General features: G+C 64.8%; 48 protein-coding genes, 4 tRNA genes and 3 pseudogenes (1 of these 55 cut by a window edge). 31 read left to right on the top strand and 24 right to left on the bottom strand.

Annotated features, from left to right (window positions below; all coding sequences use genetic code 11):
• Window positions 1–420, top strand: partial view of a potassium channel protein gene (locus DFO68_RS08740; RefSeq protein WP_133483277.1) — the 3' portion only. The gene continues 645 nt to the left of window position 1, outside the view; only the last 420 of its 1,065 coding nucleotides appear in the window; the start codon falls outside the window, past its left edge; it ends in the stop codon at window positions 418–420.
• Between the two features lie 18 nt (window positions 421–438).
• Here DFO68_RS08740 and DFO68_RS08735 read toward each other — a convergent pair whose 3' ends face one another.
• The 3 genes and pseudogenes from DFO68_RS08735 to DFO68_RS08725 all read right to left on the bottom strand — a co-directional run.
• Window positions 439–1,053 (bottom strand): hypothetical protein, encoded by a 615-nt coding sequence (locus DFO68_RS08735; protein WP_133483276.1) that lies wholly within the window; start codon window positions 1,051–1,053, stop codon window positions 439–441.
• A 163-nt stretch (window positions 1,054–1,216) separates the two neighbouring features.
• Window positions 1,217–2,515: a 4-aminobutyrate--2-oxoglutarate transaminase gene (gene gabT, locus DFO68_RS08730; RefSeq protein ID WP_133483275.1), complete on the bottom strand. Its 1,299-nt coding sequence runs from the start codon at window positions 2,513–2,515 to the stop codon at window positions 1,217–1,219.
• Window positions 2,516–2,585: 70 nt separating this feature from the next.
• Window positions 2,586–2,901 (bottom strand): annotated as a pseudogene (locus DFO68_RS08725) (aldehyde dehydrogenase family protein); the annotation flags it as partial.
• 115 nt (window positions 2,902–3,016) lie between these two features.
• Between DFO68_RS08725 and DFO68_RS08720 the strand changes: the two are divergent.
• The 3 genes from DFO68_RS08720 (at window position 3,017) to DFO68_RS08710 (ending at window position 7,699) form a co-directional block, all read left to right on the top strand.
• Window positions 3,017–5,482, top strand: a complete 2,466-nt coding sequence (locus DFO68_RS08720; RefSeq protein ID WP_133483274.1) for a DUF1266 domain-containing protein — start codon at window positions 3,017–3,019, stop codon at window positions 5,480–5,482.
• Window positions 5,483–5,679: 197 nt separating this feature from the next.
• Window positions 5,680–6,318: an NlpC/P60 family protein gene (locus DFO68_RS08715; protein ID WP_432206836.1), complete on the top strand. Its 639-nt coding sequence runs from the start codon at window positions 5,680–5,682 to the stop codon at window positions 6,316–6,318.
• 121 nt (window positions 6,319–6,439) lie between these two features.
• Complete coding sequence (locus tag DFO68_RS08710; protein ID WP_133483273.1) at window positions 6,440–7,699, top strand: MFS transporter; 1,260 nt, start codon at window positions 6,440–6,442, stop codon at window positions 7,697–7,699.
• Here DFO68_RS08710 and msrA read toward each other — a convergent pair.
• On the bottom strand, window positions 7,621–8,253 hold the full coding sequence (msrA, locus tag DFO68_RS08705) for a peptide-methionine (S)-S-oxide reductase MsrA (protein ID WP_133483272.1): 633 nt from the start codon (window positions 8,251–8,253) through the stop codon (window positions 7,621–7,623). The two genes, DFO68_RS08710 and msrA, sit on opposite strands and share 79 nt — an antisense overlap.
• 206 nt (window positions 8,254–8,459) lie before the next feature.
• On the opposite strand from msrA, the gene DFO68_RS08700 reads away from it, so the two are divergent.
• The gene (locus DFO68_RS08700) at window positions 8,460–10,631 is read left to right on the top strand and encodes an FAD-dependent oxidoreductase (RefSeq protein WP_373190655.1); all 2,172 of its coding nucleotides are present in this window, start codon (window positions 8,460–8,462) and stop codon (window positions 10,629–10,631) included.
• Between the two features lies 1 nt (window position 10,632).
• Window positions 10,633–11,277, top strand: a complete 645-nt coding sequence (locus DFO68_RS08695) for a CDP-alcohol phosphatidyltransferase family protein (RefSeq protein ID WP_133483270.1) — start codon at window positions 10,633–10,635, stop codon at window positions 11,275–11,277.
• 90 nt (window positions 11,278–11,367) lie between these two features.
• Here DFO68_RS08695 and DFO68_RS08690 read toward each other — a convergent pair whose 3' ends face one another.
• A complete protein-coding gene (locus DFO68_RS08690; protein ID WP_133483269.1) occupies window positions 11,368–11,850 on the bottom strand; it encodes an FKBP-type peptidyl-prolyl cis-trans isomerase in 483 nt (160 codons plus the stop codon).
• A gap of 234 nt (window positions 11,851–12,084) precedes the next feature.
• Between DFO68_RS08690 and DFO68_RS08685 the strand changes: the two genes are divergently transcribed.
• On the top strand, window positions 12,085–12,366 hold the full coding sequence (locus DFO68_RS08685; RefSeq protein ID WP_133483268.1) for a hypothetical protein: 282 nt from the start codon (window positions 12,085–12,087) through the stop codon (window positions 12,364–12,366).
• A gap of 93 nt (window positions 12,367–12,459) precedes the next feature.
• Here the strand turns inward: DFO68_RS08685 and DFO68_RS08680 are convergent, their stop codons facing one another.
• The 9 genes from DFO68_RS08680 to DFO68_RS08640 all read right to left on the bottom strand — a co-directional run bounded on the left by DFO68_RS08680 (window position 12,460) and on the right by DFO68_RS08640 (window position 21,169).
• Window positions 12,460–12,927 carry a glycine zipper 2TM domain-containing protein gene (locus DFO68_RS08680; RefSeq protein WP_133483267.1) on the bottom strand — a complete coding sequence of 156 codons (468 nt, stop codon included), beginning with the start codon at window positions 12,925–12,927 and terminating at the stop codon, window positions 12,460–12,462.
• A gap of 215 nt (window positions 12,928–13,142) precedes the next feature.
• Window positions 13,143–14,741, bottom strand: coding sequence for an isocitrate lyase (locus tag DFO68_RS08675; RefSeq protein WP_133483266.1), 1,599 nt, complete (start codon window positions 14,739–14,741; stop codon window positions 13,143–13,145).
• A gap of 386 nt (window positions 14,742–15,127) precedes the next feature.
• Window positions 15,128–15,553 carry a GNAT family N-acetyltransferase gene (locus DFO68_RS08670; RefSeq protein WP_133483325.1) on the bottom strand — a complete coding sequence of 142 codons (426 nt, stop codon included), beginning with the start codon at window positions 15,551–15,553 and terminating at the stop codon, window positions 15,128–15,130.
• Between the two features lie 63 nt (window positions 15,554–15,616).
• Window positions 15,617–16,795 carry a cupin domain-containing protein gene (locus tag DFO68_RS08665; RefSeq protein ID WP_133483265.1) on the bottom strand — a complete coding sequence of 393 codons (1,179 nt, stop codon included), beginning with the start codon at window positions 16,793–16,795 and terminating at the stop codon, window positions 15,617–15,619.
• A complete protein-coding gene (purB, locus tag DFO68_RS08660) occupies window positions 16,792–18,156 on the bottom strand; it encodes an adenylosuccinate lyase (protein ID WP_133483324.1) in 1,365 nt (454 codons plus the stop codon). The genes DFO68_RS08665 and purB overlap by 4 nt, the downstream gene beginning before the upstream one ends.
• A gap of 46 nt (window positions 18,157–18,202) precedes the next feature.
• Window positions 18,203–18,844, bottom strand: coding sequence for a high frequency lysogenization protein HflD (hflD, locus tag DFO68_RS08655; RefSeq protein WP_133483264.1), 642 nt, complete (start codon window positions 18,842–18,844; stop codon window positions 18,203–18,205).
• Window positions 18,841–19,971: a tRNA 2-thiouridine(34) synthase MnmA gene (mnmA, locus tag DFO68_RS08650; protein ID WP_133483263.1), complete on the bottom strand. Its 1,131-nt coding sequence runs from the start codon at window positions 19,969–19,971 to the stop codon at window positions 18,841–18,843. The genes hflD and mnmA overlap by 4 nt, the downstream gene beginning before the upstream one ends.
• A 137-nt stretch (window positions 19,972–20,108) precedes the next feature.
• Window positions 20,109–20,558, bottom strand: coding sequence for an NUDIX domain-containing protein (locus DFO68_RS08645; RefSeq protein ID WP_133483262.1), 450 nt, complete (start codon window positions 20,556–20,558; stop codon window positions 20,109–20,111).
• A complete protein-coding gene (locus tag DFO68_RS08640; RefSeq protein WP_133483261.1) occupies window positions 20,555–21,169 on the bottom strand; it encodes a pseudouridine synthase in 615 nt (204 codons plus the stop codon). The genes DFO68_RS08645 and DFO68_RS08640 overlap by 4 nt, the downstream gene beginning before the upstream one ends.
• Window positions 21,170–21,287: 118 nt before the next feature.
• Here DFO68_RS08640 and icd point away from each other — a divergent pair, with 118 nt between their 5' ends.
• From icd to clpA, 3 genes are all read left to right on the top strand, one after another.
• Entirely contained in the window at window positions 21,288–22,544 is a 1,257-nt protein-coding gene (icd, locus tag DFO68_RS08635) for an NADP-dependent isocitrate dehydrogenase (RefSeq protein ID WP_133483260.1), read from the top strand.
• Between the two features lie 200 nt (window positions 22,545–22,744).
• On the top strand, window positions 22,745–23,110 hold the full coding sequence (gene clpS / locus DFO68_RS08630; RefSeq protein ID WP_133483323.1) for an ATP-dependent Clp protease adapter ClpS: 366 nt from the start codon (window positions 22,745–22,747) through the stop codon (window positions 23,108–23,110).
• 138 nt (window positions 23,111–23,248) lie between these two features.
• On the top strand, window positions 23,249–25,525 hold the full coding sequence (gene clpA, locus DFO68_RS08625; RefSeq protein WP_133483259.1) for an ATP-dependent Clp protease ATP-binding subunit ClpA: 2,277 nt from the start codon (window positions 23,249–23,251) through the stop codon (window positions 25,523–25,525).
• A gap of 141 nt (window positions 25,526–25,666) precedes the next feature.
• Here clpA and infA read toward each other — a convergent pair whose 3' ends face one another.
• The 3 genes from infA to aat form a co-directional block, all read right to left on the bottom strand.
• The gene (gene infA / locus DFO68_RS08620) at window positions 25,667–25,885 is read right to left on the bottom strand and encodes a translation initiation factor IF-1 (RefSeq protein ID WP_040185975.1); all 219 of its coding nucleotides are present in this window, start codon (window positions 25,883–25,885) and stop codon (window positions 25,667–25,669) included.
• Window positions 25,886–26,024: 139 nt separating this feature from the next.
• A complete protein-coding gene (locus DFO68_RS08615; RefSeq protein ID WP_133483258.1) occupies window positions 26,025–26,762 on the bottom strand; it encodes an arginyltransferase in 738 nt (245 codons plus the stop codon).
• A gap of 31 nt (window positions 26,763–26,793) precedes the next feature.
• A complete protein-coding gene (gene aat / locus DFO68_RS08610; protein WP_133483257.1) occupies window positions 26,794–27,528 on the bottom strand; it encodes a leucyl/phenylalanyl-tRNA--protein transferase in 735 nt (244 codons plus the stop codon).
• A gap of 185 nt (window positions 27,529–27,713) precedes the next feature.
• Here aat and DFO68_RS08605 point away from each other — a divergent pair, with 185 nt between their 5' ends.
• Window positions 27,714–30,770 (top strand): DNA translocase FtsK, encoded by a 3,057-nt coding sequence (locus DFO68_RS08605; protein ID WP_133483322.1) that lies wholly within the window; start codon window positions 27,714–27,716, stop codon window positions 30,768–30,770.
• Window positions 30,771–30,883: 113 nt separating this feature from the next.
• Window positions 30,884–31,513 (top strand): outer membrane lipoprotein chaperone LolA, encoded by a 630-nt coding sequence (gene lolA, locus DFO68_RS08600; protein WP_133483256.1) that lies wholly within the window; start codon window positions 30,884–30,886, stop codon window positions 31,511–31,513.
• An 88-nt stretch (window positions 31,514–31,601) separates the two neighbouring features.
• Here the strand turns inward: lolA and DFO68_RS08595 are convergent, their stop codons facing one another.
• Complete coding sequence (locus DFO68_RS08595; RefSeq protein WP_133483255.1) at window positions 31,602–32,945, bottom strand: replication-associated recombination protein A; 1,344 nt, start codon at window positions 32,943–32,945, stop codon at window positions 31,602–31,604.
• A gap of 233 nt (window positions 32,946–33,178) precedes the next feature.
• Here DFO68_RS08595 and DFO68_RS08590 point away from each other — a divergent pair, with 233 nt between their 5' ends.
• From DFO68_RS08590 to DFO68_RS08570, 5 genes are all read left to right on the top strand, one after another.
• Window positions 33,179–33,730, top strand: coding sequence for a hemerythrin domain-containing protein (locus DFO68_RS08590; RefSeq protein WP_208107392.1), 552 nt, complete (start codon window positions 33,179–33,181; stop codon window positions 33,728–33,730).
• Between the two features lie 184 nt (window positions 33,731–33,914).
• A complete protein-coding gene (gene murI / locus DFO68_RS08585; RefSeq protein WP_133483254.1) occupies window positions 33,915–34,691 on the top strand; it encodes a glutamate racemase in 777 nt (258 codons plus the stop codon).
• A gap of 67 nt (window positions 34,692–34,758) precedes the next feature.
• Window positions 34,759–35,865, top strand: coding sequence for a tRNA (uridine(54)-C5)-methyltransferase TrmA (gene trmA, locus DFO68_RS08580; RefSeq protein ID WP_133483253.1), 1,107 nt, complete (start codon window positions 34,759–34,761; stop codon window positions 35,863–35,865).
• A gap of 185 nt (window positions 35,866–36,050) precedes the next feature.
• Window positions 36,051–40,892, top strand: a complete 4,842-nt coding sequence (locus DFO68_RS08575) for an NAD-glutamate dehydrogenase (RefSeq protein ID WP_133483252.1) — start codon at window positions 36,051–36,053, stop codon at window positions 40,890–40,892.
• Window positions 40,893–41,042: 150 nt separating this feature from the next.
• Window positions 41,043–42,068 (top strand): quinone-dependent dihydroorotate dehydrogenase, encoded by a 1,026-nt coding sequence (locus DFO68_RS08570; protein ID WP_133483251.1) that lies wholly within the window; start codon window positions 41,043–41,045, stop codon window positions 42,066–42,068.
• Between the two features lie 101 nt (window positions 42,069–42,169).
• Here DFO68_RS08570 and rmf read toward each other — a convergent pair whose 3' ends face one another.
• A complete protein-coding gene (rmf, locus tag DFO68_RS08565) occupies window positions 42,170–42,376 on the bottom strand; it encodes a ribosome modulation factor (protein ID WP_133483250.1) in 207 nt (68 codons plus the stop codon).
• Window positions 42,377–42,639: 263 nt separating this feature from the next.
• Between rmf and rlmKL the strand changes: the two genes are divergently transcribed.
• Together rlmKL and DFO68_RS08555 are read left to right on the top strand one after the other, a co-directional pair.
• Window positions 42,640–44,856 carry a bifunctional 23S rRNA (guanine(2069)-N(7))-methyltransferase RlmK/23S rRNA (guanine(2445)-N(2))-methyltransferase RlmL gene (gene rlmKL / locus DFO68_RS08560; protein WP_133483249.1) on the top strand — a complete coding sequence of 739 codons (2,217 nt, stop codon included), beginning with the start codon at window positions 42,640–42,642 and terminating at the stop codon, window positions 44,854–44,856.
• Window positions 44,853–45,212: a glutaredoxin family protein gene (locus tag DFO68_RS08555; RefSeq protein ID WP_133483248.1), complete on the top strand. Its 360-nt coding sequence runs from the start codon at window positions 44,853–44,855 to the stop codon at window positions 45,210–45,212. The genes rlmKL and DFO68_RS08555 overlap by 4 nt, the downstream gene beginning before the upstream one ends.
• 98 nt (window positions 45,213–45,310) lie before the next feature.
• Here DFO68_RS08555 and DFO68_RS08550 read toward each other — a convergent pair whose 3' ends face one another.
• Window positions 45,311–45,589: a hypothetical protein gene (locus tag DFO68_RS08550; protein WP_133483247.1), complete on the bottom strand. Its 279-nt coding sequence runs from the start codon at window positions 45,587–45,589 to the stop codon at window positions 45,311–45,313.
• Between the two features lie 114 nt (window positions 45,590–45,703).
• On the opposite strand from DFO68_RS08550, the gene pdxB reads away from it, so the two are divergent.
• Window positions 45,704–46,888: a 4-phosphoerythronate dehydrogenase PdxB gene (gene pdxB / locus DFO68_RS08545; RefSeq protein ID WP_133483246.1), complete on the top strand. Its 1,185-nt coding sequence runs from the start codon at window positions 45,704–45,706 to the stop codon at window positions 46,886–46,888.
• Between the two features lie 72 nt (window positions 46,889–46,960).
• On the opposite strand, the gene htpX is transcribed toward pdxB, so the two are convergent.
• The 4 genes from htpX to msrB form a co-directional block, all read right to left on the bottom strand.
• A complete protein-coding gene (htpX, locus tag DFO68_RS08540) occupies window positions 46,961–47,866 on the bottom strand; it encodes a protease HtpX (RefSeq protein WP_133483245.1) in 906 nt (301 codons plus the stop codon).
• A gap of 119 nt (window positions 47,867–47,985) precedes the next feature.
• Window positions 47,986–49,215 carry a pyridoxal phosphate-dependent aminotransferase gene (locus DFO68_RS08535; protein WP_133483244.1) on the bottom strand — a complete coding sequence of 410 codons (1,230 nt, stop codon included), beginning with the start codon at window positions 49,213–49,215 and terminating at the stop codon, window positions 47,986–47,988.
• A gap of 61 nt (window positions 49,216–49,276) precedes the next feature.
• Window positions 49,277–50,254 carry a ribosome biogenesis GTPase YlqF gene (gene ylqF / locus DFO68_RS08530; protein WP_133483243.1) on the bottom strand — a complete coding sequence of 326 codons (978 nt, stop codon included), beginning with the start codon at window positions 50,252–50,254 and terminating at the stop codon, window positions 49,277–49,279.
• 93 nt (window positions 50,255–50,347) lie between these two features.
• Window positions 50,348–50,755 (bottom strand): peptide-methionine (R)-S-oxide reductase MsrB, encoded by a 408-nt coding sequence (gene msrB, locus DFO68_RS08525; protein WP_133483242.1) that lies wholly within the window; start codon window positions 50,753–50,755, stop codon window positions 50,348–50,350.
• Window positions 50,756–50,945: 190 nt separating this feature from the next.
• Between msrB and DFO68_RS08520 the strand changes: the two genes are divergently transcribed.
• The 11 genes and pseudogenes from DFO68_RS08520 to DFO68_RS08470 all read left to right on the top strand — a co-directional run.
• Window positions 50,946–51,021: transfer RNA gene (locus DFO68_RS08520), tRNA-Glu, on the top strand.
• A 23-nt stretch (window positions 51,022–51,044) separates the two neighbouring features.
• Window positions 51,045–51,119, top strand: a tRNA-Gly gene (locus DFO68_RS08515).
• Window positions 51,120–51,212: 93 nt separating this feature from the next.
• Window positions 51,213–51,288, top strand: a tRNA-Glu gene (locus tag DFO68_RS08510).
• A gap of 188 nt (window positions 51,289–51,476) precedes the next feature.
• Window positions 51,477–52,439: an ABC transporter ATP-binding protein gene (locus tag DFO68_RS08505; RefSeq protein ID WP_133483241.1), complete on the top strand. Its 963-nt coding sequence runs from the start codon at window positions 51,477–51,479 to the stop codon at window positions 52,437–52,439.
• The gene (locus DFO68_RS08500) at window positions 52,436–53,209 is read left to right on the top strand and encodes an ABC transporter permease (RefSeq protein ID WP_133483240.1); all 774 of its coding nucleotides are present in this window, start codon (window positions 52,436–52,438) and stop codon (window positions 53,207–53,209) included. Before DFO68_RS08505 ends, DFO68_RS08500 begins: the two co-directional genes overlap by 4 nt.
• Window positions 53,206–54,045 carry an NADPH-dependent 7-cyano-7-deazaguanine reductase QueF gene (gene queF, locus DFO68_RS08495; RefSeq protein WP_133483239.1) on the top strand — a complete coding sequence of 280 codons (840 nt, stop codon included), beginning with the start codon at window positions 53,206–53,208 and terminating at the stop codon, window positions 54,043–54,045. The genes DFO68_RS08500 and queF overlap by 4 nt, the downstream gene beginning before the upstream one ends.
• Window positions 54,046–54,088: 43 nt before the next feature.
• Window positions 54,089–54,649, top strand: a complete 561-nt coding sequence (locus tag DFO68_RS08490) for a nitroreductase family protein (protein WP_133483238.1) — start codon at window positions 54,089–54,091, stop codon at window positions 54,647–54,649.
• A gap of 2 nt (window positions 54,650–54,651) precedes the next feature.
• Window positions 54,652–55,155, top strand: a complete 504-nt coding sequence (locus DFO68_RS08485; protein ID WP_133483237.1) for a YiiD C-terminal domain-containing protein — start codon at window positions 54,652–54,654, stop codon at window positions 55,153–55,155.
• A 115-nt stretch (window positions 55,156–55,270) separates the two neighbouring features.
• Window positions 55,271–55,358, top strand: a tRNA-Ser gene (locus tag DFO68_RS08480).
• Between the two features lie 280 nt (window positions 55,359–55,638).
• Window positions 55,639–55,848: pseudogene (gene tnpA, locus DFO68_RS15815) on the top strand (IS200/IS605 family transposase); the annotation flags it as partial.
• 35 nt (window positions 55,849–55,883) lie between these two features.
• A pseudogene (locus DFO68_RS08470) lies at window positions 55,884–56,101 on the top strand (IS5/IS1182 family transposase); the annotation flags it as partial.

The following is a 56,101-nucleotide window of genomic DNA, read 5'->3' as shown; positions in this document are numbered from 1 at the left end:
CAGCGCTGTCGGATCACCGCCTACGTGAAGAACCAGATGGTGGGGCGTTTGCTCGAGACTCACTGCCCCAAGGTGAACGTGATTCCCTCCCTGCACCAGAAGATGCTGGTCAAGGCCGCCCTCGACCCTGGCAGCGAGGAGGTCATGCGCCTGCTCGTCGATGCTGACCAGGCGCAGACCCAGTACTCGACCCGCCTCGCGGGGCCGTCGCTTCCGCTCAGCGTCGAACGGGTATCGAGGCGCCTGCGCCGCCAGTGCCGGGCCTCGCTGATCGCGATCCGGCAGGCCGCACAACCGCATCCAGTGCTCAACCCTGACGACGAGCTGCTGCTGGCGGCGGGTGACGAGGTCTTCTACATCGCCGGGCGTCGGATCCCCTCCGACGAGATGGCCCGCTACCTGGCCGCGGAGCGCGACTAGCGTGCGGCGATTGGCGGTTCAGCCAGAAGATGTCGGCAGGATGCGCCGGTAACGATCCAGGCAGTTATCCAGCCAGGCACCCTCGAGACTGCCTGAGGGTGGCGAGGCGGGCACCTTCAGAGTCAGCAGGAAGAGGCCGTGACGCTCGGCATCGTCGTCGCACAGGCGCTGGCCGAGCTGCCGGGCGAGATCGTTCGGCAGGCTGCCCGAGCGTCGCCAGGTGAGCCGCAGGGCCTGTTGGTCGAGTAGGTACTGGAAGCGTGCCGCATCCTTCAATACGGCCATGCCCCCCTGGGCCAGCCCCTGGGAGAGGCTCTCCAGCTTGCGGTAGCCCGGGGCCCCGGCGGCCCGGCAGGCATGGGCTCCCTCCACGAAGCAGCGCTCCCGTTCGTCGGGGTCTTGTGGCCAGCGGCCCCCGCGGCGCCGCGCAGGGGTGGCCACGAAGGGCACGACGACCGAGACGGCGGGGGTCCCGTCGGCCAGCGAGGCCTGTCGGGCAGCGATCACCGCGTGGCGCATTTGGCGTCGCAGCCAGCGGTAGTCGCAGGCCTGCTGGATGCGCGACTGGGCATCGCTGACCGTATGATGAGCGCCCTGCAGGGAGCGCAGCAGGGAGAGGGTGCGAAGAATCATGGCGCCATTTCCGATGGGCGAGCGAGCAGAGAAGGACCGAGCGGCAGGCAGCGACCATAGCAGGATTTCAGTCGCATGGCGTCAACGCCACTAGGCATCTATACCCACGCCCGGCTGTCTCCAGCCGGGCGCTAGGTCGTGCTCCGTTACCGGTCGTGCTCGGTCAGGCGGTGGCGGTGCTCTTGCTGCCGACCAGCTCCTTGAGAGACTCCTCGACGATGGCGAGGCCTTCCTCGAGGATCTCATCCTCGATGGTAACCGGCATCAGGAAGCGGATGGTGTTGCCGTAGAGGCCGCAGGAGAGCAGGATCAGCCCTTTTTCGCGGGCCTTCTTGCACAGCGCGCCGGCCAGATCGGCGTCCGGGGTGTGGTTGGCCTTGTCGGTGACCAGGTCGATGGCCGCCATGGCGCCCATGTTGCGGCCGTTGTCGACGCAGTCGAACTGCTGCTGCCACTGGGCGAAGCGCTTAGCCAGCTTGTCGCCGAGCGCCTGGCTCTTCTCGAGGATGTTCTCCTGCTCGAAGACCTCCAGCACGGCCAGGGTGGCAGCGCAGGAGACCGGGCTGCCGGTGTAGGTGCCGCCCAGGGAGTTGGGGCCGGAGGCATCCATGTGCTTGTCGGTACCCACCACCGCGGAGATTGGCATGCCGTCGGCCATGCTCTTGGCCATGGTGATGATGTCGGGCTCGACGCCGCTGTGCTCGATGGCGAACAGCTTGCCGGTGCGCCCGAAGCCGGATTGCACTTCGTCGACGATCATCAGCATGCCATGTTCGTCACAGATCTCGCGGATCGCCTTTAGGAAGCTCGCCGGCGCCGGATAGAAGCCACCTTCGCCGAGCACCGGCTCGATCACGATGGCGGCGGTGTCCTTGGGGTTGGCGTCGGTCTTGAGCGCCATCTTCAGGCCACGCAGGGCCTCATCTTCGCTGACGCCGTGATAGGGTACCGGGTAGGGGGCGCGGAAGACATTACCCGGCATGGAGCCGAAGTCGGTGGCGTAGGGCGCGACCTTGCCGTTCATGGCCATGGTCATGAAGGTGCGGCCATGGTAGCCGCCGTCGAAGCAGATCACGTTGTTCTTGCCGGTGGCGGCACGCGCGATCTTGACGGCGTTCTCCAGCGCCTCGGCGCCGGAGTTGGCCAGCATCACCTTGGCATGGCCGCGCACCGGGGTGACCTGGCTGAGCTTCTCGGCTACCTTCACGTAGCCCTCATAGGGCATCACGGTCTGGCAGGTGTGCATCACCTTGTCGAGCTGGTCCTTGACCGCCTGGACCACCTTGGGGTGGCGGTGGCCGATGTTGAGCACGCCGATGCCGCCGGCGAAATCGATGATGCGAGTGCCGTCGGCGTCCCACACCACGGCGTTCTCGGCACGGTCGGCAAACTGGGTGGCCGGGCTCGCCGCGCCGCTGGCCACGTAGCGCTGCTTGAGTTCATTAAGCTGTGCGTTGTTCATGGATCCTGCCTCCTTGGTAAGACGTTGCGGGCGATCACAGACCGCCGACGCAGACGTATTTTAGTTCAGTTTACTCGTCCAGGCCGTGGCGCGCCCCATCGCGTCCTGGCCCCGACTCCTTGGCCTCACCGAAGGGTGCCAGCTCGGTGGAGAGGATGCCTTCATTCCCTCTCTCACCATGCCATACTCCAGCCCCTCCATGACATGCCCGATCCGCCGATCGTCGCGGGCATGGAAGAAGTAGTCGGCAAGAGACAATTCGCTGGCGTTGGCCATGGCGATGGCCTCTTTCTCGCTCTCGAAGCGGTCCCCTGGCGCCAGGGGACCCAGGGTCTCCTCGGGGGCTGTGTCGCCTCGGCCACGTCGGTGATGATCGTCGGCTGGAAGGACGCGCTTGGCCACTCGGTCATCGGCGTCGGCAACGCTTTCCGCTACACTAGGGCGCCGAGTTGTCGCAGTATGCGGCTTCTTCCTTGTTCCGGTGTTATGGCGAGGTGAGCCTTGGTCGATCCCCTGAATGCCTGGTGGGCCCAGCAGCTGGTACTGTGCGATTGGGTCTTTACGCCCGATCCGCTGTCGGTCGAGGCCGAGATGGCCGTCGAGCGGCTGGCCGTGCTTGGGGTGACCGACCGCGGCGAGCTGGGCTGGTGTCTGCTGGAAGCCTTAGGTACCAGCGGCAACAGCGTCGATCCGGCCAGGCTGCTGGCCGGCCTGGAGGCGATCGCCCTGGGCGGCGCCGCGGGCTGGCTCAGCGAGGTCCGTGCCCGCGCCTGGGCCCAACGGCTGGCCGAGGAGATCAGCGCGCGTCATGCCAGCCTCGATGCCTGGCTCTCGGCGCTGCTGCGTGCCCGCAGCGACGAGGGCTGGGTGCGCGGCGACGACGGCTTTTTCGAGGCCTGTGAGGCCCTCTCGGCCCTGGAGCACGACGGGGAGGGGGTCACCTGGGAGATGCTGCAGGAGTGGCTGGCGAGCCACGACACGCCGCCGGCGCTCTGGCCGACGCCGTCGGAGGATCAGGTCTGGCGGCTGCGCGCTGCCTTCTCACCGGTCGTCGAACTGCCCGCCGGGCCGCACGACTGGCAGGGGTTGGCGGGCTGGCTGGAGGAGGCCTGGCAGATCAGCTGCCGCGAGGATCTGGTGCGCAGCCTGCTGTGGCTGGCCTCCCAGGGCGACCGCCAGGCCTGGGACCTAGAGGCGGGGCGGCTGCTCGAGGCCGACGGCGAGGTCCGCCGGCAGTGGTGGGAGGCCCTGGTCGGGGACGAGCGCGGCTTCGGCCGGGTGCTGCTGGACTTTCTGGATCAGGGCGAGCCGCTGGAGTGGGCCGCCTGGGACTGGCTGCGGCTGATCGACCTGGCCTGGGCCGGCGCCTGTCTGGGCTGGCTGGACGTGCAGGAGGCCCGTGACTTCGCTACCCATGGTGCCGACCTGGCACTGCGCCGCTACAGCGACTGGCCCGCCATGGCGCGGGCCTACCAGCGTGGTCGCAGCTTGTTCGAAGGTCGCAACCTGCTGCCTGCCCTCCAGGCTGATTGGGCGCTACTGCTGCACTCGCCGGTGAGTCCCTGGCGTCCGGCGCTGCAGGGGCTTATTCCCGAGACGGCCCTCGACGCCTCGCGTATCGCGCTGCGGGCCTGGCGGGGCGATCCCCGCCACTGGACGCTGGCACTGGCCGCAGTGCGCGAGCCCGAGTTCGCCGCCCGCCAGGGGCTGGTGCCTGAGTTGGCGCGGGCGCGCCGCGAGGAGGCGCGCCGCTACCTGGTCGAGACCCTCGACCTGCATGCCGACGAAGGGGTCGAGGCCCTGTCCCGCTACTGGCTGCCGGCCCAGGCCCACCACCTCAACCAGCTGGCGGCGGATGCCGCCCATGGTGCCCTGCCGCCGGCCGCGACCCCCTTCGGCTCGCCGCCCGCGGAGGCGCTGGCGAGCCGAGACGCTCTCAAGCAGGCGAGCCGGCATGCCGCGACCATCCACATGGCCGAGAAATTTGCCTTCCATCTGCAGATGGCCATGGACAGTGGGGATTTCGACCCAACCCGGCTGGCGAGACTGGCCGAGGATCTGCAGGGCTCGCTGTGTCGCTTCTATGCCAATGCCCGTCGCCTGCTACAGGCCTGGGCCCACTGGGAAAGCCTGTTGCCCGAGCCCGACCAGCCCCCGATGGTCGCCGAGATCCGCTGGCACCTGGAGGACCCCGGGAGTCTTTTCTACTGGCTCGACTGGCGCGGCGGGGCTTGGCGCGAGCCCGGCCCGCGGCCGACGCTTGCCGACTTCACCGCGATGGCGCTGGTTGGCCCGCTCAACAGCCCGGCCTGGAGCCTGCCGCAGCCGGAGAGCGAACGCGAATGCGCGGCCATCCGTGACTGGGTCGATGGCCATTATGCCCTTCATGGGGCGGCGGAGCTGGCTGAGTTCCTCGAGTACCTGATCGAGGTCGGCGATCGTCAGGAGTACCAGATTACCTATGCCCCCTACACGCTTAACCCCGGGCGGCTGGCCTCGGAGATCGCCACCCTGGAGAGCGGCGCCTGCAATGAGGAAGAGGGCGCTCATCTGCTGCGCCTGCAGCGGGTCAGGGATAATGAGGACGGCTGCAACGAGGTCGATCTGGCCGCCTGGGATATCGCCCAGGCCGTGGACCTGGCCATTGCCGGCCGCCAGCTGGGCTGGCTCGACGAAGCGGTGTTCCTGGAGCTGCTCGGGCGAGCCCATGCGCTGGCCGGCGAGCACTATGCGGGCTGGGAAGCGTATGCCCGCGGCCTGCATGCTGGCTTCTCTTTCTTCATGGGCGAGACGCCGGAGCGCGAGAGCTTCCTAGCTGGCTTTCGCCAGGCGCTGGTGGCCTGGCTCGCAGGCGCTCCGCCGCTGGCCGGGGCCTGGGCCAGCCTCGACTTTCCCGGGTCGAGGCCGCGGCACTGGGCGCCATTGCACATCGATACGTTGCCGGGCGACAGTCGTAGCCTGCACTGAGCGCTCGCCTTGCCCGAAAAGAATGGTTTATAGTCAACCTCATTGATGACATGGCTCCTCCTGTCGGGAGTCTTTACCAGGCAGCGAGTCGCCGACAGGCCGCTTTGGCAGTGCAGCCGGCCAGTTTCCGTTAGCACTGCCACAGCGACACCCTCGGGAACATGCGATGCACAGCGTCGCTGTTCAAGGGGGGACTCATGGAACGAGGTCGTCGCGGGATGTTGGTCAAACGCTTGTGTCATATCACCGCCACGGGTGTCACCTTGACCATGCTGGCCGGCTGCGCCGCCTCGAGCGGTGTCGATCAGCAAGCCCGCGGTGGCTACTTTGCCCGGAACCTGCCAGGGTTGCCCGCCGATCCCCCGATGGCCCCCGGGGACAATCCCATTTTGGCAGTTCGCGCCCTGCACAACCCACCGCCCAGGTTGATCCGCCTGGCCCTGCTGGCCCAGCATGAGCGTTGGGCTGGCACACCCTACCGGCTGGGCGGCAGTAGCCGGCGCGGGATTGATTGTTCGGCCCTGGTGCAAAACATCTTCAGCGACACCTTTCGCCTGGACCTGCCGAGGACCACCGAGCAGCAGGTGCATGCCGGCCTCAAGATCAAGCGTAATGCGCTGCGCCCTGGCGATCTGGTGTTTTTCCGTTCTCGGGGGGGTTACCGCCACGTGGGTATCTATGTCGGCGAAGGACGCTTCCTGCATGCCTCCACCTCGCGGGGCGTGATGATGTCAAATCTCGACAATCGCTATTGGCAGCGTCACTTCTGGCAGGCCAGGCGTACCCTGGAGCCGGTTCTGCTGTCCCGGCGTCGGGGCGAGACTGGCGAGGGCTGAGGCCAGGCGCATCCTTGCCTGCGCCAGGCGTCGCGCGGCAGCCAACGGGTGATGATCTGGAAGCTCCTTCTGGCTTAACAGGCTTGCCGATGGCTCATGGCCGGCCACATCGGAGGACACCATGATCGCCGCACATACCCGCGCCTGGTGGCGCGCTACCCTGGCCCTGTGTCTGGGTTCCTTTCTGGTCTTTATTAACCTCTATGCGCCCCAGCCCCTGCTGCCGGCGCTGCGCGAGACCTTCGAGGTCTCGACCCTGGGCATCAGCCTGGTGATGTCGGTCGCCACGCTGGCGCTGGCCGCCTCGCTGCTGGTGTTTGGCCCACTCTCGGATGCCATCGGTCGGGGCGCCATCATGCGTCTGACCCTGCTGGCGTCAGGGCTGCTCTCGCTGGGGCTAGCGTTCGCGCCGAATTTCGAGACGCTGCTGGCGATGCGCGCCCTGCAGGGCTTTGTGCTGGGTGGGCTGCCGGCGGTGGCGATCGCCTGGATGGGTGACGAGTTCGAGCGCCCGGCCCTACTCTCGGCGGTGGGGCTATATATCGGCGCCAACTCCCTGGGCGGCATCAGTGGCAGGGTGGTGGGTGGCGCCGTGGCTGAGGCCGGCGGAACCCCTGCCAGCTTCCTGACGGTAGGGGTCATGACGCTGGTAGGGCTGGCGTTGTTCTGGAAACTGCTGCCCGCCGCCAGTGCCTTTACGCCAAGGCCCTTCAAACTGCGCGATGCCCTGGCTGACCTTGGTGGCCACCTGCGTAATCCGCTACTGCTTGTCGCCTACCTGATCGGAGGGCTCAACTTCCTGATCTTCATCAATCAGTACAGCTACATCACCTTCCGGTTGGCCGACACTCCCTTCGAATTGGGTACCCGAGTGCTCGGGCTGATCTTTTTGACCTACCTGGGCGGCACCCTCGGTTCGTCGCTCTCCGGCCGGCTGGCCACCCGCTGGTCGCAGCCGGCATGCATGATGCTGGGGGTTCTGATCCTGATCGGTGGCACGGCGGTAACCCTGACCGAATCGCTTGGCTGGATCATCACCGGGCTGACCGTCAATGCCTTCGGCTTCTTTTTGGCCCACTCGATGGCCTCGAGTTGGGTGGGACGCCATGCGCGCTCGGCACGGGGCAGCGCTTCGGCCCTCTACCTGGTGTTCTACTATAGTGGCGCCAGTCTAGGCGGCTTCTGGATGGAGCCGTTCTGGCGAGCCGCTGGCTGGAAGGGAGTGGCGCTTGCCTCCTGGCTGATGCTGGCGATAACCCTGGCACTGGCCGGCTGGCTGTGGCGACGTGAGCGCCGTGAGGATCAGGGCGCTGCGCTGGCGCCGGCCTCGTCGCCCCAGATCTCCTCGAGGCGTTCGACGCGGTCACAGGCCGATTTGTAGAAGCGATAGCGCACCGGGTTTTCGAGGTAGTAGTCCTGGTGATAGGCCTCGGCCGGGTAGAAGGCCTCGAAATCGGTGATCTCGGTGGCGATGGGCTGATCGAAGCGTTCGGCAATGGCCTCCCGGCTGGCCTCGGCCTTCGCCTGCTGCTCCTCGTTCATGGGGAAGATGGCGCTGCGGTACGAGGAACCCTGGTCGCAGAACTGGCGGTTTTCGGCGAACGGGTCGATGTTGCGCCAGAACACGTGCAGCAGGGTTTCGTAATCCACCTGCTTGGGGTTGTAGTCGACCTTGACCACCTCGGCATGGCCGGTGCCGCCGGCTGCCACCTGGTCATAGGTCGGGTTTTCGGTATGGCCACCGCTGTAGCCGGAGGTGGTCGCCAGTACCCCTTCGACCTTGTCGAAGGCTTGCTCCATGCACCAAAAACAGCCGCCGGCGAAGACGGCACTGGCGCTCTTACCATCCGCCTGGGCGAGGCCGATGGTGGCAATCGCGGCCGGTAAAGCAAGCAAGGTCATTCGACAAAAGATAGGAAAGGGCGAGGCGCTCATCGTAGGGCTCCATGGGTCGGCAATGATGGATTGGAGGGACGTGATGCCCTTGAGTTCCCTATCCTCCCCGTTCCTTTCAGGACACTGTGTGCGCTTGCGCGTAAGTTGCCGTCATCGACAACGACAGAGGGGCGTCTTCAACGGCCGCGGATGCGGTGATCCTTATCATCTACCTACGGGAGTCCCCCTTGATACGAAAACGCCTGATGCTCGCGGCTGTGATCGCCCTGCTGGTCGCGGCCTACTTCCTCAGCGGGGCCCACCAGGTCCTGACCCTCGACACACTGCAAGCCGAGCAGGCGCGCTTCCAGGCCTGGCTGGCCGCCAAACCGCTGACCGTCGCCGGCGGTTTCTTCCTGGCCTACGTGGCCATCACTGCGGTCTCGCTGCCCGGGGCGACACTGATGACGGTGCTCGGCGGCGCGCTGTTCGGCTTCGGCTGGGGACTGCTGCTGATCTCCTTCGCCAGCGCCCTTGGAGCGACGCTTGCCGCGCTGATTGCCCGCACCCTGGCGCGCGCGCCCCTGGAGCGGCGCTTCGCCCGGCAACTCGAGCGCATCAATGCCGGCATCGAGCGGGAAGGGGCGTTCTATCTCTTCACCCTGCGGCTGATCCCGCTCTTCCCCTTCTTCGTCATCAACCTGGTAATGGGGCTGACCCGCATGCGGCTGTGGACCTTCTACTGGGTTAGCCAGGTCGGCATGCTGCCGGGCACCGCGGTCTATGTGAATGCGGGGCGCGAGCTCGGGCAGCTGGAATCGCTCTCGGGTATCCTCTCGCCGACGCTGATCGGCTCCTTCGCGTTGATCGGGCTCTTCCCCTGGCTCGCCCGGGGCTTGGTGGCAATCGGCAGACGTCGCCAGTTGGCAAAACGCTTCGCACGACCCTCCCGCTTCGAGCACGACGTCGTGGTCATCGGAGGAGGTTCCGCCGGGCTGGTGGCGAGCTATATCGCCGCGGCAGTGAGGGCCAAGGTGGCACTGGTCGAGCGCGAGCAGCTGGGCGGTGATTGCCTCCACACCGGCTGTGTACCCTCCAAGGCGCTGATCCGTGCCGCGCGCGTCGCCAGCGAGATTCGCGAGGCGCCGCGCTATGGGGTCAGCGCCGGGGAGCCCGAGGTGGATTTCGCCGCTGTGATGGGGCATGTGCATCGCGCCATCCGCGAGGTGGAACCCCACGACAGCCGCGAGCGTTACGAGGGGCTGGGGGTGACGGTTATCGCCGGCGATGCTGTTCTCGAGGATCCCTGGCGGGTGCGTGTTCGTGGCGACGCCGGCGAGCGGGTGCTGACCACGCGCCACGTGATCATCGCCAGCGGTGCGCAGCCCAAGGTGCCGGGACTACCCGGGATCGACAAGATCGAGGTCCTCACCTCCGACAATCTCTGGCAGCTGGAGACCTTGCCGGAGCGCCTGGTGGTGCTGGGTGGGGGTGCCATCGGCTGCGAACTGGGCCAGAGCTTCACCCGGTTGGGCAGCCATGTCGACCTGGTGGAGATGGGCAGCCAGCTGTTGCCCAGGGAGGACGAGGAGGTCGCCGCCGAACTTCTAGGCAGGCTCGAGGAGAGCCTGGTGGTGCATCTCGCCACCCGGGCGCTGCGGGTAGTCGTGGATGAGAACGGTGGCCATGCCCTGGAAGTGGAGCGCAGCGATACCACGGGGAAGTCCGTCGTCGAGCGGCTATCCTTCGATCGCCTGCTGGTGGCCGTGGGGCGCCAGGCCAATGTCGCGGGCATGGGACTCGAGGCGCTGGGTGTGGATATCGACGCCGATGGGACTCTCCGTGTCGACGAGTCGCTGCAGAGCGTGCTGCCTAATGTCTGGGCCTGTGGCGATGTGGCCGGCCCCTACCAGCTGACCCATGCCGGAGCCCACCAGGCCTGGCATGCCACCGTGAATGCCCTGTTCGGCGAGTTCAAGCGCTTCCAGGTGAGCTATCGGGCCCTGCCGGCAGTCACCTTCACGGATCCCGAAGTGGCGCGGGTCGGGCTCAACGAGCGTGAGGCTCGCGAGAAGCGAGTGGAGTACGAAGTGACCCGCTATGCCTTGGAGGAACTCGACAGGGCCATTGCAGAGGGGGAGACGCGGGGCTTCATCAAAGTGCTGACCGTGCCGGGCAAGGATCGCATCCTGGGGGCCACCATCGTCGGTCAGGGGGCGGGCGAGATGCTTGCCGAGTTCACCCTAGCGATGACCCGCCATATTGGACTCAATAAGCTGCTGAGCACCATCCATCCCTATCCCACCCACAGCGAGGCGGTGAAGGCGACTGCCGGTGTGTGGAAAAATGCCCACAAGCCGGAACGCCTGCTGGGCTGGCTGGCACGCTACTTTGCCTGGCGGCGGGGAGGCGACGGGAACGAGGAGAGGGGGAGTTAGTATGCTCGATCGCTGGACCATGCCCTTGACACAATGGCCGCTTTTGGTGCTGGCCCGTGGCCTTGCCAGGCTCAGGGTCCGCCCCGATCAGGTGACGGTCGCTGCCTTCCTGGTAGGGATGCTGGCCCTGCCGCTGCTGGCGATGGGTTGGTACCTGCCGGCGCTGCTGGCCATTTTGCTCAATCGCCTGGGCGACGGGCTGGATGGCGCCCTGGCCAGGTTGACGCGGGCGGCGAGCGATGCCGGGGGCTTTCTCGACATCGGCCTGGATTTTGTCTTCTATGCGGCGGTGGTGCTGGGCTTTGCCCTGGCCGAGCCGGCGGTCAATGCGCTGCCGGCGGCCTTGCTGCTGTTCGCCTTCATCGGCACCGGCACCTCCTTTCTGGCCTTCGCTATCATGGCCGCGCGACATGGGCTTAAGCGTCCACGGTTTCAGCAGAAGGCCTTCTACTACTTGCACGGTCTGACCGAGGGCACGGAGACCGTGATGGCCTTCGTGCTCTTCTGTCTGTTTCCGGCCCACTTCGCGCTGCTGGCGATGCTCTTCGCCGGGGCCTGCCTGGTGACCACAGCGACCCGCTTGTGGGGAGGTTACCGCACGCTGCGAGTTTTCGCCCAGCAGGGTCGCAACACAGCGCAACCCTGAACGGCGAAGAGGCAGCCAAGCGCTGCCTCTTCGTCAACCCGTATCGTCTATCGACCGTCGATGTCGATGGTCGCGATATCCACGAGCGGATCAGTGCTCGTGGTCGCCCTCACCATGTACGTGACCATGCTCGATCTCGTCCTCGCTGGCCTCGCGAACCTCGGCGATCTCCACGTCGAAGTTCAGCGGCTGGCCGGCGAGCGGATGGTTGCCGTCAACGGTAACGGTGTCGCCCTCGACACTGGTTACGGTCACCATCAGCGGGCCGCCCTGGGTCTGAGCTTGGAACTGCATGCCCGGCTCGACGTTGTCGACGCCCTGGAAAGCGTCACGCGGCACTTCCTGAACCAGCTGGGCCTGAACCTCGCCATAGCCCTCTTCCGGGGTAACCTTAGCCTGGAGCTTGTCGCCGGGGGCAAGCCCTTCCAGCTGTTTTTCGAGGCCGGGGATGATGTTGCCGGCGCCGTGGAGGTAGGTCAGCGGCTCGCGGCCTTCCGAGCTGTCCAGCACGTCACCTGCATCGTTGGTGAGGGTGTAGTGGAACGCGACAACGGAATTCTGCGCAATCTGCATTGATGAACCTTTACGGTGAGTGCATGTAGCGCGACATGGTAACGCGGCAATCAAGCGACTGTCAGGGGCATGGGGGAAATTCAGGATAGCTGTGACGAGCCTGAACGTCATTCGCGCTTTTTTCATCCAGGGCAGTGACATCGTCGGCGGTTGCGTGGTCTTTCGGGCAGGGATACCCTTGCCGTAGCCTCAATTTCCCGATTCCCGTCTATCAACTCTGCCATGGAGAGTGCCATGACCCTGACCCTGATCTGGCTGATCGCCTTTGCTGTGCTGCTGATCCTCTTTCTCAAGCGCTGGGAGGCGTCCGTCAGCCGCATTCTCGACGCTCTATTGCCTGCCGTGCTGCGCAGCGAGGACGATCGTTGGATATGGTCGCCGGCGTTGGCGGTGCTCGGCGCCACCTTCATTATTCGCCCCGTGGATATGTTGTTAACCGTGATCGTGATCGGCCTGCTGGCGCTAATCGCCACCAAGCTGGCCGGCTGGCTCATCAACAAGGTCGACCAGCCCTGAGGGCATCGTCTCGGACCCGTCCATGACGAGCAAGGCCCGCGGATCGATCCGCGGGCCTTGCTCATTAATGGCCGCTTGTGGCCGGCGCTATTCTCAGTAGGGCGCCACGCTGACGTTGTTGCCACTGCCGATCAAGCGCACGCGCTGGCCGACCTGGAAGTTCTGGTCTGCCTTCTGCACCACGACCACGCTCTGGCCATTGTCCTTGCGGATTTCGATTTCCCAGGCGGGGATGCGGTTGCTCGCTTCCTCCACCTTGGTGCCAGCCACGGCACCGCCGATGGCGCCGGCCACGGTGGCCAGGTCACGACCGGAACCACCGCCGATTTGGTTGCCGAGGAGGCCGCCGATCACGGCACCACCGCCGGAGCCGATCAGACCCCCGGCCCGGCTGTCGGCCTGAATCTGCACCTGACGCAAGGCGGTTATGGTACCGAAGCTGACGGTCTGAGCTGACTTGGCCTGGTTGCCGCTGTAGACGTTGCCCGAATAGGGGGCGGTATTGGCGCAGCCGGCCAGCGTCAGCAGGCTGATGGCCAGAACGGGTAGAAGGCGTTTCATGCAGGATCTCCTTGATGTCCGTGACGAACACTCGGCCCCGGTATGACCGATGATTAATGGACAGTGTTCACTAATGAGTTTATCCCTTGCGCCCCAGCTTGGCCAGTGCCTCGGGTCTCCCGTACGAGTGTAGCTTCGTCCGGCAGCCAATAATATGCAAAAAGGGAGGCCGACAGGCCTCCCCCTCTGGGCGTTATGGGTTAAGTCGCCAACGGTTAGCCGAACTGGTTCATGGTGTTGTCCTTGCCGCCGGCCTTGAGTGCCGCCTCGCCGTGGAAGAACTCCTTATGATCGTCACCGATGTTGGAACCGGCCATGTCCTGGTGCTTGACGGTGGCGATGCCCTCACGGATCTCCTTGCGCTGTACCCCGGCCACATAGGCCAGCATGCCCTCGTCGCCGAAGTAGCCCTTGGCCAGGGTGTCGGTGGACAGCGCCGCGGTGTGGTAGGTCGGCAGCGTGATCAGGTGGTGGAAGATGCCGGCCTCGCGAGCGGCATCGCGCTGGAAGTTGCGGGTCCACTCGTCGGCCAGGCGGCCCAGCTCGGTATCGTCGTACTCGGCGCTCATCAGCTGGTCGCGGTCGTAGGCCGAGACGTCTTTGCCCTCCTGCTTCCAGGCGTCGAAGACCTGCTGACGGAAGTTCAAGGTCCAGTTAAAGGATGGCGAGTTGTTGTAGACCAGCTTGGCATCCGGGCACACCTCGCGGATGCGGTTGACCATCCCGGCGATCTGGCCGACGTGGGGCTTCTCGGTCTCGATCCACAGCAGGTCGGCACCGTTCTGCAGACTGGTGATGCAGTCCAGCACCACACGGTCCTCGCCGGTATTCGGCTTGAACTCGTAGAGTCCTGAGGCCAGACGCTTGGGTTTGACCAGCTTGCCGTTCTGCTTGATGACCACATCGCCGTTGTTGATGTCGGAAGCCGAGGCGATCTCGTCGCCATCGAGAAAGCTATTGTACTGGTCGCCGAGGTCGCCCGGCTCGTGGGTTACGGCGATCTTCTGGGTCAGGCCGGCACCCAGGGAGTCGGTGCGCGCCACGATGACCCCGTCATTCACGCCCAGTTCCAGGAAGGCATAGCGCACGGCGTTGATCTTGGCAATGAAGTCCTCGTGGGGCACCGTGACCTTGCCGGCCTGGTGGCCGCACTGCTTCTCGTCGGAGACCTGGTTCTCGATCTGGATGCAGCAAGCGCCGGCCTCGATCATCTTCTTGGCCAGCAGGTAAGTGGCCTCGGCGTTACCGAAACCGGCATCGATATCGGCGATGATCGGCACAACATGGGTCTCGAAGCCGTCGATCTTCGCCATGACCTCATCGGCCTTCGGCTGGTCACCGGCCTGCTTGGCCTCGTCAAGGTCGCGGAACAGGTGGTTGAGCTCCCAGGCATCGGCCTGGCGCAGGAAGGTATAGAGCTCCTCGATCAGGTCTGGCACGGTGGTTTTCTCGTGCATGGACTGGTCGGGCAGGGGGCCGAATTCGGAGCGCAGGGCGGCGACCATCCAGCCGGAGAGGTAGAGATAGGAGCGCTTGGTGGTACCGAAGTGCTTCTTGATGGAGATCATCTTCTGCTGGCCGATGAAGCCGTGCCAGCAGCCCAGCGACTGGGTGTACTGCGAACTGTCGGCATCATAGGCCGCCATGTCCTCGCGCATGATCCCGGCAGTGTAGCGGGCGATGTCCAGGCCCGTCTGGAAACGGTTCTGCACGCGCATGCGGGCAGCATGCTCGGGGTTGATGTTGTCCCACTTGCCCTGCTGGGCCTCGCGCAACTGAGCCAGAGCCTTGAGTTCGTCGTTGAATGTCGTCATGGGGCCATCCTTCAGGTCAGGAGTGGAATCGCGTGGTCGCGATATCGAAAAAAATCCGGGTCGCGACCGCAGGCAGCGCCAGCTACATCATTCGGCAATGTCTTATGTTGCAGCTGCGAACTGCGGTCAGCATCGGCCAGATGCCCAGGGCTTGTCTCTACACCCTTGGTCGAGCCTCGTGAGTGCATGCCCACCAAGGAGGCAGACGCTTCGGGCCGTTGGCAAACAACCGTTTTACCCTTGCCTTGACACCCACTATGCCGCCAACGGCGGGCGTCAACAATTGCCCCTTGTGGGGAGAGCACGTTGTAACTCAACTACAGGAAAGGGCGGGAGATTGGCTTTCCTGTAGTGGGATTTCCGCAAGGTAGGGAGGGCGCCGAGTTTCAGTCGTTGAACTCTAGGCGCATATTGCGATGCGCAATACCGGCGTCGAGAAACTCATCACCGAAGGCCTCGAAGCCCAGCCGCGTATAGAAGGCCAGGGCGTGGGTCTGGGCGGCGAGTTCCACCATGGCATGGCCATCGCGGCGAGCGGCCTCGATGGCGGCCCGCATCAGGGCCAACCCGATACCCAGGCCGCGAGCCTCGGCCAGCACCGCCACCCGGCCGATATGGGCATCCGGCAGCAGGCGGGCGGTGCCCACCGGCCGGCCTTCCAGCAGGGCGAGGAAGTGGCGACAGTCGGGGTCGCGGCCGTCCCACTCCTCCGCTCGCGGAACTTGCTGCTCCTCGATGAAGACCACCCGGCGAATCTCGCTGGCTTCGGCCTCTAGCTCGTCCCAGCTGCCCTCTTTAATAGCCAGCGCTATCTTTTTCACGTCGTGTCTCCTGGTGACACATTGTTTCCCTTGCTCCTTGCTCCTTGCTCCTTGCTACTGCTCTTCGAACTCGTCTGCCCAGGCCAGGCTACCGGCGTCGAGCAGTGCGGCGAGCAGCACCTCGGCTCCCTCATGGACCAGGATCCCCGCGTGCAGCGCCGTATCGGAGGCGATCCAGCGCGCCAGCGGCAAGGCGCACTCGACGCCGTCGCCATCGGCGAACAGTGTCGCGCGGTCGCCGTCCAGCGCCCGCCAGGCGAAGCGCGAGCCGGGACTGCGCACCAGCGCTTCGCCCTCCTGCAGGGCGGCAACAAGCTCCTCGGCCTCGGTCGGGGTCTCGGTGGGGATTAGCTGGTCGGCATACTTGGGCTGGGTCATCGCACGGCCGAACCACTGGGCCAGCTGGCTGGGGTCATCCAGAGTATCCAGGATCAGCCGGCGCATGCGGGCCACGGCGGCATCGTCGAGCTCGGCGGGGTCCTCGGGGGGGGCCATGCCGGCATCGGCATAGCGCCGTGATGCGGGTAGCTGCTCGCCGAGATAGTCGGCATAGGAGGTGATCGCCTCGTCCGCGGAGGGCGCTCGGAAACCGATCGACAGCGTCAGGCAGTCGTTGGACTGGCTGACGCCATGGTGGGCCCAGGCCGGCGGCAGGTAGAGCATGTCGCCCGGCTCGAGCACCCAGTCATCGCCCGGAACGAGCGCGAAGCGCTCGAGGATGCGCAGGTCGATGCCGTCGAGAAGGGGGGCGTCATCGTCGACCTTCCCGCCCAGCTGCCAGCGGCGCTGGCCACTGCCCTGGAGCAGGAAGACGTCGTACTGGTCGACGTGGGGGCCGACGCTACCGCCCGGGGGGGCGTAGCTGATCATGATATCGTCGAGCCGCCAGCGCGGCAGGAAGTCGAAAGCCTCGAGCAGCTCGGCCACCTCAGGCACATAGTGGTCCACTGCCTGCACCAGCAGGGTCCAGTCGCGTTCCGGCAGGTGGGCGAAAGTGGCAGCGTCGAAGGGGCCATGGCGGACCTGCCAGGGGCCGTCGGCACCGTGCTCCTCTACCAGGCGGGCCTCGACCGCCTCCTCGCAGGCGAGCCCGGCCAGTTCGTCCGGGTCCAGCGGGCACTGGAAATCAGGAAAGGCGCCGCGGATCAGCAGTGGCTTCTGTTGCCAGACGCCGCGCAGGAACTCAGCGGCGGTCAGGCCGCCCAGCAGGGGCAGCGGGGTATCGGAGCTCATAGCTTCCTCGCCTGCTCTTCGGCGTTGCCGATATAGGTCGCCGGGGTCAGCGCCTTGAGTTCTTCCTTTACGGTCTCGGGAAGCTGCAAGGTATCGATGAAGGCTTTGAGCCCGGTCTGGTCGATGCGCTTGCCGCGGGTCAGCTCCTTGAGCTTCTCGTAGGGCTTGTCGATGCCGTAGCGGCGCATCACCGTCTGGATCGGCTCGGCGAGTACCTCCCAGTTGACATCGAGGTCCTCGGCGATGCGCGCCGGGTTGGCCTCGAGCTTGCTGATGCCCTTGAGTGAGGCCTGGTAGGCGATCAGACCGTAGGCCAGGCCGACGCCCAGGTTGCGCAGCACCGTGGAGTCGGTGAGGTCGCGTTGCCAGCGGGAGATCGGCAGTTTCTGGGCCAGATGACCAAGGAGGGCATTGGCAAGCCCCAGGTTGCCCTCGGAGTTCTCGAAGTCGATGGGGTTGACCTTGTGCGGCATGGTCGAGGAGCCGATCTCACCCTCGACGGTCCCCTGCTTGAAGTAGCCCAGCGAGATGTAGCCCCAGACGTCACGATCGAAGTCGATGAGGATGGTGTTGAAGCGGCACAGCGCGTCGAACAGTTCGGCGATGTAGTCGTGGGGTTCGATCTGAGTGGTGTAGGGGTTGAAGGCCAATCCCAGTCCCTCGACGAAGCTGCGCGCGTTGGCTTCCCAGTCAATCTCGGGATAGGTCGCGAGATGGGCATTGTAGTTGCCTACCGCGCCGTTGATCTTGCCTAGGATCTTGACGCCCTCGATCTGTGCAAGCTGGCGGCGCAGGCGGTAGGCGACGTTGGCCATCTCCTTGCCCAGGGTGGTGGGGCTTGCCGTCTGGCCATGGGTGCGCGAGAGCATCGGCTGGGCGGCGTGCTCATGGGCTAGCCGGGTGATCTCGTCTGCCACCCGGTGCATTACCGGTAGCAGGGTGCGCAGACCATCGGTCAGCATCACGCCGTAGGAGAGGTTGTTGATGTCCTCGCTGGTACAGGCGAAATGCACAAACTCGCTAACGGCGTGTAGTTCGGACTGGCCGGCGATCGTCTCCTTGATGAAGTACTCCACCGCCTTGACGTCGTGGTTGGTGGTGCGCTCGATCTGCTTGATGCGCTCGGCGTCTTCCAGCGAAAAGTCGCGCAGCAGCGTCTCGAGGAAAGCGGTGGCCTTGGCTGAAAGTCGCGGGACCTCGGTGATCTGGGGGTGTTCGGCGAGGTGCTGCAGCCAGCGGATCTCGACGATGACCCGGGCGCGGATCAGGCCGAACTCACTGAAGTGCTCGCGCAGCGTCGAGGCCTTGGCCGCGTAGCGGCCGTCGACGGGGGAGAGGGCGGTCAGGGCAGAGAGGGGCAGGGAAGCGGCGTGCATGATCGGGCTCCGGTCGAGGGAAGGAAGGGACTCAGCCCAACTGGTCGAGGGTCTTCTTCAGGGCGCCGCGCTGGAAGACCAGCTTCCAGCGCCGGCCCCCCTGCTGGTGCCAGAGCAGGGCGAAACGGATACCGGCAAGCAGGATGGCGCGCACCCGCTCGGCCATCATGCGACTCTGCAGCAGCGAGGGGTCGCCCTGGACGACAATGCGGGTGTTAAGGGTCGAGAGGGTTTCCTGGTAGGCCTCACCGAGACTGGCGACGACGTTCTCGTGGGTTTCGCCGAAGTGCTCGGCCTGGCCCTGGATGCGGGTCAATCGCCTGCCGAGCTCATCCATCATGGCGTCGTTGCCGCGCAGCTTGTTCATCAGCATCAGCAGCGAGAAGCCGTAACGCAGTACCACGGGGTTGGCCTGCCGTCGGCCAGTCACACCCTCGAGCACCTCCAGGCCACGACGCAAGTTGTTGGGGTGGCCGCCGTAGATCGCCTCGAAGCTCTCGGGGTTGGTGTCCAGGGTGGCGCGGATTAGGGTCTCCCAGGCGCGCTGGTCGACTTGGCCGGTGCGCGCGAGCTCGTCGACCAGGCTGGCGGCCTGGAAGACCCCGGCGAGTGCCAGTGCCTGGCGGGCCGTGGGGGTGTCCGGGGCGGGGTGTATGGGGGTCGAGGGAGTCATCGGGCGAGCTCCGTGGCATTCCAGGTCTCGCGGATCACGCCGCCACCCAGGCAGATCTCTTTGTCGTAGAGCACCAGCGACTGACCCGGGGTCACGGCCCATTGGGGATCATCGAAGCGCACCGCGACGCTGCCATCCTTCCGCGAGTGGACAGTACAGGGCACATCGCCCTGACGGTAACGGGTCTTGGCGGTGTAGCGACCCTCGACGGCGGGCGCCTCGCCGGCTACCCAGTCCATGGCTTCGGTGGCCAGCGAGTCGGTATAGAGCAGCGGATGGTGTTTGCCCTGCACGGCCACGAGCACATTGCGTTCGAGATCCTTGGCGGCCACGTACCAGGGAGCGTCCGGATGGTTGGCGAGCCCGCCGATGCCCAGGCCCTGGCGTTGGCCAAGGGTGTAGTACATCAGCCCCATGTGCTCGCCTATGACCTTGCCCTCGGGCGTCTCGATCATGCCGGGCTGGGCGGGCAAGTACTGGCTGAGGAAGTCGCGGAAGCGCCGCTCACCGATGAAGCAGATCCCGGTCGAGTCCTTCTTGCGCGCGGTGACCAGCTCATGGCGTTCGGCGATGGCGCGTACCGCAGGTTTTTCGAGCTCACCCAACGGGAAGAGGGTGCGGGCGATGGCAGCCTCAGGAACGGCATGCAGGAAGTAGCTCTGGTCCTTGTTGGCATCGAGCCCCTTGAGCAACCTTGGGCGGAGCTCTCCACGGCTTCCCTGGGGCAGCTGCCCTGCACGAACATAATGGCCAGTAGCGATCTTTTCGGCGCCCAGCATCTCGGCGTACTCGAGGAACACCTTGAACTTGATCTCACGGTTGCAGAGGATGTCGGGATTGGGTGTGCGTCCCGCCTGGTACTCGGCCAGGAAATGCTCGAAGACGTGGTCCCAGTACTCGGCGGCGAAATTGGCGGTGTGCAGTCGGATGCCAAGCTTCTTGCACACCGCCTCGGCGTCGGCTAGGTCGGCCTTGGCGGTGCAGTACTCGGTGCCGTCGTCCTCGTCCCAGTTCTTCATGAACAGGCCCTCGACGTCGAAGCCCTGCTCAAGCAGCAGCAGGGCGGACACGGAAGAATCGACGCCGCCGGACATGCCGACGATCACCTTGCCTGTAGTGGCGGTCATGGGCGCTCTCGAATCGGGTGTGGCTCAAATGGTCGAAGATTATACATGACACAAGCGGCGAGCCGCCAAGTTGCAAGGAGCAAGCGGCTCGTTGTTTTTCTTTCTGTGTGTTTCTACTTGGGCCTCGGCTTGGCCGCTCAGCGCTCGTGAATTACGTCCATGGGGTAGAAGCGGTTCGCCAGGGCGTCGCGGACACGACGCATCACCAGCGGGCTTCTCAGTCGCCCCTGGCGGTCTAGCGACTCTAGCTCGTCAAAGGTCAGCCAGTGCACGGCGAGGATGGCCGGGTCGAGCGCACTGCCCAGGTAGGCCAGGGCCATGCCGAAGAAGCCGTGGCTGTGGAAGGTCAGGCCATCCGGTGTGCGGTAGACATACAGGCCCAGGTAGTCGGTGATGCCGACCTGCCAGGCAGTCTCCTCGCGCAGCTCGCGCAGTGCGGCCTCGCGGATGCGTTCGCCGGGCTCCAGATGGCCTGCGGGCTGGTTGAAGAGGGTCTCGTTTCCGCCAGGGCGTTCTTCCACCATCAGGAAGCGTCCGGCCCGCTCCACCACGGTGGCCACGCTGATGTAGGGTTGCCAACGGCTCATCGGCGGTCTCCTCTCGCTCGACACCGGCTCGCGCCTGCCGGCGGCCTGCGCGGGGCGTGCAGGGTTTCGCGTCGCCACTCGCCGGGGGCCAGCCCAGCCAGGCACCAGGGGCCGATGGCCACCCGCACCAGCCTTAAGGTGGGGTGGCCGACATGGGCGGTCATGCGACGCACCTGCCGATTGCGCCCCTCGCTGATGATCAGCTCCAGCCAGGTGGTGCGCGGGTGGCGGCGGTTATCCACGGGCGGGTCGCGCTCGGGCAGGTCGCTTGACGTCAGGCGGCGCACCTTGGCCGGCCGGGTCATGCCGTCCTTGAGTGCCACGCCGTTGCGTAGTGCCTGCAGGGCAGCGTCGTCCGGCTTTCCCTCCACCTGGATGCGGTAGGTCTTGGGCTGCTTGTGGCGGGGGTCGCTGATGCGATGGATCAGCTCGCCGTCGGCACTGAGCAGCAGTAGCCCCTCGGAGTCATGGTCGAGTCGGCCTGCCGGGTAGATATCGGGCACGTCGAGCACGTCGGCCAGAGTGGCACGACGCTCTCCGTTCGGGACCTTGCGGTCGGTGAACTGGGAGAGCATGCGATAAGGCTTGTGCAACAGGTATAGGGCACTCATTCGACCAAGGTCTTGCTACCATGGATTGTCGACAAATCGGGTTGCAAGCCTACTCCGATCCGACGGGTGAATGCTATACTCCGCGCTCCACTGAACAGATCAGACAGGGGAGTTCTCAATGGGTTTCCAGAAAATCGTCCTGCCCGATGGCGGCCAGAAGATCACCGTCAACGCCGATAACACCCTGAATGTGCCGAATGAGCCGATCATCCCATTCATCGAGGGTGACGGTATCGGCGTCGACGTGACGCCGGCCATGAAGATCGCCATCGATTCCGCCGTTCAGAAGGCCTATAACGGCGAGCGCAAGATCCACTGGATGGAGGTCTACGCCGGCGAGAAGGCCACTCAGGTTTATGACGCCGACACCTGGCTACCGGAGGAGACGCTGGAGGCAGTCAAGGACTATGTCGTGTCGATCAAGGGTCCGCTGACCACCCCGGTGGGCGGTGGTATCCGCTCCCTGAACGTCGCCCTGCGTCAGAAACTCGATCTCTATGTCTGTCAGCGCCCGGTTCGCTGGTTCGAGGGCGTCCCGAGCCCGGTCAAGAAGCCGGACGACGTGGACATGGTGATCTTCCGCGAGAACTCCGAGGACATCTATGCCGGCATCGAGTGGAAGGCCGGCACTCCGGAAGCGGACAAGGTCATCAAGTTCCTGCGCGAGGAGATGGGGGTCCAGAACATTCGCTTCCCCGAGAACTGCGGCATCGGTGTCAAGCCGGTCTCCGTCGAGGGCACCAAGCGTCTGGTGCGCAAGGCCCTGCAGTACACGATCGACAACGACCGCGAGTCGCTGACCCTGGTGCATAAGGGTAACATCATGAAGTTCACCGAGGGGTCCTTTAAGGACTGGGGCTACGAACTCGCCAAGCAGGAGTTCGGCGCGGAGCTGCTCGATGGCGGCCCCTGGATGACCATGAAGAATCCCAACAACGGCAAGGATATCGTCATCAAGGACGTCATCGCCGATGCCATGCTCCAGCAGATCCTGCTGCGTCCGGCTGAGTACGACGTCATCGCCACCCTGAACCTTAACGGTGACTACCTCTCCGACGCCCTGGCGGCCGAGGTGGGCGGCATCGGCATCGCGCCAGGTGCCAATCTCTCCGATACTGTGGCCATGTTTGAGGCCACTCACGGTACGGCACCCAAGTATGCCGGTCAGGACAAGGTCAACCCGGGTTCGCTAATTCTCTCTGCGGAGATGATGCTGCGCCACATGGGCTGGGTCGAGGCCGCCGATCTGGTGCTCAAGGGCGTGGAGAAGGCCATCTCCCGGGGCGAGGTGACCTACGACTTCCACCGCGTGATGGACGATGCCAAGCTGCTCAAGTGCTCCGAGTTCGGTCAGGCCATCGCCGACAACATGTAAGTCACGACGCTGGAACCGGGCCCCCGTCCGCCACCCGGCGGCGGGGGCCCTTGCGTTGAGATGTCCTATGATCGAACACCGACGGTGAACCCTTTCGACCCGGTGGCGTCAAAGCGGGGTTGATGCATCCACCGTTACCCGACTTGTCGAGATGGATAGTGGCGCTTATGTTCAGTAGAGACGATGAAGTGGCGTGGCGAATGGCCATCGGGTCTCCGCTGGGGGGCGTGACCCGGCCATCTGGTCATGAGTCTGGCCATGAACAGGACGATGGCGACCTGTCGGTGCAACAGGCCGATCCCAAAGTGGCGCATCCTCCTCTGTACAAGGTGGTGTTGCATAACGATGACTTCACCCCCATGGAGTTTGTGGTCGAAGTGCTGCAGACCTTCTTCCACATGGACAGCGAGACCGCGGTACAGGTGATGCTGACCGTGCATACCCGGGGAAAGGCCGCCTGTGGGGTCTTTACCCGCGATATCGCGGAAACCAAATGCCATCAGGTCAATCAATATGCAAGAGAGTGTCAGCATCCGTTGCTGTGCGACATCGAGGCAGCGGACTGAGCGGCATGGTCGAGGAGGGGCAGCGACGGTCTTGCGTTGAAGGCAGGCTTGCAACGCTACCGTTTGCACCCGATGTTGATGATGCCGGACCACGAATGATCCGACGCGAAGCTCTGGTCGGCGAAGAAGGGGACTGCCATGCTGAGTAAAGAACTTGAACTGACCCTGAACACGGCCTTCACCGTGGCCCGCTCCAAGCGCCACGAGTTCATGACCGTTGAACACCTGCTACTGGCGCTGCTTGATAACGCCTCGGCGGCGGATGTGCTGCGTGCCTGCGGGGCCAACCTCGACAAGCTGCGGTCCGACCTGCAGGATTTCATCAATTCCACCACGCCGCTGATCCCCGATGATCAGTCGGACCGAGAGACACAGCCGACCCTGGGCTTCCAGCGCGTGCTCCAGCGTGCCGTCTTCCATGTCCAGTCCTCGGGCAAGAGCGAGGTCACCGGTGCCAATGTGCTGGTCGCCATCTTTTCCGAGCAGGAGAGCCAGGCGGTCTACTTCCTCAAGCAGCAGAACGTCGCCCGGGTGGATGCCGTCAACTACATCGCCCACGGCATCTCCAAGGTGGCCGGTCACGGCCAGAGCCAGTCGTCGCCCTCGCCGGAGGCCGAGGATGCCGAGGAGGGCGGTGCCGAGACCGGCTCCAATCCGCTGACTAGCTATGCCACCAACCTCAATGAGCAGGCGCGGCTGGGCAAGATCGATCCGTTGATCGGCCGCGAGCATGAACTCGAGCGGGTGGTACAGATCCTGGCTCGCCGGCGCAAGAACAACCCGCTGCTGGTCGGTGAGGCCGGCGTGGGCAAGACCGCCATCGCCGAGGGCCTGGCCAAGCGCGTCGTCGAGGAGGATGTGCCCGAGGTGATCGGCGATGCGGTGGTCTACTCGCTGGACATGGGCGCGCTGCTCGCCGGTACCAAGTACCGCGGTGACTTCGAGAAGCGGCTCAAGAACCTGCTGGCAGAGCTGCGCAAGCAACCCAATGCCATCCTGTTCATCGACGAGATTCATACCGTGATCGGAGCAGGTGCCGCCTCGGGTGGGGTGATGGATGCCTCCAATCTGCTCAAGCCGCTGCTCTCCTCGGGAGAGCTGCGTTGCATCGGCTCTACCACCTTCCAGGAGTATCGTGGCATCTTCGAGAAGGATCGCGCCCTGGCGCGACGTTTCCAGAAGGTCGACGTCATGGCGCCTTCGGTGGAGGACACCACCCGCATCCTCAAGGGGCTGCGCTCGCGCTTCGAGGAGCATCATCAGTTGAAGTACACCGATGCAGCCCTGGAGAGCGCGGCCAGGCTGTCGGACCGCTACATCAACGACCGCCACCTGCCCGATAAGGCCATCGACGTGATCGACGAGGCCGGCGCCCACCAGCGGCTGCTGCCGCCGGAAGTGCGTGCGGATACCATTGACGTCGACCAGGTCGAGGCAGTGGTAGCCTCCATCGCGCGGATCCCGCCCAAGAGCGTCTCCAGTTCCGACCGCAAGCTTCTGGCCAACATCGATCGCGACCTGAAGATGCTGGTATTCGGGCAGGATGAGGCCATCGACGGCCTCGCCGCAGCGATCAAGCTATCGCGGGCCGGGCTCAAGGCCCCGGACAAGCCGGTGGGTAGCTTCCTGTTCGCTGGTCCGACCGGGGTCGGTAAGACCGAGGTGGCTCGGCAATTGGCCCACATCATGGGCATCGAGCTGGTGCGCTTTGATATGTCCGAGTACATGGAGCGTCATACCGTGTCACGGCTGATCGGTGCGCCTCCCGGCTATGTCGGCTATGACCAGGGTGGCCTGCTGACCGAGGCGATCACCAAGCAGCCCCACTGCGTGCTGCTGCTCGACGAGATCGAGAAGGCGCATCCCGAGGTTTTCAACCTGCTGCTGCAGGTCATGGATCACGGTCGTCTCACCGACAACAACGGCCGCGAGGCGGACTTCCGTCACGTGATCCTGATCATGACCTCCAACGCCGGGGTCGAGCAGGCCACGCGGCGCTCTATCGGCTTCCAGACCCAGGATCACTCCACGGACGCCATGGAGGTGATCCGCAAGACCTTCTCGCCGGAGTTCCGCAACCGCCTGGACGGCATCATTCAGTTCCACGCCCTGCCCACGTCAGTGGTACGCAGCGTGGTGGACAAGTTCCTGGTCGAGCTGCAGGCGCAACTCGACGAGAAGCGGGTCCAGCTCGACGTGGACGAGTCCGCCCGGGATTGGCTGGCCGAGAAGGGCTACGATCCCGACATGGGCGCGCGCCCGATGGCTCGGCTGATTCAGGAGAAGCTCAAGAAGCCGCTGGCCGAGATGATCCTGTTCGGCGAGTTGTCCGAGCATGGCGGCGTGGTGCATGTCAGCGTGGAGGATGGCGAGCTCCACCTCTCCACGGAGTCGGAGCTGGCCGACGCGCCCTGATGGGTGTCAGTCAACCACCCTCTCACAGCGCCCTGTCTACGGACGGGGCGTTGTTCGTTCAGGCGTGGCAGTGAGGAACGACGGACGCAGGGGAGGCCGTCGCTCGAGCAGGTGCGGGTGCCGTGGCATGCCCGGCCGCTGTCAGCGGGCGCGGTAGACGATGCGGCCCTTGGACAGGTCGTAGGGGGTCAGCTCGACCTTGACCTTATCGCCGGTGAGGATGCGGATGTAGTGCTTGCGCATCTTGCCCGAGATATGGGCGGTGACCACGTGGCCGTTCTCTAGCTCGACGCGGAACATGGTATTGGGAAGGGTATCGACGACGACGCCTTCCATCTCGATATGGTCTTCACGTGCCATATAGGCGGTTCCTCGCTGATGATGACAAAAGTTGTCGCCACGCCGTCTTGGCCAGAACGGCCCGTGCGTGCCGACAGGATAGCGCGATATTGTGCCGCATGCCGCACGTCAAGGCAAAGAAACCCGCTCATCGGCCCGCTTACAGGGTGATCATGCGTCGCCAGCGGCGGCCGTCGAGCATCTCCAGTGGCTGGAAAAACTGCTTATAGGCCATCTTGCGGCATTCGCGGATCCAGTAACCTAGATAGACGTGCGACAGCCCTTGGTCTCGGGCGCGCTGGATAAGCGCGAGAACCGCAAAGGTGCCCAACGAACGACGCTCCAGTTCCGGGGCGGGATCGAAGAAGGTATAGATGGCCGATAGACCGCGCTCGAGCTGATCGAAGGCGGAGACGGCCACCAGACGTCCGTCAAGCCGGAACTCCAGCAGTTGAGCGTAGGGCTGGTCGAGAGTGAGGAAGGTGCGGTACTGCTCATGACTGGGCGGATACATGTCGCCGTCGGCGTGGCGGGTCCGCACATAGTCGGCATAGAGCGCATAGTGCTCAGGGTCGAAGAGGGCTGGACGCACCTTCAGCGTCAAGTCGGCATTGCGATTAGCCAGCTTGCGCTGGGTGCGACTCGGCGCGAACTCGTCTACCGGGATGCGTACCGAGATGCAGGCACTGCAGGTATCGCAGTGGGGGCGATAGAGGTGTCGGCCGCTGCGACGAAAACCAAGCAGCGCCAGGGCATCGTAGACGCTTTGTCTCGGCGACTCCTGAGGATCAAGGAACAGGGTGGTCGCTTCGCATCCCGCCAGGTAGCTACAGGCATGCGGCACGGTCAGGAAGAAGCGCAGATCCCTGACTGGCTGCCCGGGTGCGTTGCTGCTCAAAGCTGCCATCTCCTCTGAATCGGTGGCCTGGTCAGGCAGGGGTCTCGCTGGCACCGACGTTCCAGGTCGGTGCCAGCGCGCCTTCGAGCGTCTTCCGGCGGCCACTGCCGGCATCGCCCAGCCACTGTTCAAGATAGCCGATGAACTCGCTGCGGGCGATGTCCCGGGCTCCCAGGCTGGCCAGATGCATGGTATGCATCTGGCAATCGATCAGCCGGCCGCCACCGGCGGACATGGCGTGTGCCAGATGCACTAGGGCCACCTTCGAGGCATCTGCCTGCCGAGAGAACATCGACTCGCCGAAGAACACCGGGCCCATGGCCACGCCGTAGAGCCCTCCCACCAATTTGTCGCTTCGCCAAACTTCCACCGAATGGGCCGCGCCGAGTCGATGCAGACGCTCGTAGGCCGCGCGCATCTCGTCGGTGATCCAGGTGCCGGGCTGGCCCGCGCGGGGAGCGGCGCATGACGCTACTACCTGGGCGAAGGCGCGGTTGGCGGTGACCCGAAAGCCGCCATTGCGCAGCCGCTTGGCGAGGCTGCGGCGCACCCGGATCTCCTTGGGGAACAGCACCATACGCGGGTCCGGGCTCCACCACAGCACGGGTTGACCATCGCTGAACCAGGGAAAGATGCCGCGTCGATAGGCGGCCAGTAGCCATTCCGGGGTCAATGCGCCGCCGGCGGCCAGCAGACCGTCGGGATCGCGCAGGGCAGTGGCGACAGGCGGGAAGCCCACCGGGCGTTCAGGGAGCCAAGGCAGCATGGAGCGCGTTTTCCTTATTGTCGACCCGCACAGTCTGCCGCGCGTTAGCCGATGGCTCAAGGCAGGGGCCCCTGTGATGGTGAGCAGTTGCTCGGTATGATTGAACTCCGTGAATCCGCAAGACGCCATGTTGGCGCAAGGAGGATGGCCGCTTGAGTGTCAAGAAGACGACCTCGTCACGTCGGATGACGGCGGCGAATGCCAGGGAAACGGCGAAACGCTTTGGCCTGCGGCTGCAGGGCGCGGCGCGAGAGGGTGTGGTGATTGTGCTGCTGGCCGCCTGTGTGTTCCTGCTGCTGGCGCTCTACAGCTTTCGTGCCGAAGATCCCGGCTGGTCGCGCAGCGGCCCCGAAACCGAAGTGGCCAACTGGATGGGTCCGATCGGGGCCTGGCTCGCCGACGTGCTCTACTCGCTGTTCGGGGTCAGTGCGCTATGGTGGCCCGGCATGCTGGGGTTCGCCGCCTGGTGGCTGATCCGTTCACGGCAGGTGCGCTTCGAGTGGGATGCCACCGCCCTGGCGGTGCGCTGCGGGGGGCTGGTACTGCTGTTGCTGGGTTCCACCACCCTAGGGGCGCTGCACTTCTACCGGCCTGATAGTCCCTTGCCCTACTCCACGGGGGGCATCCTTGGTGAGGGGCTGGTGGGAGCCCTGATGCCCCTGGTGGGCACGGGCGGTACCGGTCTGCTGGCTGCGGCCGCCATGCTGTGCGGCTTTCCCCTGTTCACCGGGCTCTCCTGGCTGACGGTGATGGATGAACTGGGTCATTGCAGCCTGCTGCTATGGCGCTGGGTAGCCGATCGTTTCGGCCTGGTGCGCGAACGGCGCATCGAGCGCCGCGATCAGGTCGAGCAAGAACGCGACCGCTCGATCGCCGAGCAGGATGAGCAAGAAGTAGGGGGGAGCTCGAGCGATGCCGGCCCCCGCCCACGCGGGTGGCGGCGTCTGGGCAGCGGCCATCGTCGCGAGGCCGAGCCGGTGCTGGCCGCGGAAGCTTTCGCTCGGCGCGAGCCGGGGTTTGGCAACGACGGCGAGACTGATATTCCTTGGGAAGTGCCCGAGCGCACGCCCTCGGCCAAGCAGCCCGAGGCGGCCTATACCGCCCGGGCCAGCCATCAGGCCGTGGAACCGCGGGTGTCGATCACCCTGCCGGGGGGTGGCGAGGAGGTGTCTGACGAGCCGCAAGGCGAGCCGCAAAATAGCGACCACAAGCCCCCCCAGCGGGTCCCGGAGACGGTGCCCGAGCCGCTGCTGCCCGATGATGACGAGCCCCTGACGGCCTGGCAGGGTTCCGCCCTGCGGGCCACCGGTGATGAGCTCCTCCGCGACAAGACCGTCGAGACCTCCTCCGGTAGCGCCGAGGCCAACGGGGAGGCGGAAGTGCCGCACGCGCGGGCTTCATCGGTTGCCTCGCCGCACCCGAGGCCCCACCAAAAGGCTCACCGTGATTCGACGCTGGCCTCGCAGCAGGAGACCGACCGGGTGGAACTCGACAAAGCGAACGAACCGCACCTGAGCCCTGAGCCGATGATCGCTGAGCCTGGGGGGGACGGAGAGGCGACAACCGCTCATCAAAATCCGGGGGTTGCCCCGCCGTCGCCGATGGCGGATGACATGCCCCCGGTAGCGAGTGTCGAGCAAGGACGCGAGGCCGCCGACGACCCCGAGGGCCCGGCGCTGTGGACCGTGGAGCACCTGCAGAACCAGCGGCCGGTGCTCGACGAACTCCCCGAACCCGACGGCGAACTGCCCAGTCTGCGGCTGCTGACCCCTCCGCAGCCCCAGCTGCGTAACTACTCGGAGCAGCAGTTGGCCGAGATGGCTGAGCTGCTCGAGACGCGGCTACGTGAGTACGGCGTCAAGGCCGAGGTGGTCGATACCTGGCCGGGCCCGGTGATCACCCGTTTCGAGATCAAGCCGGCAGCTGGGGTGAAGGTATCCAAGATCAGCAACCTGGCCAAGGATCTGGCGCGCTCGCTGATGGTCAAGAGTGTGCGGGTGGTGGAGGTGATCCCAGGCCGGCCCACCGTGGGCATCGAGATCCCCAATCCGCATCGCGCGATGATCCGCCTGCGCGAGGTGATCGACTCCGACCGTTACCAGCAGGAGGCCTCGGCGCTCACCATGGCGTTGGGCCAGGACATCGGCGGTGGCCCCGTGGTGGCCAACCTCGGCAAGATGCCCCATCTGCTGGTGGCTGGTACCACTGGTTCGGGCAAGTCGGTGGGGGTCAACGCCATGTTGATCTCCATGCTGCTCAAGGCCACCCCCGATGAGCTGCGCCTGATTATGGTCGACCCCAAGATGCTGGAGCTGTCGGTCTACGACGGCATCCCGCATCTGCTGGCACCGGTAGTCACCGATATGAAGGAGGCCGCCAACGCGCTGCGTTGGTGTGTGGCTGAGATGGAGCGCCGCTACAAGCTGATGGCGGCCATGGGCGTGCGCAACATCGCCGGCTTCAACGGCAAGCTTGACGAGGCCGAGCGAGCCGGCGCCCGGGTGGCCGATCCGCTGTGGGAGCCCCAGCCCTGGGAGATGCACCAGTCGCCGCCGGTGCTCGAGAAGCTGCCCTACATCGTGGTGGTGATCGACGAGTTCGCCGACATGTTCATGATCGTCGGCAAGAAGGTCGAGGAGTTGATCGCGCGGCTGGCCCAGAAGGCCCGGGCCGCCGGCATCCACCTGATACTCGCCACCCAGCGTCCTTCGGTTGATGTGGTCACCGGCCTGATCAAGGCCAATATTCCCACTCGCATGGCCTTTCAGGTGTCGTCTCGGATCGATTCGCGCACTATCCTTGACCAGGGCGGCGCCGAGAACCTGCTCGGCCACGGCGACATGCTCTACCTGCCGGCCGGGTCCGGCATGCCGACCCGTGTCCATGGGGCCTTCGTCGATGACGACGAGGTGCATCGGGTGGTCGAAGACTGGAAGCGGCGTGGTGAGCCTGAGTACATCGACGAGATCCTCTCCGGCGGCGTCTCCGCCGAGGCCCTTACCGGCCTGGAGGCCGAGGGCGCCGGGGGCGACGACGCCGAGCAGGATGCCCTCTACGATGAGGCGGTGGCCTTCGTCACCGAGAGTCGCCGCGCCTCCATCTCGGCGGTTCAACGCCGCTTCAAGATCGGCTACAACCGGGCGGCGCGTTTGGTCGAATCCATGGAGATGGCCGGCGTGGTCTCGACCATGGGCACCAATGGCGCACGCGAGGTGCTGGCCCCGCCGCCGGTAGGCGATTGATGTCCGGCAATCATGCAGCAATGACGCAAGCCCCGGGGGAATGCAACCCGTTGGGGCGTCTCGGGTCCGAATGACAGCAAACCAATATGGACCCGTTCAGGGAGACAGAGACGATGACAGTGAACAAGATCCTCGCCGTGCTAACCATGACGCTTATCGCGCCGGTGTCAGTGCTGGCCAGTGAGGGCGCCGAGCGCCTGGCGGAGCTTCTCGAGCCACTCGAGACCTATGTGGCGGATTTCGAGCAGCAGATCCTCGATGGTAGCGGCCAGCGTCTGCAGGAGGCCCGCGGGCGCATGTGGCTATCGCGCCCCGGCAAGTTCCGCTGGGAGGTGGATGCCCCCTACGAACAACTGGTGGTCTCCGCCGGCGAGGAGGTCATCCTCTATGACCCCGACCTGGAGCAGGCCACGGTGCAGCCCCTGGATCAGCGGGTGACCCACACCCCGGCCTTGCTGCTCTCCGGCAGTGCCGACGAGCTGACCGGCAGTTATGAGGTTACCCGTCAGCAGCAGGGGGTCAGCGAGACCTTCACCCTGGTACCCAGGAATCCCGATACCCTGTTCGAGCAGCTGAAGATGACCTTCCGCGGCGAGACGCTGGACCTGCTGCAGATGACCGACAGCACCGGACAGCGCACCGCCATCGCCTTTGACAACGTGCGCGTGAACGAGCCGCTGGACGACAGCCGCTTTACCTTTGAGATCCCCGCAGGCACTGACGTGATCCGCGAGACGCTGTAATTCCGGGCTACGCCCGAAGCTTTAAACGAATCGCCCCCGTGGCAAGACCACGGAGGCGATTCGTTTCAGGTTGTTGACGGCTTACGGCTTACGGCTTTGCGCCGTTGTCCGCCTCGGCGTCGAGCTGCTTCCGCCAGGCCATCAGCTGGGCGTAGCGTTTCTCCTGGCCGTATTCGGTGGGCCGATAGAAACGCTCGCGGGGTAGTGCCTCGGGCCAGCAGTCATGGCCACTGCCGGCGGGATAGCCGTGGGGTTCGTGGTGCGCGTAGCGATACCCCTGACCGAGGCCCAGGGACTCCATCAATCTAGTCGGGGCGTTGCGCAGGTAGCTCGGCACCTCCAGCTGTGGTTGCTGCGCCACGAGCTCCTTGGCCTGCTTCCAAGCCTTGTCGATGGCATTGCTCTTGGGTGCTACCGCCAGGTGGATGGCGGCGTGGGCGATGGCGCGTTGGCCTTCGTAGTCGCCAAGACGCAGGTAGGCGTCCCAGGCCGCCATGACCAGCGGCAGGGCCCGCGGGTCGGCGTTGCCGACATCTTCCGAGGCGATGGCAGTGAGGCGGCGTATCACGTCCAGCGGATCACCGCCGCCCTGAAGGAAACGCGCGATATAGAGCAGGGCGGCATCGGGGCGCGAGGAGCGCACCGACTTGTGAATCGCCGAGAGCAGATCATAGTAATGGTCGCCCTGCTTGTCGAAGGCACTGGCCTGGTGGCCGATCACGTCCTCCAGGGCCTGGCGAGGCAGTCGCTCGCCGTCGCCCTCGGCCAGGGTGAAGTCGCAGGCGGTTTCCAGCAGGCCCAAGGCGCGGCGGGCATCGCCAGCGGCGGCCCGGGCCAACAGTGCCAGCACGGCGTCGTCGATGCGGATCCGCCGCGCGCCCAGGCCGCGTTCCTCGTCGGTCAGCGCCCGGCGCATTACGTCGATCAGCTCCTCCTCGGTGAGCGGCTTAAGCACGTGTACCCGTGCCCGGGAGAGCAGCGCCGAGTTGACCTCGAAGGAGGGGTTCTCCGTGGTGGCGCCGATCAGCGTCAGCAGGCCCGACTCCACATGGGGCAACAGGGCATCCTGTTGGCTCTTGTTGAGGCGGTGGATCTCGTCGAGGAACAGCAGAGTGGGGCGCTGGCGGGCCTGCATATCCTGTGCGCGATCGACGGCAGCCCGGATCTCCTTGACCCCAGCCATCACCGCCGAGAGGTGCTCCAGGTGGGCGCCGGAGATCTCGGCAAGGATCTCGGCCAGGGTGGTCTTGCCACTGCCTGGTGGACCCCAGAGGATCATCGAGCGCACCACACCGCTCTCGGCCATGCGCGCCAGCGGCTTGCCAGGGCCGACCAGCGCCTGCTGCCCCACATAATCCTCGAGCCGGCGTGGGCGCATGCGAAAGGCCAGCGGCGCGGCATCCTCTGGCGTATTGCCCTGGAAGAGATCCATATCTGACTCCTTGGCTCGTGGCTGCTAGAGTGGGTGTGTCGTCATCGGCAATACGACCTTAGGTGACAGGCACAATTCCCTCCCAGGGGCTAGCTTGAGCGTGAGATGGACAGTCTTGAGCGTGAGATGGGCAGTCCCGCCCGGGGCGGCTTGGTTTACTGAACGCAGATTGCCTCGGCTGATCCCATTCAGACAGCCTTCTGTTCCACACCGCTACAGAGGAGACTCCCGTCATGCCCGTGCTGAAGCAGTTGCGTCGGGATCATGCCAACATGGCGCGCATGTTGCACGTCCTGCAGCTCAAACAGAAGTCCCTGGCGAACGGGGAGCTTCCTAACTTCCAGCTGGTCCGGGAAGTCATTGACTACATCCTCGACTATCAGGAAGGTTTTACCCAGCCGCTTGAAAAGGTCTGCACCGAACGTCTCAAGCAACTGGATCCCTCGAGTGTCGAGCTCACCGAACGGCTGTCCCATGATTACCGAGCGCTGAAGGCTCGTCTCAGGAAGCTGTCCGACGACCTCGACATGATCCTGATGGATGCCGTGGTGCCCATGGACCGCTTCGCTGCAGATCTTAAGTCTTACCTGGAGAGTCATCGTGCCTATCTGCGAGACGAGCGTGAGCTGCTGTTCCCGTTGATCCGTGAGAACTTCAGTGACGAGGATCTTGATGCCCTCGCCGCAGTCTTGCCAGAAGGTGCTCAGGCCCAGCTCGAGCGGCTCCAGGAGGCCTACCCCGAACTCTATGCTGAGTTGCGGGATGCCCCCCAGCCGCTGACCTGAGCGTCTGCTTAGCCGGGTGGCGGGCCGGGTTCGGCTCGGTCGGTGGGTAGGGTAGAATGGTCGGCCTTCTCAGCGACCATTGCTTTGCCATGTTCCACCTCGGCCTTCTCGTCATGACATCCTCCCTCGTTATGACATCCTCCGGCTCCTGTCATCTGGCTCTGTGGTGTCGGAGGGCGGGGTGATGGCGGGTCCGATCCTAGTCTTTGACTCCGGCGTGGGCGGGCTGTCCGTGGTTCGGGCATTGCGCCATCGCCTGCCAGAGGCTGCTCTGGCCTATGCTTGCGACAATGCCATGCTGCCCTACGGCACGCGCGAAGACGCCTGGCTGGTGGAACGCATCCACGCCGTCTGCCTGGCCGCCGTGGCCGCCAGTGACTGCAGTGCCTTGGTGGTGGCCTGCAATACCGCCAGCACCCTAGCGCTTGACGTCCTGCGCGAGTGCCTGGCGATTCCCGTGGTCGGCACCGTGCCGGCCATCAAGCCGGCGGCCCGGCTCAGCCGCACGCGCCATATCGGCCTGCTAGCGACACGAGCCACCGTCGCGCGCCCCTATACCCTGCAGCTGATTCGTGACTTCGCCGCCGACTGCCGGGTGACCGCGGTCGCCGCGGATGTGCTGGTTGGCGAGACGGAGCGCCTGGTCGCCGGTGAGACACCCAAGTGGTTGACGCTGCATCAAGCCCTCACCCCGCTATGGGAGGATGCCGAGCTGGATACCGTGGTGCTGGGCTGCACCCACTTCCCGCTGCTGGCACCGTGGCTTATCGAGGCAGCGCCGCGTCCGGTGACCTGGGTCGATTCCGGCGAAGCGATCGCTCGCCGGGTGTCCCATGTGGTCACGCGGATTACACCTCGCCAGGGAAAGGAGCCGAGTTTCGTCACCGCCCCTGACGAGCGGCTGGGCAGGCGGCTTGCCCGCTTCGGCTTTGGCTACCCGCGGCTGTTGCAGCCGCTGTGAGCCATCCTGTCCTTGCGCTGTCGCCACTCTTCCCGCTATCCCTTGTCATCTTAATCCAGGAGCCGCCGTGGCCATTCCCGTCGTCGACCCCGCCCGCTATGCCGAGCAGCTCGAGGCCAAGCGCCAACGTATCACGCGTGACTTCGCGCGCTTCGCGCCGCCGCTGCTGGAGGTGTTTGCTTCACCGCCGAGCCACTATCGTCAGCGCTGCGAGTTCCGTCTCTGGCACGAGGGGGATGATCTCTTCTATGCGATGTTCGAGGTAGACCGTAAAGATCCGAAGCACAAGACCGTCGTCCGTCTGGATGACTATCCGGTAGCCAGTCGACAGATCAACGCTCTCATGCCGCGCCTGCTCGATGCCCTTCGCGACAATGACCTGTTGCGCCGCCGGCTGTTCCAGGTGGAGTTTCTCACCACCCTGTCCGGCGAGGCGTTGGTGACCCTGATCTACCATCGCCGGCTCGACGAGGCCTGGGAGGCCGAGGCGCGCGCGCTCGAGCAGGCACTGGGTATCATGGTCATCGGTCGCGCGCGCAAGCAGCGCCGGGTATTGACGCGCGACCATGTGTGGGAGCGCCTGGCGGTAGATGGTAATGAGCTGCTCTACCAGCAGATGGAGAACAGCTTCACCCAGCCCAATGCCGAGATCTGCCGTTCGATGCTGTCCTGGGCTCGGGACGTCACCCGCGGCAGCCAGGACGGCGACCTGGTGGAGCTCTACTGTGGCAACGGCAACTTCACCGTGGCGCTGGCCGGCAACTTCCGTCGGGTGCTGGCCACCGAGATATCGCGGACCTCGGTGGCCAGTGCTCGGGTCAACCTGGCGGCCAATGTGATCCACAACGCCGGCGTCTGGCGCATGTCCGCCGAGGAATTCTCCCAGGCTCTCAACGGCGAGAAGGGCGGGCGTCGAGTGGCCGAGATGGGCCTTGACGATTATGCCTTTTCCACGGTGCTGGTCGACCCGCCGCGCTCGGGCCTCGATGATAAGAGCTGCCGTCAGCTCGGCGACTATTCGCGTATCGTCTATATTTCATGTAATCCCGAGACCCTAGCCATGAATCTCGAGACGTTGACGCCTAGCCACGACATCCGGCGTTTCGCGCTCTTCGACCAGTTCCCCTGGACGCCTCACTGCGAATGCGGGGTTGTGCTGGAACGACGAGACTGATGCGTACAGCCAGCATGGCACTGGAGTCACGTGGCGATGCGCAACCGACATGCTCCATGAGCGAAGGGGCATGTGGCTGGGGTCGGCTCGGGAAGTGACGTAAGCTGGAGGGCGAAGCGGCCAAAAGGCCGCCACGTCAAGTTCTCTTGGCCGCTTCTGGCGGCCGCAGGCAGCCGAGGTGATGGATGCAACACGTCGCACACGAGCAGACCCGCCAGGATCTGCTCAAGCAACTCCAGGAGCGGCTTCAGAGCCGTCTTGACGAGGACAAGGCCGCCCAGGTCGGTGCCTTCGCCCGCCATTTCTATGCCACGGTGCCGCTCGACGACCTGGCCGACCGCCGTCTCGATGACATCTACGGCGCTACCTTGGCCGTGTGGCACTTCCTGCAGCAGTTTGATCCCGCCGATCCCAAGGTGCGGGTGTTCAATCCCGACTTTGAACAGCACGGCTGGCAGTCAACTCATACCTTCATTGCTGTACTCCACGAGGACATGCCCTTCCTGGTCGACTCGGTACGTATCGAGCTCAACCGTCGCGGGATGACGGTGCATGCCATCCACAATGCCGTTTTGGCGACTGAGCGCGACGACCAGCACCGGCTCGTGAGAGTTACCCCGACCCAGCAGGTCGATGCGCCGCCGAACCGGGAGTCGCTGATCGCCATTGAGGTCGACCGTCATTCTGACCTGGCGCTACTCGAGGACATCGAGGCGAGCCTGCAGGAGGTGCTGTGCGAGGTGCGCACTGCGGTGGCCGACTTCGAGCCGATGCGTGAACAGGCCCGCACGGCCCTTGCCGAGCTGAAGGCCAAGCGTCCCCCCCAGGTCGATACCGACGATCACCAGGAGGCCATCGCCTTTCTCGAGTGGCTGTTGCATGACAACTTCACCTTCCTCGGCTATGACGAGCATGTCGTTCACGAGAGCGAAGGTCGGCAGCGTCTCGACCGGGTCGAGGAGAGCAAGCTGGGCGTGTTTCGTATTCAGAAACCCCGCTACCAGGAACGTATCCGCACCGACCAGGGAGTCGAGGGTGACCACTATGGACTGGTCCCTGAGCTGCTGTCGTTCGCCAAGAGCGCGCATCATGCGCGAATCCATCGGCCGACCTATCCCGATTACATCTCGGTCGACCAGTACGACGACCAGGGGCGGGTAATCGGCGAGCGCCGTTTCCTCGGTTTGTTCACCGCCACCGTATACAACGAATCGCCGCGCAATGTGCCGATCCTGCGCCGCAAGATCGCCACGGTGATGGACAAGTCCGGCTTCAATCCCAAGGGCCATAATGGCAAGCACTTGCTGCATATCCTTGAGGTTTACCCCCGCGACGATCTCTTCCAGATCGATACCGAGGAGCTGACCCAGACCGCGCTGGGTATCCTCGATATGCGCGAGCGGCGGCGTGTACGACTGTTTATCCGCGAGGACCGCTCCGGCAAGTTCTACTCTTGCCTGGCCTTTGTGCCGCGCGACGTGTTCTCCACCGAGCTGCGCCTGCGCATCAAGAACCTGCTTTGCGAGGAACTCGATGCCACTTTCGGCGATTTCAATACCTACCTCTCGGAGTCGGTGCTGGCGCGTATCCAGTTCATCCTGCGCTTCAAGGGTGACCAACCGACCCACTACGACCTGCGACGCCTGGAAGCCAAGTTGGCGATGCTGGCCCGCAACTGGCGTGATGACCTTCAGGGCGCTGCCATCGAGGGCTTCGGCGAAGAGCAGGCCAACCTGTTGATGGATCGCTTCCGCGATGCCTTCCCCGCCAGCTACCGCGACGACTTCTCGGCACGTACCGCTGTCTATGACCTGCAGCATATCAGCGAACTCGATGAGGGCCGTCCGCTGGCGCTTTCCCTCTATCGGCTGGTCGAGGAGGAAGGCAGTGGTGTCAATCTTAAGCTGTTCCATCGTGGTCAGCCCATCCCGCTCTCCGACGTGCTGCCGATGATGGAGAATCTGGGCCTCAGGGTTATCGGTGAGCGTCCCTATGAACTCCAGGCTCGCGATGACAGTTACTGGATTCATGACTTCAACCTGGAGCACCACACCAGCACCGAGGTTAATCTGCAGGAGATGCGCGAGACCTTCATCGAGGCCTTCCAGCGCATCTGGGTTGGAGAAGCCGACAACGACCCCTTCAACCGGCTGATCATCGCTGCCGACCTGGACTGGCGCGAAGTGGCCATGCTGCGTGGCTATGCCCGCTACCTCAAGCAGATTCGCTTCGGTGTCTCCCAGGACTACATGGCCACCACGCTGGTCAACCATCCGGCAATCACGCGTGAGCTGGTGGCGCTTTTCGAACTGCGCTTCAATCCGGCCGAGCGCCCCCCGGAAGGCCAGATCGAGGCCTGTACGGCGCGCATCATCCAACTGCTCGATGATGTTGCCAGTCTTAATGATGACCAGTTGCTGCGCCGCTACATGGAATTAATCCAGGCGACCCAACGCACCAACTACTATCAGAAAACGGCCGATGGCCGTCACAAAGACTACATGTCCTTCAAGATGGAGCCCTCGCGGGTCACCGGCATGCCCAAGCCACGGCCCGCTTACGAGATCTTCGTCTGCTCGCCACGCGTCGAGGGGGTTCACCTGCGCGGTGGCAAGGTCGCGCGGGGTGGACTGCGCTGGTCCGACCGCTTCGAGGACTACCGCACCGAGGTGCTGGGCCTGGTCAAGGCGCAGCAGGTAAAGAACGCGGTGATCGTGCCGGTGGGAGCCAAGGGGGGGTTCATCTGCAAGCGACTGCCCGAGGGTGGTGATCGAGACGCCCTCCAGAAGGAGGGTATCGCCTGCTATCAGACCTTCATCCGTGCCCTGCTTGATGTCACCGACAATCGGGTGGGCGACCAGATCGTGCCGCCTCGTGACGTGGTTCGCCATGACGACGACGATGCCTACCTGGTAGTGGCGGCTGACAAGGGCACCGCGACCTTCTCTGACATCGCCAACGAGATCTCCGCTGAGTACGGCCACTGGCTGGGTGATGCCTTCGCCTCGGGCGGCGCCAACGGCTATGACCACAAGAAGATGGGCATCACCGCCAAGGGGGCCTGGGAATCGGTCAAGCGCCACTTCCGCGGCCTGGGGGTGAACACTCAGCAGGATGAATTCACGGTGCTCGGCATCGGTGACATGGCGGGTGATGTCTTCGGTAACGGCATGCTGCTCTCCGACAAGATCCGCCTGGTGGGGGCGTTCAACCACTTGAATATCTTCGTCGATCCGAATCCGGATGTAGCGGCAAGCTTTGCCGAGCGCCAGCGGCTGTTCGCACTGCCCCGCTCCAGCTGGGAGGACTATGACACTGGCCTGATTTCCGAGGGGGGCGCAGTGTTCAAGCGCTCAGCCAAGACCATTCCCATCTCCCGGCAGATGAAGACGCTGTTCGGCATCAAGGAGGATAAGCTCTCCCCCAATGAACTGATCCGCGCCATGCTCAAGTCTCATGTCGATCTGCTGTGGAATGGCGGCATCGGCACCTACGTCAAGGGCAGCGAGGAGACCGATGCCCAGGTAGGCGACAAGGCCAATGACAACCTGCGCATCGATGGCCGTGATTTGCAGTGCCGGGTCATCGGCGAAGGCGGCAACCTAGGCCTGACCCAGCGTGGCCGCATGGAGGCGGCCGCACGAGGCGTGCGCGTCAATACTGACTTCATCGATAACGCCGGCGGGGTCAACTGCTCCGACCATGAGGTCAACATCAAGATCCTCATCGATGAGGTGGTCAAGCGCGGAGACATGACCGAGAAGCAACGCAACCAGCTGCTGGCCGACATGACCGGTGAAGTCTCCGACCTGGTGCTGCTGGATAACTATCGCCAGACTCAGGCGCTGGATCTCGCCGAACTGCTCTCCCGGCAGGGCATCGGGCCCTTCCGCCGGTTTATCAGCGAGCTCGAAGCCGCCGGCCAGATCGACCGCGAGCTGGAGTTCCTGCCCGATGACGAGGTGCTCAAGGAGCGTGCCGCCAACGAGCAGGGGATGCTATTGCCGGAGCTCTCGGTGTTGATCTCCTACGCTAAGAGCGTGCTCAAGGGTGATTTGATCGCCTCTGACGTGCCCGACGACCCGACCATCGTCAAGTTCGTTGAGCGGATATTTCCGAAGGTGCTGGTCGAGCGCTACAAGGAGGAGATGTACGAGCACCGCCTCAAGCGCGAAATCGTCGCCACCCAGGTGGCCAACGATCTGGTCGATCACATGGGCATCGTCTTCGTGCGCCGGCTGATCGACTCCACCGGTGCGGACCGCGCCACCATCGCTCGTTCCTACGTGGTCGCGCGTGACAGCTTCCAGCTGCCTCGCCTCTGGGAGCAACTCGAGGCATTGGACAATCAGGTGCCCAGTGCGCTGCAGTACACCATGATGCTCGACCTGATGCGTATGCTGCGGCGTGCCACCCGCTGGTTCCTGCGCAACCGTACCGGCATGAACACCCGGGATGCCATCGACTTCTTCGCGCCGCGCCTGGCACAGCTGCAGGAGAATCTCGGCAAGCGCCTGCGCGGCGAGGAGCACGAGGCCTGGGAGAGGCGCCGCAACGAGTTCATGGGCGCCGGTGTGCCGGAGGCCCTAGCCGCCACGGTGGCGGCTGCCGGTAGCCTCTATGCGGCACTCGGCATCATCCAGACGGCCAGTCAGATCAATGAGAAGCCGCAGCGTGTCGCCGAGATCTACTATGAGATCGGCGATCGCCTGGAACTGCCGTGGATGAGCCAGCAGATCACCGAGCTCAAGGTACGCGACAGCTGGCAGGCCCAGGCCCGCGAGACCTTCCGCGACGACATCGATCGCCAGCAGCTGGCATTGACCCTCAGTGTGCTGGGCATGGAAGGCGGGTCGCAGGACGCCTCCGAACGAGTTGAGCAGTGGCTCTCGCTCCATGAGGGCATGCACCGGCGCTGGTGCCGCCTGCTCGAGGAAGTGAGCAGTGGCGCCCATGGTGGCTTCCCGCTGTTCGCGGTGGCCGTGCGCGAGCTGGTTGACCTGGCCGAGAGTAATCGCGAGACCTGAGGCGCTGCCTTGCCCATGGCCATACTACGACCCCCCGCCGATGGCGGGGGGTCGTGTTTCTGGTGGCTCAGGTAAGGCGGCGACGTCGTGTCTCTCCTCCGACACTGCTATACTCTGCCGCCCCGTCTACCCCCCTTGCCTGGAGTCGCCATGTACTCGCTGGCCCGTTCGCTGCTGTTTCGCCTGGACGCCGAGACCGCCCACGGGGTCGCCTTGAAGGGCCTCGACCTGGCCGGTCGCCTGGGCCTGGCAGAGCAACTCGGCGGCGGGCGGGTCGAGGATCCGGTGGAGCTGATGGGGCTGCGCTTCCCCAACCGGGTGGGCCTGGCCGCCGGGCTGGACAAGAATGCCGACCATCTGGATGTCTTGGGGGCGTTGGGATTCGGCTTCGTCGAGGTCGGCACGGTGACGCCCCGGCCCCAGGACGGCAACCCGCGGCCGCGGCTGTTTCGTCTGCCGGAGGCCGGCGCGCTCATCAATCGCATGGGCTTCAACAACGCCGGGGTGGACCACCTGATCGCCCGGGTGCGGGCGAGCCGCTACGACGGGGTAATCGGCATCAACATCGGCAAGAACCTTGCGACGCCGGTAGAGCGGGCGGTGGACGACTATCTGACCTGTCTGCGCAAGGTGCATGACCTGGCGCACTACATCACGGTGAACCTCTCCTCGCCCAATACCCCGGGGCTGCGCAATCTGCAGTTCGGAGAACACCTGGATGGGCTGCTCGGGGCCCTGCGCGGGGAGGGGAACCGGCTCGATCGGCAAACCGGTCGCCGCGTCCCCCTGGCGGTGAAGATTGCTCCCGACATGAGCGCCGAGGAGGTCGGCCTGGTGGCCCGCGCCCTCGAGGCCAACGCCATCGACGCGGTGATCGCCACCAATACCACGGTCGCCCGCGAAGCGGTGGCGGGGCTCTCGCATGCTGACGAGCAGGGCGGGCTCTCTGGTAGGCCGGTATTCGAGCCGTCGAACACAATCATCCTCGAACTGCGCCGCTGGCTTCCCGGCATGCCGATTATCGGCGTGGGCGGCATCGACAGCGGCGAGGCGGCGCTCGCCAAGAGGGCCGCCGGCGCCGACCTGGTGCAGCTCTATTCGGGCTTCATCTATCGTGGGCCCAAACTGGTAGGGGAATGTGCCCGAGCGCTCAAGGCCCGCTTCGCTGGGCAGTGAGCAGCCGGCGGGTGGCCACTAAAAAGCCCACGGCATGGCCATGGGCTTGATAGGTTCGTTAAGACTTTTGACGATGTGCTGTTGACCCAGAAAATGCAGGGTCACATCACCATGGGGTTCTTATGAATGCCGGAGACTCCTGTCATGCCGGACCATTGATCCCCACGACCTTCACGCCAACCGCTCATCCAGTATTCGCGTAGATTGATATCCTGACTGGGACAGTCATCGCGGGAACGACCTGAGACACCCGCCTTGTACCCATGAACATAGGCACGCTGGAAGCGATCACGTTTCTGTCGTTTCATTGGACTACCTCTTAATGAAGGTACCGATGAAAACCCGGTCTCGAGACCGGATTCATATTGCCCGGACCATGGCAGTCTCGGCGGCAACTCCGTGCTGCACGACGACTCGAGGCCCATTGACAGGAACGCATGCGTCTTTCAGTAGCTACTTACCTATTGATAGCCCAACAGAGCGAGCGTTGTCGACCGATGATTTGTAACAAGGCGTTCACTCGCCCGTCACACCATCCGACTCGTCCGGTCACCGCGCCGATGGATACGCCATGACTGAACTGCACTGCGTTGATTCACTGGATCTTCTAGCCACCTGTCCGCGTGGCATGGAGCTATTGCTGGCCGACGAGCTGGCCGCCCTGGGGGCCGTCCCCGGCAAGAGCACAGTGGCCGGCGTTCACCTGCGCGCGAGCCTCGAGAGTGCCTACCGCATCTGTCTGTGGTCGCGGCTGGCCAACCGACTGGTGCTGTGCCTGGCGCAGCAGGAGTGTGTTGAAACCCCCGAAGCCCTGCGAGCCGCCGCCGCGGCCATCGACTGGCGTAATCACCTCGCCCCGGGCGCGACCCTGGCGGTGGACTTCCATGGCCGCGCCAAGGCGATCCGCCACACCCGCTTCGGGGCCCAGACTGTCAAGGATGGGGTAGTCGACCGCCTCCATGCCGAGGGCCGGCCGCGGCCCGATGTCGACACCCGGCAGCCGGACCTGCGTCTCTATGCCCACTTGCATCGTGGGCGGCTGACCCTGGGCGTGGATCTCTCGGGGGACAGTCTCCATCGCCGTGGCTATCGCCGCGACGTGGGTCATGCGCCGCTCAAGGAGAACCTGGCCGCCGCGCTGTTGGTGCGAGCCGGCTGGCCGGCGTTGGCGCGGGAAGGGGCGCCGCTGATCGACCCGCTGTGCGGTGCCGGCACCCTGCTGATCGAGGCCGCGCTGATGGCCGCCGATATCGCGCCGGGGCTGACCAGGGAGCGCTTCGGCTTCCACGGCTGGGCCGGTCATGTCGAGCGCTGCTGGCGGGAACTCAAACGCGAGGCCGAGGCACGGGCCAGCATCGGTCGCAAGCGCTGCCGCTCGCGGCTTTACGGCTTCGACGAGAGCCCGCCGGCATTGGCCGCGGCGAAGGCCAACGCTATGCGTGCCGGCGTGCCGGCGCTGATCGAGCTCGAGGGGGCCTTGCTGGCCGGGCTCGCGGGGCCCGCGGAGCTGCCCGACAGGCCCCGCGGGCTGGTCATCACCAACCCGCCCTACGGCGAGCGCCTCGGCGAGCTGCCCGAACTGGTGCGCCTCTACGGCCAGCTCGGCGAGCGGGTCAAGGTAGCCTTCCCTGGCTGGTTGCTGGCGGTCTTCACCGCCAATCCCGACCTCGGCCATCGCATCGGGCTGCGAGCCCATAAGCAGTACGCGCTGCGCAACGGCCCGCTGGAGGCCAAGCTGCTGTTGATGGCGATTCCCGAGGCGCAGGAGTCACCCTCCGGGGAGGCCGCCCCTGCGCGCTCCGCGGGGGCGCAGATGTTCGCCAACCGCCTGGAGAAGAACCGCAAGCGACTCAAGAAATGGCTGAAGACGAGCGGCGAGAGCTGCTATCGGCTCTATGATGCCGACATGCCCGAATATGCCATGGCCATCGATGTCTATGGTGACCATGTCCATGTGCAGGAGTACGCGGCGCCCCGCTCCGTCGATGCCGCCCAGGCCCAGAAGCGACTCTACGAGGCGCTGGGTGTGATTCCCGATGTGCTGGATGTCGACCCGGGGAAGGTTGTGGTCAAGCGTCGCGAGCGCCAGAGCGGCAAGGCGCAGTACCGCAAGCAGGCGGCCAGCGGCGAGCGCTTCGCGGTGCGTGAGGGACGGGCGCAGCTATGGGTCAACCTGCGCGATTACCTGGACACCGGTCTCTTCCTCGACCATCGCCCGGTACGCCGCCTGCTCGGCGAGATGGCCTCCGGCACGCGTTTCCTCAACCTCTTCTGCTATACCGGGGCGGCTACGGTCCAGGCCGCCCTCGGGCCGCAGACCGGGTCGCAGAAAGAGGGCGCGGAGACGGCCGGCGGGGCCAGCGAGAGCGTCAGCGTGGATCTCTCCAACACCTATCTGGTGTGGGCCCGCGACAACTTCGCCCTCAACCGGCTCGACCCTGGCCGCCACCGGTTGGTGCGCGACGACTGCCTGCGCTGGTTGGAGACAGCCGGCGGCGAGTTCGACCTGATCTTCCTGGACCCGCCGACCTTCTCCAACTCCAAGAAGATGGCCGATATCCTGGACGTGCAGCGCGACCACGGTCGGCTGGTCCGCCTGGCCATGGCGCGCCTGGCGCCAGGGGGGATCCTGGTGTTCTCCAACAACCAGCGACGCTTCACGCTGGAGGCGGACCTCGCCGAGCAGTTCCGGGTAGAGGATATCTCGACGAGGACGTTCGATCCGGATTTCGCGAGGAACCCGGACCTGCACCATGTGTTCCTGATTCGCCATGGGGAGGGCGCATGATCCGCCTGAGGCTGTATACCACCCTGGGCTGTCATCTCTGCGAACAGCTCGAGGCTTTGCTGGCGACCCTGTGTGCCGAGCGCTACCAACTGGAGCGGGTCGAGATCAGCGACGACGAGGAACTGGTCGCCCGCTACGGGGTGCGCATCCCGGTGCTGGTGGACGAGGCCGGGCAGGCGCTGGAGCGTGGCATGGCACCCGAGCGCCTGGCCGACTGGCTGGCGGTTCGGGGCTGGCTGGACGAGACGGCATGGCAGCAGCTGCAGCAGCAGTTGAGTGGCGAGACGTCGCCCGGGGTGACGAAGAGGGCGGCGAAGGGCGCGACCCTGCACGGCGGCCGGCGCTATCTGGGGTGACCTGGCCTCGCCAGGAGCTGTAAGCGTTAAGCTAGTTAAGCTGTAAGCTATATACCGTTGGCTAAGGTAAGGCGAAAGCCAGCATCCTGGCTTACGGCTTACGGCTCGAGAAGTGACAGCTGGCTGACGGCGTCGCGCCCCTCGGCGCTCTCGTCCTCCACCTCCAGCACCTTGCGAAAGCCTCGCGAGGTGAGGATGGTGGTCTCGTCATCCAGCCACATCATCGCCTGGACGTGGTCATCGGCCAGGCGATGCTTCAGGCCACCGAATTGGGTGCCGATCTGCCCCCAGGCACGGCTGAAGATCCAGTCACCGAACATGTCCTGATGGACATGCACCAGCACATAGTCATGGTCGGTTTCCCAGCGGACAATCACGGTAGCTCCCGAGATGAAGGGCGGCGTCGGCGCCGCCCGGTTTGGTATGTGGCGGTATTGTAAGGGCTTGGGCACACTGAACAAGTCGTTTCATCAGCCAGCCCGGAGACCACCATGAGAATCGTCGTCGATGCCAATGTGCCTGCTGCGCAGACTTGCTTCGGGGGACTGGGTGAGGTGGTCCGCTTACCGGGACGCGAGATCGATGCCGCTGCACTGCAAGAGGCCGACGCCCTGGTAGTGCGCTCGATCACCCGGGTCGATGCGGCATTGCTCGCCAAGGCGCGGCGATTGCGATTCGTGGGTACCTGCACCATCGGCACCGACCACGTGGACGAGCGGGCTCTGGCCGAGCGGGACATCGCCTTTGCCAGTGCGCCGGGTTGCAATGCCGAGGCGGTGGTGGATTACGTGCTGGGCAGTCTCTTGACCCTGGCCGAGCGTCAGGCCTGGCGGCTGGCTGAGCGTCGTGTGGGCATCGTCGGGGTGGGCAACGTGGGCGGGCGCTTGCTGGCGCGACTCATGGCCATGGGCATCGATTGCCTGGCCTGCGACCCGCCCAGGGTTGAAGCAGAGAGCGTCGAGGCGCAAGCCAGCGTGGAACAAAGGCTTGCCGGCTTCGTGGAGCTGGATGCGCTGATCGACGCATGCGACGTGATCTGCCTGCACACCCCGCTGGTGAGCGAGGGTCGCTACCCGACATGGCCACTGCTCGATGCCCAGCACATCGCGGCCCTGGCCCCGGGCAGCGTGCTGCTCAATGCCGGACGCGGCGACTGCTTGGATGGCCAGGCGCTGCGCCAGCGGCTGGCGGGGCAGGGCGATATCAGCGCGGTGCTCGATGTCTGGCAGCACGAGCCCGCCATCGACCACGGCCTGGCGGATCTTGCCGCCATCGCCACGCCGCATGTCGCCGGCTATAGCCTGGATGGCAAGCTGCGCGGCACCCAGCGGATCTATCGCGCCCTGGCCCAGCATGTCGGCCTGCCGGCGCCCCTGACGCTGGCCGACCTGGCCCCCGCGCCAGCCGTCAGCTGTCTTGTCCTGGATGCCGGCCTCGATCGCGAGGAAGCGCTGCGCCTGGCCATGCGCGCCGTCTACGATCCGCGCCGCGACCACGACAGCCTGCATCGCGAGGCGCGCCGCCAGGGCATGGCCAAGGGCTTCGACGCCTGCCGGGCGGGCTATCCGTTGCGCCGTGAGTTCGCCACCCTCGACATCGAGCTTGGTGAGGGAGCCCGGGAGCTGGCGCCGCTGCTAGCAGGCGCGGGCTTCCGGGTCGATACCGCCACTGCCTGACACCGTTGGGTCGACAAACGCCAGCGGGCCCGCCGGTTGGCGGGCCCGCTGGCGTATTGGCTGGCGGCGGGGTTACTGCCGGTAGGCCGCTTCCTTCAGCGCGCGGATGCGATCATCCAGCGGCGGGTGGCTGGCGAACAGCTTCTCCATCAGCGAGCGCGTCTGGCCCTGGGTGATGGCCATGGCGCGCAGGGTGTCCGGCATCTGGTCCGGCATCTCGGTCTCGGCCTTGAGGCGGGCCAGGGCATTGATCATCGCCCCGCTGCCGGCAAGGTGTGCGCCGGCGCTGTCCGCACGATACTCCCGGAAGCGCGAGAACCAGGCGACGATGGCCGAGGCGATCAGACCGAAGACGATCTCGGCGACGATTACCACCGCGAAGTAGCCCATGAAGCCCAGGCCGCCCTCGCCATCGCTGCGGCTTCTCAGGAAGCCATCGACCAGCTGAGCGACCACCCGCGCGAAGAACATCACGAAGGTGTTGAGCACGCCCTGGATCAGCGCCAGGGTGACCATGTCGCCGTTGGCCACGTGGCCGATCTCGTGGGCCAGCACCGCGCGCACCTCCTCGGGGCGCATGCGGTTGAGCAGGCCGGCGGAGACCGCCACCAGGGCGTCGTCCTTGTTCCAGCCGGTGGCGAAGGCGTTGGATTGCTGAGCCGGGAAGATGCCCACTTCCGGCGTCTTAATGCCGGCGTCGCGGGCCAGTTCCGCCACGGTATCCACCAGCCACTTCTCGGTGGCATTCGACGGCGTCTCGATGATCACGGTGCCGGTGGTTCGCTTGGCCATCCACTTGGAGATGAACAGCGAGACCAGTGAGCCGGCCATGCCGAAGATGAAGCAGAAGATCAGCAGGGCGTTGAAGTTCATGCCCTGCTCCGTCAGATAGCCTTCCACCCCCAGCAAGCGCAGGGTGATGCTGGCCACCACGATCACCGCCAGGTTGGTGCCTAAGAAGAGCAGGATTCGCATCATTGCCGGAAATCTCCAGTTGTCGGAACGGGGCGCCGTGGTCCACGGCATTGACAAGCTGTTGCTTAGATATACGCTTGCCCGCCGGGTTTCAAGCGGCGAGCAACGCGACGGCAGTGGGCCTACTGGCGGTAGCGCGACAGGAAGCGGGCGAAGCGGTCCAGGGCGTCCTCGAGCTGGTCGACCCAGGGTAGGGTGACAATGCGCACGTGGTCGGGGTCGGGCCAGTTGAAAGCGGTACCCTGCACCAGCAGGATCTTCTCCTGAAGCAGCAGGTCGAGCACCAGCTGCTGGTCGTCATGGATGTTGAAGACCTTGGGGTCGAGCCGCGGGAAGGCGTAGAGCGCCCCCTTGGGCCGGGTGCAGCTGACCCCGGGGATGGCGTTGAGCTTCTCGACGGTAATGTCACGCTGGGCCAGCAGGCGGCCCCCGGGCAGGATCAGGTCATTGATCGACTGGTAGCCCCCCAGCGCGGTCTGGATGGCATGCTGTGCCGGGACATTGGCGCACAGGCGCATCGAGGCCAGCATGGTCAGCCCCTGAATGAAGTCCTCGGCACGCTGCTTGGCGATCTGACCCGAGAGGATCATCCAGCCCGAGCGGAAGCCGGCGCAGCGGTAGCTCTTGGAGAGTCCGTTCATGGTCACTACCAGCTGGTCCTCGCCGGCCAGCGCCCCGGTGGAGACATGCTCGACCCCGTCGTAGAGGATCTTGTCGTAGATCTCGTCGGAGAACACCACCAGATGGTGCTCCCGGGCGATCTCCAGCAGCTCGCGCACCACCGCTGGCGGGTAGACGGCGCCGGTGGGGTTGTTGGGGTTGATGATCACGATCGCGCGGGTATGGGCGGTGACCTTCTCACGGATATCGTCCATGTCCGGCGCCCAGTCGGCCTGCTCGTCGCACAGGTAATGCACGGCATGGCCGCCCGAGAGGTTTGCCGCCGCGGTCCACAGCGGGTAGTCCGGGGCCGGGATCAGCACCTCGTCGCCGTCGTTGAGCAGCGCCTGCAGCGCCATCACGATCAGCTCGGAGACGCCGTTGCCGATATAGATGTCCTCGATGCCGACGCTGGGAATCGCCCTGCGCTGACACTCCTGCATGATCGCCTTGCGCGCCGAGTAGAGACCCTTGGAGTCGCAGTAGCCCTGGGCAGTGGGCAGGTTGCGCATCACATCCTGGAGGATCTCCTCCGGGGCCTCGAAGCCGAAGGGGGCGGGGTTGCCGATATTTAGCTTGAGGATGCGCTGGCCTTCCTCTTCCAGCCGCTTGGCGTGCTCGAGCACCGGGCCGCGAATGTCGTAGCAGACGTTGGCGAGCTTGTGCGATTTCCTAATCGGGGGAGTGTCCATAGGCGCTGAGATCCAGTGGGGTCGGTGTACCGCCTCTGCCGGTGGCGGGCGTCGTCGAGGGCTAGTAGGGTGATGATGCGGACTGGCTAGCGTTGCCACCCTCCGCCTTGACGATGTCGGGTTCCGGTGTGGGGGGAATGTCCGCCGGTGTTTCCAGGGTCAGGCGGCCCAGTTTGCCGTCACGCAGTTCATGGAGCAGTACCTCGGCGCCGCGGTGCAGGTCGATTTCACCCCCGGCGCGCAGCCCGCCACGCCTGGCGGCGATATCGGCCAGTATCGCATGGCCGTCGAAGCCGGCCAGGGCGAGCAGGTCGAGCCGTGTCGGGCCATCGGCTTCCACCTGAGTCGCTTCGGGATGAGGAACGTACTCGGGCAGGGCCTTGAGCTTGTAGCGCGCCTTGAGTGCGTCCGGGTAGCGTCTGGCCAGCTCGGCGGCGGTGACCACCGCGACGTCCACATAGTCGATGGCAGTATCACGGATGGCGCCGCTGGCGGCCAGGCGGTGGGCGCTGGCCTGGTCCTCGATCTTGGGCCACAGCACGCCGGGGGTATCGATCAGCGCCACGCGACCGCCGATGCGTACCTTCTGCTGGCGTTTGGTAACTGCCGGCTCGTTGCCGGTCTTGGCGATGGTGCGACCGGCCAGGCCATTGATCAGGGTCGACTTGCCTACGTTGGGAATGCCCATGACCATCACGCGCACGTCGCGGTCGGCGCGCACCTGGCCGGCCAACTCGTGGCAGAGCCTCGGGATGCGCTTGAGCTCGCCCGCCTGGGTCGTAGTCACCGCCAAGGCCCGCATCTTGGCGTGGGCATCGAAGAAACCGACCCATTCGCGAGTTCGCTCGGGGTCGGCGAGATCGGCCCGGGATAGTATCTTCAATACCGGCTTGTGGCGGGTCAGCTCGGCCAGCATAGGATTGGCGCTGGAGTAGGGCAGACGGGCGTCGAGCACCTCGATCACTACGTCGATTTCCGGCAGCGCCTCGAGAATCTGACGTCGCGCCTTGTTCATGTGTCCCGGGTACCAGCCGAGCATCGAGCCTCTCCTGCAGGTGGCGTGAAGGGAAACGGCCGCCCATCATAGCAGATGGTCGGCCGAGCCAGGGGAGAGTGTTGACGGGCCGTACGGCTACTCGCCGGCGTGAAAGGTGATCGCCACCGAATTGATGCAGTAGCGCAGCCCGGTGGTCTCCGGCGGGCCGTCGGGGAAGACGTGGCCGAGGTGGGCATCGCAGCGCGCGCAGTTGACCTCGATGCGATGCATGCCATGGCTGGTATCGGGCTGCTCCGTCACGCAGTTCGGCGTGAAGGGGCGATCGAAGCTTGGCCAGCCGCAGCCGGCATCGTACTTGTGCTCGTTCTCGAACAGCGGGGCGTTGCAGCAGACGCAATGATAGATACCATGCTCGTCACTCACGTGGCCGTGGTATTTCCCGCTGAAGGGAGGCTCCGTGCCTTTCTCGCGAGTGACCCGATACTGCTCGGGCGTCAGCTTTTCTTGCCACTCGGCGTCGCTTTTCTGGATCTTACTGTGCATGACCTCTCTCCTTTTCATGGTGCCGGGTAGGGCACGGCGGGTGTTGCGTCCATTCTGACACCAATTGGGGTGGAGGTTTCCAGTCGTGGAGCAGGTTACGTCACGCGACATCAACGTCCGGCAAGACTCGCTTGACAGCCTCCCGAGGGCTGGGTAATATTTGCCGCACCTCGACGAGGCGAGACATTGCGTCCCATTCGTCTAGTGGTCTAGGACACCGCCCTTTCACGGCGGTAACAGGGGTTCGAACCCCCTATGGGACGCCACTCGACTCATCAGGTAGCGGAGTGCGGGAATAGCTCAGTGGTAGAGCATCGCCTTGCCAAGGCGAGGGTCGCGAGTTCGAATCTCGTTTCCCGCTCCATGCGTGAACAAGTGGCACGATACGATGTGTCGGACTGGCTGACGGCAGAGCCGCCTGTTCTCGTTTCCCGCGCCATCTCGATTTTCTTTTTGCGTCCCATTCGTCTAGTGGCCTAGGACACCGCCCTTTCACGGCGGTAACAGGGGTTCGAACCCCCTATGGGACGCCACTTCTTTTTCGTGTCATTACGCTTCCGCCAGTAGCCCGCTGTGCAGATGTCACTTCCATGGGCGTGATGCGGATCTGCGTGCTTCTGCTTGTTTTAGTTGGTGATCAGGTTGACCTTGAAGTTTCGCTGGCCGCTCCCCAATTCAGTGGTTTTGCGCAGTGAAATTCATTTCTCTGATGGGATTGCACATGGCCGAACCGGCACTGTCTATCCGTGGCCTGACCAAGGTCTACGGCAATGGCTTCCAGGCCCTGAAGGGCATCGATCTCGATGTCGCCGAGGGCGACTTCTATGCCCTGCTCGGGCCCAATGGCGCCGGCAAGTCGACCATCCTGGGCGTGGTCTGCTCGCTGGTGCAGAAAACGGCAGGCCGCGTCACGATCTTCGGTACCGATATCGACCGGGATTTCGCCCGTGCCAAGTACCACCTCGGCGTGGTGCCTCAGGAGTTCAACTTCAGCCAGTTCGAAAAGGTCATCGATATCGTGCTGGCCCAGGCCGGCTATTACGGTATGTCGCGTCGCGAGGCACTGCCGCGGGCTGAGGAGCTGCTCCGCGATCTGAGTTTGTGGGACAAGCGCAACGGCAGCGCCCGCATGCTCTCCGGTGGCATGAAGCGCCGGCTAATGATTGCCCGCGCCCTGATGCATCGTCCGAGGCTGCTGATCCTCGACGAGCCCACCGCCGGCGTCGACATCGAGCTGCGCCGCAGCATGTGGGAGTACATGCGCCGCATCAATCGGGAGGAGGGCACCACCATCATCCTCACCACCCACTATCTCGAGGAGGCGGAAAGCCTCTGCCGCCGCGTGGGCATCATCAATCATGGCGAAATCATCCGGGACACCAGCGTGCGGCAGCTGCTCGCCGAGCTCGATACCGAGACCTTCCTGTTCGACCTCGCCCATTCGGTGGAGGCGGCCCCCGAGGTCGAAGGCTTCGAGATCAACCGCGTAGACGATGCCCAGCTGGCGGTGGTGGTGCATCGCGGCCAGCGTCTCAACGACGTCTTCACGGCGCTCAGCGAGCAGGGCATACAGGTGATGTCGATGCGCAATCGCGCTAACCGACTCGAGGAGATGTTCGTTTCCATGGTGGAGCAAGGCAACAGCGACAAGGCGGCGGCCGAGGCAGCGGAGGTGCGCGCATGAGCCCGATCCAGATCGCCATCGCCCTCTGGACCCTGGTGCATAAGGAGATCAAGCGCTTCACGCGGATCTGGCTGCAGACCCTGTTGCCGCCGTCGATCACCATGACTATGTACTTCATCATCTTCGGCAACCTGATCGGCTCGCGGATCGGCGAGATGGATGGCTACAGCTACATGGACTTCATCGTCCCCGGCCTGATCATGATGGCGGTGATCACCAACAGCTACTCCAACGTGGCCTCCTCCTTCTTCTCCAACAAGTTCCAGCGCTCCATCGAGGAGATGATGGTCTCGCCGATGCCCAACTGGGTGATTCTCAGCGGCTTCGTGCTGGGGGGCATGGCGCGCGGCCTGGGCGTGGGGCTGATTGTCACCGGGGTGTCGCTGTTTTTCACCCGGCTCCCGGTGGCGCACCCGCTGCTGACGGTGTTCGTGGTGGTGCTCACCGCGGCGCTGTTCGCCATCGGCGGCTTCATCAACGCCCTGCTGGGCAAGAAGTTCGACGACATCTCCATCGTGCCGACTTTCGTGCTTACGCCGTTGACCTACCTCGGCGGGGTCTTCTATTCAATCTCGCTGCTGCCGGCCTTCTGGCAGGGCGTGTCGATGCTCAATCCCATCCTCTACATGGTCAATGTCTTCCGCTACGGCTTCCTCGGCGTCTCGGACATTCCCGTGGGCTGGGCCCTTGCCGCGATCCTGGCGTTCATCAGCGTGCTCTTCGGGCTGGCGCTGTGGATGCTGGAGCATGGAAAGGGAATTCGCTCATGAGCCACCCTCGTCCCGATGCCCTTGCGCATGCTCCTCTGGGGCACACGGCCGTCTACCCGCAGCACTACGATGCTGGGCTGCTCTATCCCATCCCCCGCACTGCCAACCGCATGCCGCTGGGCATCGAGGAGGGCGCGCTGCCCTTCGTCGGCGAGGACGAGTGGCACGCCTTCGAGGTCTCCTGGCTGAATGCCCGCGGCAAGCCGCGGGTGGCCGTGGCGCGCTTTAGCCTGCCGGCGGATTCACCGAACCTGATCGAGTCGAAGTCCTGGAAGCTCTACCTCAATGGCTTCAACCAGACGCGTTTCGATAGCCGCGAGCGGGTGATGGATACCCTGGTGAATGACCTCTCGCGGGCCGCCGGCGCGGCGGTTGGCGTCGAGCTGTTGGATGTCGACGACGAGGCACTCTCGCCACGCCGCTTGCCTGGCGAGTGCCTGGACGACCTGGACATCGAGGTGACCGATTACACGCCCAGCGCCGAGCACCTGCGAGTGAGCGATGAGGTGATCGTCGAGGAGACGCTGTACTCCCACCTGCTCAAGTCCAACTGTCCGGTCACCGGCCAGCCCGACTGGGGCAGCGTGCTGATCCGCTACCGGGGCCCACGACTCGATCGCGAGGGGCTCTTGCGCTATCTGATCGGCTACCGCCAGCACCAGGACTTCCACGAGCACTGTGTAGAGCACATCTTCATGGACCTGGTGGAACGCGCTCGGCCGCAGCGGCTGCTGGTGCTGGCACGCTATGTACGCCGCGGCGGGCTGGATATCAGCCCCTGGCGCGCCACCCCCGGCGAGCGCCCGCCCGCGCCGCTGCGGCTGGCGCGCCAGTAGCCGCTTGGGTAGAGTGCCGACTGAACCTGAACAGGAGACCAACATGGAGGCGCTGACGCTGCTGCACGAACGCAGCTCCATGGGCAAGCTGATGGGCCCCCCGCCGAGCCCCGAGCAGCTCGAGGCGATCTACCGCGCGGCCCTGCGGGCGCCGGATCACAAGGAGCTGCATCCCTGGCGCTTCATCGAGTTCTCCGGCGAGGGCCTCTCGCGGCTCGGCGAGCTGTTCGCCGAGGCGGAGTTCCGCGAGGATCCCCACGTGGGCGAGGCGGCCCTCGACGCCGCGCGCAGCAAGCCGCGGCGAGCCCCGATGATCATCGCGGTGATCGCCAAGGTCACGCCCGACATCCCCAAGGTGCCGAAGATCGAGCAGGTGATCTCCGCCGGCTGTGCGGCTCACGCCATCCTGCTCGCCGCCCACGCCCCGGGGCTCGGCGCCATGTGGCGCAGCGGCAAGTACGCCTTCGATGCCACGGTGCGCAAGGGACTGGGGCTTGCCGAGGACGATGAGCTCGTGGCCTTCGTCTACCTGGGCACCCTGGGGGGGCGCCACAAGCCGATTCCGGAACACGACATCGCCGACTTCGTGGAGCACTGGGACTGAACATGCGACAGATCGGCGTTCCTCATCCCCACCTGCCGTTGCCCGCCGCCGGCGGAGAGGACGACATGGCCGAGTTCCTCGCCTGGCTGGGCGAGGCGATCCCCATGGTGCCTTCGCTGGGCATCCGCGAGATGCGCCGTGATGGTGACCGTCTGATCTGGAGTCTCTCGCTCATCCCCAGCCTGAATGACAAGGGCACCGGTTTCGGTGGGGCGCTTGCCGCCCAGACCACCCTGTTGGGCTGGTGCTGGACCACCCTCTGGCTGCGCCGCCACGGCCTGGCCCGGGACGTGGTGGTGGCCCAGGCCTCCCAGCGCTTCCTGGCCCCGGTGACCGGCGACTATTGCCTGACCTGCGAGCCCGAGGAGAGAGATGCGCCTGCCGAGCTGGCCGAGCGATTGGAGCAGCGCGGCAAGGGGCGCATCGCACTGATCCAGCAGCTCTGGTGCGCTGACACCCTTTGCCTGGAAGCCCGCGGTGACTACGCCGTACTGCCCGCCAGCTGAGGGTCCACACAAGGAAAACGGCTTGCTATCGCGCACTTAAGTCGATATCATCTGCGCCGTTCTGGAGGAGAAGGCACGGCGCCGCCGAGCATGCTCGACTCGAGATCCACAATGCGGAGGGGTGTCCGAGTGGTCGAAGGAGCACGCCTGGAAAGTGTGTAGGTCGAAAGGCCTCGAGGGTTCGAATCCCTCCCCCTCCGCCACAGAATAGTGATAAGCCGCTGATTTAAGCGGCTTTTTCTATGCCTGTATGTTTTTGACCCACACATTGCTGCTGGCCTTCCTGACACTACAGTCGACAATGTTGGACGACCAACAAACCAAATTAAGAGCCTATTTCGATAGGTAGCGAACGTGAGCTGTGCAGCCCCCTCTAAATAAATAAGGTAATCCCCCGGCTTTGCCGGGGGATTACCCGAGGTTTGACCGTGTGATGCGGTCACAGGGAACCTCCAATCTCGGCCAAGAGATAGGATGTTCCCAATGAGAGAGTACCAGAGTCTTTCCCATACGACATGGAATTTTAGGTATCATGTTGTTTTTATAACGAAAAAGCGTAAGAAGATAATTTTCGGAAAGATACGCAAGCACCTTGGTGAGGTGTTCCATGAGCTGGCACGGCAGAAGGAGTGCCAGATCGTGGAGGGCCACCTGATGCGTGACCATGTCCACATGTGCATTAGCTTAAATCCAGACAGATTCTGTCTTGACCGTGGGGTCCACTTTACTTTCGGGAATGGTTGGAGGCCGGTGTGTTTGAAGAGCTCTGGCGCCGGGGGGTGCTGGAGTACGATCGGCTCCAGGGCATCGACTGGAGCTGGCTGTCGGTGGATGGCACGATGACCAAGGCTCCCTTGGGCGGGGAAAAAAACCGGCCCGAACCCCACCGACCGCGGCAAAGGCGGCGTCAAGCGCAGCCTGCTGACAGAAGGCAACGGCCTGCCGC

Source organism: Halomonas ventosae (assembly GCF_004361885.1).
Taxonomy (GTDB): Bacteria; Pseudomonadota; Gammaproteobacteria; order Pseudomonadales; family Halomonadaceae; genus Halomonas; species Halomonas ventosae_C.
This window is presented reverse-complemented; position numbering and strand designations above follow the sequence as displayed.

Excerpts from the sequence above, each read along its gene's own strand:
- DFO68_RS08735 (WP_133483276.1), bottom strand. The coding sequence starts at position 1,053 with ATGATTCTTCGCACCCTCTCCCTGCTGCGCTCCCTGCAGGGCGCTCAT.
- gabT (WP_133483275.1), bottom strand. The coding sequence starts at position 2,515 with ATGAACAACGCACAGCTTAATGAACTCAAGCAGCGCTACGTGGCCAGC.
- DFO68_RS08715 (WP_432206836.1), top strand. The coding sequence starts at position 5,680 with ATGGAACGAGGTCGTCGCGGGATGTTGGTCAAACGCTTGTGTCATATC.
- DFO68_RS08710 (WP_133483273.1), top strand. The coding sequence starts at position 6,440 with ATGATCGCCGCACATACCCGCGCCTGGTGGCGCGCTACCCTGGCCCTG.
- msrA (WP_133483272.1), bottom strand. The coding sequence starts at position 8,253 with ATGAGCGCCTCGCCCTTTCCTATCTTTTGTCGAATGACCTTGCTTGCT.
- DFO68_RS08700 (WP_373190655.1), top strand. The coding sequence starts at position 8,460 with ATGCTCGCGGCTGTGATCGCCCTGCTGGTCGCGGCCTACTTCCTCAGC.
- DFO68_RS08695 (WP_133483270.1), top strand. The coding sequence starts at position 10,633 with ATGCTCGATCGCTGGACCATGCCCTTGACACAATGGCCGCTTTTGGTG.
- DFO68_RS08690 (WP_133483269.1), bottom strand. The coding sequence starts at position 11,850 with ATGCAGATTGCGCAGAATTCCGTTGTCGCGTTCCACTACACCCTCACC.
- DFO68_RS08685 (WP_133483268.1), top strand. The coding sequence starts at position 12,085 with ATGACCCTGACCCTGATCTGGCTGATCGCCTTTGCTGTGCTGCTGATC.
- DFO68_RS08680 (WP_133483267.1), bottom strand. The coding sequence starts at position 12,927 with ATGAAACGCCTTCTACCCGTTCTGGCCATCAGCCTGCTGACGCTGGCC.
- DFO68_RS08675 (WP_133483266.1), bottom strand. The coding sequence starts at position 14,741 with ATGACGACATTCAACGACGAACTCAAGGCTCTGGCTCAGTTGCGCGAG.
- DFO68_RS08665 (WP_133483265.1), bottom strand. The coding sequence starts at position 16,795 with ATGAGCTCCGATACCCCGCTGCCCCTGCTGGGCGGCCTGACCGCCGCT.
- hflD (WP_133483264.1), bottom strand. The coding sequence starts at position 18,844 with ATGACTCCCTCGACCCCCATACACCCCGCCCCGGACACCCCCACGGCC.
- mnmA (WP_133483263.1), bottom strand. The coding sequence starts at position 19,971 with ATGACCGCCACTACAGGCAAGGTGATCGTCGGCATGTCCGGCGGCGTC.
- DFO68_RS08645 (WP_133483262.1), bottom strand. The coding sequence starts at position 20,558 with ATGAGCCGTTGGCAACCCTACATCAGCGTGGCCACCGTGGTGGAGCGG.
- DFO68_RS08640 (WP_133483261.1), bottom strand. The coding sequence starts at position 21,169 with ATGAGTGCCCTATACCTGTTGCACAAGCCTTATCGCATGCTCTCCCAG.
- icd (WP_133483260.1), top strand. The coding sequence starts at position 21,288 with ATGGGTTTCCAGAAAATCGTCCTGCCCGATGGCGGCCAGAAGATCACC.
- clpS (WP_133483323.1), top strand. The coding sequence starts at position 22,745 with ATGGCCATCGGGTCTCCGCTGGGGGGCGTGACCCGGCCATCTGGTCAT.
- clpA (WP_133483259.1), top strand. The coding sequence starts at position 23,249 with ATGCTGAGTAAAGAACTTGAACTGACCCTGAACACGGCCTTCACCGTG.
- infA (WP_040185975.1), bottom strand. The coding sequence starts at position 25,885 with ATGGCACGTGAAGACCATATCGAGATGGAAGGCGTCGTCGTCGATACC.
- aat (WP_133483257.1), bottom strand. The coding sequence starts at position 27,528 with ATGCTGCCTTGGCTCCCTGAACGCCCGGTGGGCTTCCCGCCTGTCGCC.
- DFO68_RS08605 (WP_133483322.1), top strand. The coding sequence starts at position 27,714 with ATGACGGCGGCGAATGCCAGGGAAACGGCGAAACGCTTTGGCCTGCGG.
- lolA (WP_133483256.1), top strand. The coding sequence starts at position 30,884 with ATGACAGTGAACAAGATCCTCGCCGTGCTAACCATGACGCTTATCGCG.
- DFO68_RS08595 (WP_133483255.1), bottom strand. The coding sequence starts at position 32,945 with ATGGATCTCTTCCAGGGCAATACGCCAGAGGATGCCGCGCCGCTGGCC.
- DFO68_RS08590 (WP_208107392.1), top strand. The coding sequence starts at position 33,179 with ATGCCCGTGCTGAAGCAGTTGCGTCGGGATCATGCCAACATGGCGCGC.
- murI (WP_133483254.1), top strand. The coding sequence starts at position 33,915 with ATGGCGGGTCCGATCCTAGTCTTTGACTCCGGCGTGGGCGGGCTGTCC.
- DFO68_RS08575 (WP_133483252.1), top strand. The coding sequence starts at position 36,051 with ATGCAACACGTCGCACACGAGCAGACCCGCCAGGATCTGCTCAAGCAA.
- DFO68_RS08570 (WP_133483251.1), top strand. The coding sequence starts at position 41,043 with ATGTACTCGCTGGCCCGTTCGCTGCTGTTTCGCCTGGACGCCGAGACC.
- rmf (WP_133483250.1), bottom strand. The coding sequence starts at position 42,376 with ATGAAACGACAGAAACGTGATCGCTTCCAGCGTGCCTATGTTCATGGG.
- rlmKL (WP_133483249.1), top strand. The coding sequence starts at position 42,640 with ATGACTGAACTGCACTGCGTTGATTCACTGGATCTTCTAGCCACCTGT.
- DFO68_RS08555 (WP_133483248.1), top strand. The coding sequence starts at position 44,853 with ATGATCCGCCTGAGGCTGTATACCACCCTGGGCTGTCATCTCTGCGAA.
- pdxB (WP_133483246.1), top strand. The coding sequence starts at position 45,704 with ATGAGAATCGTCGTCGATGCCAATGTGCCTGCTGCGCAGACTTGCTTC.
- htpX (WP_133483245.1), bottom strand. The coding sequence starts at position 47,866 with ATGATGCGAATCCTGCTCTTCTTAGGCACCAACCTGGCGGTGATCGTG.
- DFO68_RS08535 (WP_133483244.1), bottom strand. The coding sequence starts at position 49,215 with ATGGACACTCCCCCGATTAGGAAATCGCACAAGCTCGCCAACGTCTGC.
- ylqF (WP_133483243.1), bottom strand. The coding sequence starts at position 50,254 with ATGCTCGGCTGGTACCCGGGACACATGAACAAGGCGCGACGTCAGATT.
- msrB (WP_133483242.1), bottom strand. The coding sequence starts at position 50,755 with ATGCACAGTAAGATCCAGAAAAGCGACGCCGAGTGGCAAGAAAAGCTG.
- DFO68_RS08505 (WP_133483241.1), top strand. The coding sequence starts at position 51,477 with ATGGCCGAACCGGCACTGTCTATCCGTGGCCTGACCAAGGTCTACGGC.
- DFO68_RS08500 (WP_133483240.1), top strand. The coding sequence starts at position 52,436 with ATGAGCCCGATCCAGATCGCCATCGCCCTCTGGACCCTGGTGCATAAG.
- queF (WP_133483239.1), top strand. The coding sequence starts at position 53,206 with ATGAGCCACCCTCGTCCCGATGCCCTTGCGCATGCTCCTCTGGGGCAC.
- DFO68_RS08490 (WP_133483238.1), top strand. The coding sequence starts at position 54,089 with ATGGAGGCGCTGACGCTGCTGCACGAACGCAGCTCCATGGGCAAGCTG.
- DFO68_RS08485 (WP_133483237.1), top strand. The coding sequence starts at position 54,652 with ATGCGACAGATCGGCGTTCCTCATCCCCACCTGCCGTTGCCCGCCGCC.